This window comes from Bacillus sp. PK6-025, from assembly GCF_056530265.1.
The window spans coordinates 3,181,449-3,239,119 of the sequence record NZ_CP096509.1; the positions used below are offsets into that span (position 1 = coordinate 3,181,449).

At 46.7% G+C, this 57,671-nt stretch carries 56 protein-coding genes, 1 pseudogene and 1 other annotated feature (1 of these 58 only partly in view); of the genes and pseudogenes, 12 read left to right on the forward strand and 45 right to left on the reverse strand.

Annotated features, from left to right (window positions below; all coding sequences use genetic code 11):
* Positions 1-75: 75 nt before the first annotated feature.
* Positions 76-1,341, reverse strand: coding sequence for a tyrosine--tRNA ligase (gene tyrS, locus M1D67_RS16260; RefSeq protein WP_023855507.1), 1,266 nt, complete (start codon positions 1,339-1,341; stop codon positions 76-78).
* A 48-nt stretch (positions 1,342-1,389) separates the two neighbouring features.
* Positions 1,390-1,630, reverse strand: a binding site (T-box leader).
* Positions 1,631-1,683: 53 nt separating this feature from the next.
* On the reverse strand, positions 1,684-3,402 hold the full coding sequence (acsA, locus tag M1D67_RS16265) for an acetate--CoA ligase (RefSeq protein WP_458117523.1): 1,719 nt from the start codon (positions 3,400-3,402) through the stop codon (positions 1,684-1,686).
* A gap of 155 nt (positions 3,403-3,557) precedes the next feature.
* On the opposite strand from acsA, the gene M1D67_RS16270 reads away from it, so the two are divergent.
* The 3 genes and pseudogenes from M1D67_RS16270 (at position 3,558) to M1D67_RS16280 (ending at position 6,014) form a co-directional block, all read left to right on the forward strand.
* Entirely contained in the window at positions 3,558-4,190 is a 633-nt protein-coding gene (locus M1D67_RS16270) for a GNAT family N-acetyltransferase (protein ID WP_020452600.1), read from the forward strand.
* A gap of 21 nt (positions 4,191-4,211) precedes the next feature.
* Complete coding sequence (locus tag M1D67_RS16275; RefSeq protein WP_020452601.1) at positions 4,212-4,856, forward strand: acetoin utilization AcuB family protein; 645 nt, start codon at positions 4,212-4,214, stop codon at positions 4,854-4,856.
* Positions 4,853-6,014: pseudogene (locus M1D67_RS16280) on the forward strand (acetoin utilization protein AcuC). The gene M1D67_RS16275 and the pseudogene M1D67_RS16280 overlap by 4 nt, the downstream one beginning before the upstream one ends.
* 63 nt (positions 6,015-6,077) lie before the next feature.
* Here the strand turns inward: M1D67_RS16280 and motS are convergent.
* The 13 genes from motS to M1D67_RS16345 all read right to left on the reverse strand — a co-directional run bounded on the left by motS (position 6,078) and on the right by M1D67_RS16345 (position 18,664).
* Positions 6,078-6,770: a flagellar motor protein MotS gene (gene motS / locus M1D67_RS16285; protein WP_144499106.1), complete on the reverse strand. Its 693-nt coding sequence runs from the start codon at positions 6,768-6,770 to the stop codon at positions 6,078-6,080.
* Positions 6,760-7,578 carry a flagellar motor protein MotP gene (gene motP, locus M1D67_RS16290; RefSeq protein WP_020452604.1) on the reverse strand — a complete coding sequence of 273 codons (819 nt, stop codon included), beginning with the start codon at positions 7,576-7,578 and terminating at the stop codon, positions 6,760-6,762. Before motP ends, motS begins: the two co-directional genes overlap by 11 nt.
* Before the next feature lie 95 nt (positions 7,579-7,673).
* The gene (gene ccpA / locus M1D67_RS16295; protein WP_020452605.1) at positions 7,674-8,675 is read right to left on the reverse strand and encodes a catabolite control protein A; all 1,002 of its coding nucleotides are present in this window, start codon (positions 8,673-8,675) and stop codon (positions 7,674-7,676) included.
* A gap of 315 nt (positions 8,676-8,990) precedes the next feature.
* A complete protein-coding gene (locus M1D67_RS16300) occupies positions 8,991-10,067 on the reverse strand; it encodes a bifunctional 3-deoxy-7-phosphoheptulonate synthase/chorismate mutase (protein ID WP_003184447.1) in 1,077 nt (358 codons plus the stop codon).
* Between the two features lie 212 nt (positions 10,068-10,279).
* Positions 10,280-10,729: a hypothetical protein gene (locus M1D67_RS16305; RefSeq protein ID WP_458117524.1), complete on the reverse strand. Its 450-nt coding sequence runs from the start codon at positions 10,727-10,729 to the stop codon at positions 10,280-10,282.
* A 149-nt stretch (positions 10,730-10,878) separates the two neighbouring features.
* Positions 10,879-11,205 carry a bacillithiol system redox-active protein YtxJ gene (ytxJ, locus tag M1D67_RS16310; RefSeq protein WP_020452607.1) on the reverse strand — a complete coding sequence of 109 codons (327 nt, stop codon included), beginning with the start codon at positions 11,203-11,205 and terminating at the stop codon, positions 10,879-10,881.
* A 20-nt stretch (positions 11,206-11,225) separates the two neighbouring features.
* Positions 11,226-11,642, reverse strand: coding sequence for a YtxH domain-containing protein (locus M1D67_RS16315; RefSeq protein ID WP_020452608.1), 417 nt, complete (start codon positions 11,640-11,642; stop codon positions 11,226-11,228).
* Positions 11,643-11,645: 3 nt separating this feature from the next.
* Positions 11,646-12,068, reverse strand: coding sequence for a DUF948 domain-containing protein (locus tag M1D67_RS16320; RefSeq protein WP_020452609.1), 423 nt, complete (start codon positions 12,066-12,068; stop codon positions 11,646-11,648).
* 167 nt (positions 12,069-12,235) lie between these two features.
* Complete coding sequence (murC, locus tag M1D67_RS16325; protein WP_023855512.1) at positions 12,236-13,534, reverse strand: UDP-N-acetylmuramate--L-alanine ligase; 1,299 nt, start codon at positions 13,532-13,534, stop codon at positions 12,236-12,238.
* 265 nt (positions 13,535-13,799) lie between these two features.
* Positions 13,800-16,706, reverse strand: coding sequence for a DNA translocase FtsK (locus M1D67_RS16330; RefSeq protein WP_479831392.1), 2,907 nt, complete (start codon positions 16,704-16,706; stop codon positions 13,800-13,802).
* 184 nt (positions 16,707-16,890) lie between these two features.
* Entirely contained in the window at positions 16,891-17,496 is a 606-nt protein-coding gene (ytpR, locus tag M1D67_RS16335; protein WP_023855515.1) for a YtpR family tRNA-binding protein, read from the reverse strand.
* Between the two features lie 18 nt (positions 17,497-17,514).
* Positions 17,515-18,324, reverse strand: a complete 810-nt coding sequence (locus tag M1D67_RS16340; RefSeq protein ID WP_020452613.1) for a DUF1444 domain-containing protein — start codon at positions 18,322-18,324, stop codon at positions 17,515-17,517.
* Between the two features lie 19 nt (positions 18,325-18,343).
* Positions 18,344-18,664 carry a thioredoxin family protein gene (locus tag M1D67_RS16345; RefSeq protein WP_003184462.1) on the reverse strand — a complete coding sequence of 107 codons (321 nt, stop codon included), beginning with the start codon at positions 18,662-18,664 and terminating at the stop codon, positions 18,344-18,346.
* A 290-nt stretch (positions 18,665-18,954) separates the two neighbouring features.
* Here M1D67_RS16345 and M1D67_RS16350 point away from each other — a divergent pair, with 290 nt between their 5' ends.
* The gene (locus tag M1D67_RS16350; protein WP_020452614.1) at positions 18,955-19,401 is read left to right on the forward strand and encodes a YtoQ family protein; all 447 of its coding nucleotides are present in this window, start codon (positions 18,955-18,957) and stop codon (positions 19,399-19,401) included.
* Between the two features lie 52 nt (positions 19,402-19,453).
* On the opposite strand, the gene M1D67_RS16355 is transcribed toward M1D67_RS16350, so the two are convergent.
* The gene (locus M1D67_RS16355; protein WP_020452615.1) at positions 19,454-20,527 is read right to left on the reverse strand and encodes a M42 family metallopeptidase; all 1,074 of its coding nucleotides are present in this window, start codon (positions 20,525-20,527) and stop codon (positions 19,454-19,456) included.
* A 136-nt stretch (positions 20,528-20,663) separates the two neighbouring features.
* On the opposite strand from M1D67_RS16355, the gene M1D67_RS16360 reads away from it, so the two are divergent.
* Positions 20,664-20,978: a PepSY domain-containing protein gene (locus M1D67_RS16360; protein ID WP_020452616.1), complete on the forward strand. Its 315-nt coding sequence runs from the start codon at positions 20,664-20,666 to the stop codon at positions 20,976-20,978.
* 36 nt (positions 20,979-21,014) lie between these two features.
* Here the strand turns inward: M1D67_RS16360 and M1D67_RS16365 are convergent, their stop codons facing one another.
* The 3 genes from M1D67_RS16365 to trmB form a co-directional block, all read right to left on the reverse strand.
* The gene (locus M1D67_RS16365; RefSeq protein WP_479831393.1) at positions 21,015-22,712 is read right to left on the reverse strand and encodes an NAD-dependent malic enzyme; all 1,698 of its coding nucleotides are present in this window, start codon (positions 22,710-22,712) and stop codon (positions 21,015-21,017) included.
* Between the two features lie 73 nt (positions 22,713-22,785).
* On the reverse strand, positions 22,786-23,631 hold the full coding sequence (locus M1D67_RS16370; RefSeq protein ID WP_146873363.1) for a YtnP family quorum-quenching lactonase: 846 nt from the start codon (positions 23,629-23,631) through the stop codon (positions 22,786-22,788).
* 91 nt (positions 23,632-23,722) lie between these two features.
* Positions 23,723-24,364 carry a tRNA (guanosine(46)-N7)-methyltransferase TrmB gene (trmB, locus tag M1D67_RS16375; protein ID WP_023855521.1) on the reverse strand — a complete coding sequence of 214 codons (642 nt, stop codon included), beginning with the start codon at positions 24,362-24,364 and terminating at the stop codon, positions 23,723-23,725.
* A gap of 179 nt (positions 24,365-24,543) precedes the next feature.
* Here trmB and M1D67_RS16380 point away from each other — a divergent pair, with 179 nt between their 5' ends.
* The gene (locus M1D67_RS16380) at positions 24,544-24,822 is read left to right on the forward strand and encodes a YtzH-like family protein (RefSeq protein WP_020452620.1); all 279 of its coding nucleotides are present in this window, start codon (positions 24,544-24,546) and stop codon (positions 24,820-24,822) included.
* Here M1D67_RS16380 and M1D67_RS16385 read toward each other — a convergent pair.
* From M1D67_RS16385 to thpR, 5 genes are all read right to left on the reverse strand, one after another.
* Entirely contained in the window at positions 24,817-25,620 is an 804-nt protein-coding gene (locus M1D67_RS16385; RefSeq protein ID WP_025810990.1) for a phosphotransferase family protein, read from the reverse strand. The genes M1D67_RS16380 and M1D67_RS16385 overlap by 6 nt on opposite strands.
* A 188-nt stretch (positions 25,621-25,808) precedes the next feature.
* Positions 25,809-27,941, reverse strand: coding sequence for a type I pullulanase (gene pulA, locus M1D67_RS16390; protein WP_458117528.1), 2,133 nt, complete (start codon positions 27,939-27,941; stop codon positions 25,809-25,811).
* Between the two features lie 26 nt (positions 27,942-27,967).
* Positions 27,968-28,888: a YegS/Rv2252/BmrU family lipid kinase gene (locus tag M1D67_RS16395; protein ID WP_025810988.1), complete on the reverse strand. Its 921-nt coding sequence runs from the start codon at positions 28,886-28,888 to the stop codon at positions 27,968-27,970.
* Between the two features lie 52 nt (positions 28,889-28,940).
* Positions 28,941-29,882 (reverse strand): hypothetical protein, encoded by a 942-nt coding sequence (locus M1D67_RS16400; protein ID WP_025810987.1) that lies wholly within the window; start codon positions 29,880-29,882, stop codon positions 28,941-28,943.
* Positions 29,866-30,471, reverse strand: coding sequence for an RNA 2',3'-cyclic phosphodiesterase (gene thpR, locus M1D67_RS16405; protein ID WP_020452625.1), 606 nt, complete (start codon positions 30,469-30,471; stop codon positions 29,866-29,868). Before thpR ends, M1D67_RS16400 begins: the two co-directional genes overlap by 17 nt.
* Positions 30,472-30,609: 138 nt before the next feature.
* Here thpR and cysK point away from each other — a divergent pair, with 138 nt between their 5' ends.
* Positions 30,610-31,542, forward strand: a complete 933-nt coding sequence (gene cysK / locus M1D67_RS16410) for a cysteine synthase A (RefSeq protein ID WP_020452626.1) — start codon at positions 30,610-30,612, stop codon at positions 31,540-31,542.
* Between the two features lie 442 nt (positions 31,543-31,984).
* Here the strand turns inward: cysK and M1D67_RS16415 are convergent, their stop codons facing one another.
* Positions 31,985-32,458, reverse strand: a complete 474-nt coding sequence (locus M1D67_RS16415) for a DUF2691 family protein (RefSeq protein ID WP_025810984.1) — start codon at positions 32,456-32,458, stop codon at positions 31,985-31,987.
* A gap of 16 nt (positions 32,459-32,474) precedes the next feature.
* Positions 32,475-33,866: a dipeptidase PepV gene (pepV, locus tag M1D67_RS16420; RefSeq protein WP_039072924.1), complete on the reverse strand. Its 1,392-nt coding sequence runs from the start codon at positions 33,864-33,866 to the stop codon at positions 32,475-32,477.
* Positions 33,867-33,973: 107 nt separating this feature from the next.
* On the opposite strand from pepV, the gene M1D67_RS16425 reads away from it, so the two are divergent.
* On the forward strand, positions 33,974-35,281 hold the full coding sequence (locus M1D67_RS16425; RefSeq protein WP_020452630.1) for an NCS2 family permease: 1,308 nt from the start codon (positions 33,974-33,976) through the stop codon (positions 35,279-35,281).
* 20 nt (positions 35,282-35,301) lie between these two features.
* Here M1D67_RS16425 and M1D67_RS16430 read toward each other — a convergent pair whose 3' ends face one another.
* Positions 35,302-36,462, reverse strand: coding sequence for an ABC transporter permease (locus M1D67_RS16430; RefSeq protein ID WP_479831394.1), 1,161 nt, complete (start codon positions 36,460-36,462; stop codon positions 35,302-35,304).
* On the reverse strand, positions 36,459-37,166 hold the full coding sequence (locus M1D67_RS16435) for an ABC transporter ATP-binding protein (protein ID WP_020452632.1): 708 nt from the start codon (positions 37,164-37,166) through the stop codon (positions 36,459-36,461). The genes M1D67_RS16430 and M1D67_RS16435 overlap by 4 nt, the downstream gene beginning before the upstream one ends.
* A gap of 271 nt (positions 37,167-37,437) precedes the next feature.
* On the opposite strand from M1D67_RS16435, the gene M1D67_RS16440 reads away from it, so the two are divergent.
* Positions 37,438-37,659, forward strand: a complete 222-nt coding sequence (locus M1D67_RS16440; protein ID WP_003184500.1) for a DeoR family transcriptional regulator — start codon at positions 37,438-37,440, stop codon at positions 37,657-37,659.
* A 122-nt stretch (positions 37,660-37,781) separates the two neighbouring features.
* Here the strand turns inward: M1D67_RS16440 and M1D67_RS16445 are convergent, their stop codons facing one another.
* Positions 37,782-38,504 (reverse strand): pseudouridine synthase, encoded by a 723-nt coding sequence (locus M1D67_RS16445; RefSeq protein WP_020452633.1) that lies wholly within the window; start codon positions 38,502-38,504, stop codon positions 37,782-37,784.
* Positions 38,505-38,544: 40 nt separating this feature from the next.
* Entirely contained in the window at positions 38,545-40,173 is a 1,629-nt protein-coding gene (locus M1D67_RS16450) for a putative polysaccharide biosynthesis protein (RefSeq protein WP_020452634.1), read from the reverse strand.
* 234 nt (positions 40,174-40,407) lie between these two features.
* Between M1D67_RS16450 and M1D67_RS16455 the strand changes: the two genes are divergently transcribed.
* A complete protein-coding gene (locus M1D67_RS16455; RefSeq protein WP_479831395.1) occupies positions 40,408-41,682 on the forward strand; it encodes a BaiN/RdsA family NAD(P)/FAD-dependent oxidoreductase in 1,275 nt (424 codons plus the stop codon).
* A 230-nt stretch (positions 41,683-41,912) separates the two neighbouring features.
* Positions 41,913-43,448 carry a glycine betaine transporter OpuD gene (opuD, locus tag M1D67_RS16460; protein ID WP_105980601.1) on the forward strand — a complete coding sequence of 512 codons (1,536 nt, stop codon included), beginning with the start codon at positions 41,913-41,915 and terminating at the stop codon, positions 43,446-43,448.
* Between the two features lie 34 nt (positions 43,449-43,482).
* Here opuD and M1D67_RS16465 read toward each other — a convergent pair whose 3' ends face one another.
* From M1D67_RS16465 to M1D67_RS16510, 10 genes are all read right to left on the reverse strand, one after another.
* On the reverse strand, positions 43,483-43,665 hold the full coding sequence (locus M1D67_RS16465; protein WP_003184510.1) for a sporulation protein Cse60: 183 nt from the start codon (positions 43,663-43,665) through the stop codon (positions 43,483-43,485).
* Positions 43,666-43,830: 165 nt separating this feature from the next.
* Entirely contained in the window at positions 43,831-44,145 is a 315-nt protein-coding gene (locus tag M1D67_RS16470; protein ID WP_020452637.1) for a rhodanese-like domain-containing protein, read from the reverse strand.
* Positions 44,146-44,227: 82 nt separating this feature from the next.
* On the reverse strand, positions 44,228-44,362 hold the full coding sequence (locus M1D67_RS16475) for a hypothetical protein (protein WP_023855526.1): 135 nt from the start codon (positions 44,360-44,362) through the stop codon (positions 44,228-44,230).
* Positions 44,359-45,477 carry a response regulator aspartate phosphatase gene (locus M1D67_RS16480; RefSeq protein WP_180806814.1) on the reverse strand — a complete coding sequence of 373 codons (1,119 nt, stop codon included), beginning with the start codon at positions 45,475-45,477 and terminating at the stop codon, positions 44,359-44,361. Before M1D67_RS16480 ends, M1D67_RS16475 begins: the two co-directional genes overlap by 4 nt.
* Positions 45,478-45,581: 104 nt before the next feature.
* Positions 45,582-45,941 (reverse strand): DnaJ family domain-containing protein, encoded by a 360-nt coding sequence (locus tag M1D67_RS16485; protein WP_023855528.1) that lies wholly within the window; start codon positions 45,939-45,941, stop codon positions 45,582-45,584.
* Between the two features lie 37 nt (positions 45,942-45,978).
* A complete protein-coding gene (locus M1D67_RS16490) occupies positions 45,979-46,626 on the reverse strand; it encodes a YesL family protein (protein ID WP_458117532.1) in 648 nt (215 codons plus the stop codon).
* Positions 46,627-46,639: 13 nt separating this feature from the next.
* Positions 46,640-47,917: a Gfo/Idh/MocA family oxidoreductase gene (locus M1D67_RS16495; RefSeq protein ID WP_195536455.1), complete on the reverse strand. Its 1,278-nt coding sequence runs from the start codon at positions 47,915-47,917 to the stop codon at positions 46,640-46,642.
* A 21-nt stretch (positions 47,918-47,938) separates the two neighbouring features.
* Complete coding sequence (locus M1D67_RS16500; RefSeq protein WP_075212781.1) at positions 47,939-48,427, reverse strand: lipoprotein YteS; 489 nt, start codon at positions 48,425-48,427, stop codon at positions 47,939-47,941.
* Positions 48,424-49,545: a glycoside hydrolase family 88/105 protein gene (locus M1D67_RS16505; RefSeq protein ID WP_075212782.1), complete on the reverse strand. Its 1,122-nt coding sequence runs from the start codon at positions 49,543-49,545 to the stop codon at positions 48,424-48,426. The genes M1D67_RS16500 and M1D67_RS16505 overlap by 4 nt, the downstream gene beginning before the upstream one ends.
* A gap of 28 nt (positions 49,546-49,573) precedes the next feature.
* Entirely contained in the window at positions 49,574-50,539 is a 966-nt protein-coding gene (locus M1D67_RS16510; protein ID WP_020452644.1) for an ABC transporter permease, read from the reverse strand.
* Positions 50,540-50,754: 215 nt separating this feature from the next.
* Here M1D67_RS16510 and M1D67_RS16515 point away from each other — a divergent pair, with 215 nt between their 5' ends.
* Positions 50,755-53,064, forward strand: coding sequence for a helix-turn-helix domain-containing protein (locus M1D67_RS16515; protein ID WP_026579047.1), 2,310 nt, complete (start codon positions 50,755-50,757; stop codon positions 53,062-53,064).
* A gap of 31 nt (positions 53,065-53,095) precedes the next feature.
* On the opposite strand, the gene M1D67_RS16520 is transcribed toward M1D67_RS16515, so the two are convergent.
* The 5 genes from M1D67_RS16520 to M1D67_RS16540 form a co-directional block, all read right to left on the reverse strand.
* Positions 53,096-54,601: an extracellular solute-binding protein gene (locus M1D67_RS16520; RefSeq protein WP_458117534.1), complete on the reverse strand. Its 1,506-nt coding sequence runs from the start codon at positions 54,599-54,601 to the stop codon at positions 53,096-53,098.
* Between the two features lie 16 nt (positions 54,602-54,617).
* Positions 54,618-55,496, reverse strand: a complete 879-nt coding sequence (locus M1D67_RS16525; RefSeq protein ID WP_023855846.1) for a carbohydrate ABC transporter permease — start codon at positions 55,494-55,496, stop codon at positions 54,618-54,620.
* A gap of 141 nt (positions 55,497-55,637) precedes the next feature.
* Positions 55,638-56,402, reverse strand: a complete 765-nt coding sequence (locus tag M1D67_RS16530; protein ID WP_026579044.1) for an NAD-dependent epimerase/dehydratase family protein — start codon at positions 56,400-56,402, stop codon at positions 55,638-55,640.
* Between the two features lie 18 nt (positions 56,403-56,420).
* Complete coding sequence (locus M1D67_RS16535) at positions 56,421-57,308, reverse strand: dienelactone hydrolase family protein (RefSeq protein ID WP_458117535.1); 888 nt, start codon at positions 57,306-57,308, stop codon at positions 56,421-56,423.
* Between the two features lie 32 nt (positions 57,309-57,340).
* On the reverse strand, positions 57,341-57,671 hold the 3' end of the coding sequence (locus M1D67_RS16540; RefSeq protein ID WP_101561199.1) for an APC family permease. It continues 920 nt past the right edge of the window; 331 of the gene's 1,251 nt are visible here — the last part of the coding sequence; its start codon lies off the right edge, out of view; its stop codon occupies positions 57,341-57,343.

Genomic DNA, 57,671 nt, shown 5'->3' on the forward strand with positions numbered 1-57,671 from the left:
TGACATTTCCTGAATGAACATACATGAAACATACGGACACAAAAAAACCCTTGCCGTTTGGCAAGAGCTTTTTGATTATTTATAAGTCAGCAGGAAGTATTTCTTTTTACCGCGGCGAATGACGGTAAACTGTCCTTCGATGCGGTCGTCGCCGGTGAGGACGTCCGCAACATCGGTGCGGCGCTCGCCGTTAACGTATACCGCGCCGTTTGTGATATCTTCGCGCGCCTGGCGTTTAGACGGAGACAGCTTGGATTGGACGAGCACCTCAACAAGAGGCAGTTCATCCGCTTTCTCAAGTTCCATGGAAGGAACCCCTTTAAAGCCGACCTTCACTTCTTCAGCAGTCAGCTGTTTAATATCTCCGCTGAAGAGTGCTTTTGAGATGTTGACAGCCTGCTCAAACGCTTCACGGCCGTGTACAAGAACGGTCACTTCTTCGGCGAGGCGCTTTTGCGCTTCGCGTTTTTCAGGCGCCGTCTCTGCTTTTTCAGCGAGATCTTCAATTTCTTCTTTGGACAAGAAAGTGAAGTATTTCAAGTATTTCACGACATCCCTGTCGTCGGTATTGATCCAGAACTGATAAAACTCATATGCCGACGTCTTCTCTTTATCAAGCCAGATCGCGCCGCCTTCCGTTTTTCCGAACTTCGTGCCGTCTGCTTTTGTCACAAGCGGAATCGTCAATCCGAAAGCTTTTGCATTCTCTTCAGATTTGCGGATAAGCTCGAGGCCTGACGTGATATTGCCCCACTGGTCGCTTCCGCCGATCTGCAGCTTGCATTCCTGGTTTCTGTACAAATTCAAGAAATCGAGAGACTGTAGGATCATGTAGCTGAATTCAGTATAAGATATGCCCGTCTCGATTCTGGAACTTACCGTATCTTTGGCAAGCATGTAATTGATTCCGAAGTTTTTGCCGACATCGCGCAGGAAATCAATGACGTTCATTTTGCCGATCCAGTCATAGTTGTTCGCCATAATCGCCGGATTTTTTTCAGCTTCAAAATCCAGGAAACGCGAAAGCTGGTTTTTGATTTTCTGCGACCATTCGCGGACGATTTCTTCATTGTTCAGCGTGCGCTCCGCTTTCTTTCCGCTCGGATCGCCGATCAGGCCCGTCGCTCCGCCTACGAGCGCAATCGGACGATGTCCGGCCAGCTGAAAGCGGCGAAGCATTAATATCGGCAACAGGTGTCCGATATGCAGACTGTCAGCTGTCGGATCAAATCCGGAGTATAAGCTGATTTTTTCTTTATCCAGCAGTTCTCTCAAGCCTGCTTCATCGGTTTGCTGCTGAATCAGTCCCCTGAAGGACAAATCATCAAGTAAGTGTGTCATCATCATTTAGCTCCTTTTTTCCAAAAATAAAACGCCCCTTCGCAAAAACGAAGGGACGATAAAAATCGCGGTACCACCCTGCTTAAAAGAACGCATGGCCGCGCTCTTTTCACTCTCAATGATAACGGAAAAGCTTCCGTTCTTCTGCTACACAAAGCCCGGGAGGCTTTTTTCGCAAAAGCGGTTCGTGAGTGTAATTCAAACCATCCATATGTGCTGATTTTCACCGGCCATCAGCTCTCTAAGACAGGGAAGGATGCGTTTTACTGATCTCAGTCTTCACCTTTTGAATATTCGACTAAATCTTTTTTAACATAATATTTTTGCATTGTCAATGAGACATCAGTCTTCCATCGATGAGAGATCGCCTGCCGGAAGGTTCAGCTCCCAAGCTTTCAGGACGCGTCTCATGATCTTTCCGCTTCTTGTTTTCGGCAGTTTATCTTTGAATTCGATTTCCCTTGGCGCGGCGTGTGCGGCCAAACCTTGTTTCACGAACTGCCTGATTTCTTCTTTTAACGAATCTGACGGTTCATAACCGTCCCTCAAGGCGATGAACGCTTTAATAATTTCACCGCGGACGGGATCCGGTTTGCCGATGACGCCTGCTTCAGCGACAGCTTGATGCTCAACAAGCTTGCTTTCGACTTCAAACGGGCCGACGCGCTCGCCCGATGTCATGATGACATCGTCGATCCTTCCCTGGAACCAGAAGTATCCGTCTTCATCCATGTAGGCGGAATCTCCTGACACATACCAATCCCCCGGCATAAAATAGGAGCTGTATTTTTCAGGATTGTTCCAGATCGAATGCATCATCGACGGCCAGCCTTTTTTAATGGCGAGATTCCCCATTCTGTAAGGAGGCAGTTCATTTCCCTGGTGATCGACGATTGCAGCCTCTACGCCTGGAATCGGCTTGCCCATCGATCCCGGTTTAATTTCCATGCACGGGTAATTGCAGATGAGCTGCGCTCCTGTTTCGGTCATCCACCATGTATCATGAATCCGGTTGCTGAAGACTTTATGCCCCCATCTGATGACTTCAGGATTTAACGGCTCCCCTACGCTTAAAATATGCCGTAATGAGCTCAGATTATATTTGTTCACGAGATCGTCGCCAGCACCCATCAGCATCCGAAAAGCCGTTGGCGCGCTGTACCATACCGTCACTTCCATTTTTTCAATCGTTTCGTACCATGCTTCGGGACTGAATCTGCCGCCTACGACAACATTCGTTGCTCCATTCAGCCACGGACCGAAGATCCCGTAGACCGTTCCGGTAACCCAGCCTGGATCAGCCGTGCACCAATAAATGTCATCGTCGTGCAGATCAAGAACCCATTTGGCTGTTTGATAATGCTGAATCATTGCTTTGTGGACGTGGAGAACCCCTTTTGGCGCGCCGGTCGAACCCGATGTATAGTGAAGCAGCATCCCGTCTTCCTGATCCATCCATTCAATCTCAAGATCAGTATCTGCTTCAGCCGCTTTCGCGTAATAATCGATGACAGACCCTTCTTCCTTTACGCCTTCTCCAACGACAATGATTGATTCAAGATCCGGAAGTTCGCCGGCCGGCACCCGTTCAAGCAATTCCGGCGTCGTCACGATAACCTTCGCTCCGCTGTTTAAAAGCCTGTCTTTGACAGCGCCTTCCATAAATGCTTCAAACAACGGCCCGACGATCGCTCCCAATTTGACAGCGCCGAGAAGAATAAAATAAAGCTCGGGTGATCTCGGCATAAAAACAAACACACGGTCTCCCTTTCCCACATTGGCATGCTGCTTTAAGACATTCCCGGCTTTATTCGTTTCATTTTTCATCTCTCTGAAGGTGTACTTTTCTTCGCGGACCGGATCTTTGTAGTAAAATGCCACTTTATTTTTCAAATTTGACTCAGCGTGGCGGTCGATCGCTTCATAAGCTGCATTGATTTTTCCCGTTTTGTGCCATGAAAAATGTTTTTCGGCATCCTTCCAGTCAAATGTCCGGTATGCTTCATTATAGTCTTTCAAGTTGTAGTTTCCCTTTTCTGCTGGCAACGCTTTCAATTCCATGCCCATCCCCCTTTGTTCGCTCATCAAAATATATTATAGTATAGATTTTTTATTTTCTCAATTTTTAAAAAATACTCTTCCATCCTATGAAAACGCTTAATATTTTGGTATGTTATGTATAAAAGACTTCAACTAAGATGTAAGGCGGTGGATACGTGGACCATCACAAAACTTATCATGCCAAAGAATTGCAGACCGAGAAAGGCTCCGTGCTGATAGAGGGCCCTATCAGTCCCGAAAAACTCGCACAATATGAATTTCACAACGAGCTTACAGCCTTTCGCCCATCTCAAAAACAACATGAAGCATTAATCGAAATCGCAGGGCTTCCCGAAGGACGGATCATCATCGCCCGTTTCCGGCAAACCATTGTCGGCTATGTGACATATGTTTATCCAGACCCGCTTGAAAGATGGTCTGAAGGAAACATGGAAAATTTAATTGAGCTTGGAGCCATCGAAGTCATTCCGGCGTTCAGGGGTCACTCTGTCGGGAAGACGCTGCTTGCGGTCAGCATGATGGATCCACAGATGGAAAAATATATCATCATCACGACTGAATATTACTGGCATTGGGATCTAAAGGGGACTAATAAAGATGTTTGGGAATACAGAAAGATGATGGAGAAAATGATGAATGCCGGAGGGCTTGTCTGGTTTGCGACAGACGATCCGGAAATCAGCTCCCATCCCGCCAACTGTTTAATGGCCCGCATCGGAAAAGAGGTCAGTCAGGAGTCGATCGAGCGTTTTGACAGACTCAGATTCCACAATCGTTTTATGTATTAAGGGAGCAAAGGGGACCTGAATATGATTGTTGAAAAAATCATGAAACGGGATGTTGTGACACTTTCCAGAACGGATACGATTGAAGAAGCGATCAAACGCATGCGAACATTTCATATTAAACACCTTCCCGTCATCAATGAACGGGGAACGGTCATAGGCATCGTCACGGACAGGGACGTCAAAACAGCAAGTCCGAGTATTTTTGCCCAAAACAGATCTGACGAAGATTTAAAAAAGCCGGTGGAACTGATTATGTCAAAAGAAGTGATCACCGGTCACCCGCTTGATTTTGCCGAAGAAATATCAGCTATTTTTTTCGAACACGAAATCGGCTGCCTCCCGATCGTAAAAAACGGGAAGCTTGTCGGCATTGTGACAAAATCCGATTTGCTGCATACGTTCGTCCAGCTGACAGGAGCCCATTTTCCAGGCTCCCAAATCGAAATCAAAACCGATCATATCGCCCGTAGCCTCGCTGATATCAGCGCCATTTTCAGCAGGCGCCAAATCGCCATATTGAGCGTGCTCGTATATCCCGGTGATGAAGATGATTCGAAAATACTCGTGTTTCGCGTTCAAACAATGAATCCCGCCTCTATCATCAAAGACGTGAAGTCCAAAGGGTATCAGGTTCTTTGGCCGGCTGTTCAAAGGGATTTGCCATGAAGGACAGCGTATTTATTTTTTCTCCCTCTTACCAAACCTATCAATTTCATCAAGATCACCCGTTTAATCAGCTGCGAGTCTATGTAACATACGATCTTTTGAATACAGTCGGCGCATTTGAACCGGGAGAAACGATTGCTCCGCGCATAGCGACAGAAGCCGAGCTCGCCCTTGTTCACACAGGCGATTATATCAAGGCCGTCCAGCTTGCAGGGGCGGGAAAACTCCCGGCAGCCGAAAGCGAAAACTACGGGCTTGGAACAGAAGATACCCCTGTCTTTGCCGGGATGCACGAAGCCGCCTCCCTTTTGGTGGGCGGAACACTGACAGCTGCAGACTATGTCATGACGGGCAAAGCAAGACACGCCCTCAATCTCGGAGGCGGGCTTCACCACGGATTCAGAGGAAGAGCTTCAGGATTTTGCGTCTATAACGACAGTTCAGTTGTGATACGATATTTGCAGAAAAAATATCATGCGAAGGTTTTATATATTGATACGGACGCCCATCACGGCGACGGGGTGCAGTTTACGTTCTATGATGATCCTTCCGTGTGTACCGTCTCGATTCATGAAACCGGCCGCTACCTTTTCCCGGGAACGGGGCAAGTACAGGAAAGAGGTCATGGCGAAGGCTACGGCTACGCTTTTAATATCCCGCTCGATGCCTTCACAGAAGATGAGTCTTTTCTTGAATCCTACCGGACGGCTGTTTCTGAAATAGCCGAGTTTTTCAAACCGGACGTTATTTTGTCGCAAAACGGAGCTGACGCGCATTACTACGATCCGCTGACACACTTGTGCACGACGATGAAGATTTACGAAGAGATTCCAAAGCTCGCTCACGAACTTGCACACACCTATTGCAACGGAAGATGGATCGCTGTCGGCGGAGGCGGGTACGACATTTGGCGCGTCGTACCGAGGGCATGGGCAAGAATCTGGCTTGAAATGAAAGGAATGAAACCTGAGGATAAGATGCCTGAAAAATGGCTGAAAAAGTGGGGGAAGCAGGCATCTGTCCGACTTCCTGCCAACTGGTCCGACCCGGCAGATTTGTATCCTTCGATTCCAAGAAAATCCGAAATAACGGAAAAAAAACGCCCAAACCGTTGCCAAAGCTCTTTATCCGATTCGCTCTGCCAAGCGCGCCACTTAATGCGAAAAATCCCGGCGTACAGAAAAGGCCTTGCTTTTATGCAAGACCTTGCTTTCTTCTCATTTATTTTTTTGCGATGACAATTTCAACGCGCCTGTTTTCCTTCATATGGCTCTCTGTGCGGTTGTCCTTGACCGGTTTTGTATCGGCATAACCGATGGCAAGAAAACGTGAAGAGTCGAGCTTTTCTTTCGACGTAAAGTAGCCGATCACAGTGCTCGCCCTTGCCGCAGAAAGCTCCCAATTGGATGGAAAACGGTAAGTCGAAATCGGGCGGCTGTCCGTATGCCCCTCCACACGGATCGGGTTGGACACTGATTTGAGAAGGACGGCGATTTTATGCAAAAGCGGGTGAGCCTGGTCTTTCAGATCCGCTTTTCCCGAATCAAACAAAACCGCTTCCTGAAGGACGAGGATGATGCCCCGTTCATCACGCTTGGCCGCTATCAAACTTGACAGTTCATTTTTTTCAATATAGTCGTTGATTTTCTTTAATAAATCTTCTTGGCTTTTAGCCGTTTTTTCAGCCTTCTGATCGTCCGCGTTTTCTTTTTTCAGCTCTGCGGCGGATTTGTCGTCGGCCCTGTCTTGAAATGAACCGACTGCTGCTTTAAATTTGTTTAAATCGATTTGCGACATCGAAAACAGTAAAATAAAGAACACGAGGATGAGCGTAATCAAATCCGAAAACGTGATGATCCAGTTTGACGATTTGCGACCCTGCTCGCGCTTTCTTCGTTCATGTCTAAGCTTCATGAGCCCTGTCCTTTTGTTTTATATGATCCGCCCGCTTTTTTGCCCATTCTTCTTTTGAACTGAAAACGACAAGCTGGCTTTCCAGATTTCGCGGATTTCTTCCCGACTGGATGCCGATGATGCCTTCGATCATGACCTGCTTCTTAAAGATTTCATTCTCAGTCTTTTCTTCAAGCTTTGCGGCGATCGGTATAAACAGCATGTTGGCTAAAAGGGATCCGTAAAGCGTCGTCAAAAGGGCGATCGCCATATTCGGACCGAGCGTTTCCGGCTTGTTCAGGTTTTTGAGCATCATGACGAGTCCGACAAGGGTTCCGATCATTCCCCATGCAGGGGCAAATTCCCCCGCTTTTTCAAAGATTCTTCTTCCCTTTCTGTGCCTTTCTTCCATCGCGGCGATTTCCGAGTTCATCACATTACGGATCGTCTCCTCGTCCCATCCGTCGATGGCAAGAAGCAGACCTTTTTTCAAAAACGGGTCTTTCATTTCATTGATATTGGCGTCCAATGATAAAATTCCTTGTTTGCGCGCCTGTTCAGACAGGCTGACAAAGGTTTTGACCAAGTCGCGTACATCGTCTTCTTCCGAAATAAAGACCTGCTTCAGCACAGCCGGCGCTCTTTTTAAATCTTTCGGGGAAAAGCTGATGAAAACAGCTGCACACAATCCGCCCGTCACGATAAAGAAAGACGTCAAATCGATAAACGAATAAAAACCGGAAAGCCCCGCTCCAGAGACAACGCCGATTACTAAAATGAAAATACCCAAAATCAAACCGACCGGTGTCAGATAATCAAATCGTTTCATTTTTTCATAATCTCTCCAGCTCAAGGAAAAGAAAGCAAGCAATTCACGAAAAAAGCTGTGAACACTTGCTTTCTTTCTCGTTTATTTAATCATGATCATTTTGTTGATTGTCTGAGTTCAATGCGATGCGGCAGCTGGACAATATGCTCTTCGACTTCCTCTTTGTTCATCAGCTTTGTCAGAAGTCTCATCGCTACGGCACCGATATCATACGTCGGCTGGACGACAGTCGACAGCTGCGGTCGAACCATTAATGAAAGCCTTGTATTGTCAAAGCCGATCACTTCAAGGTCATCCGGAATAGCCAGTCCTTTATCCTGTGCTGCGTGAATAACGCCGAGTGCCATTTCGTCTGTCGCTGACAGGACGGCCGTCGGTTTTTCATCCAGCTTCATTAGCGCCTCCAGCGCTTCCATTCCTGAATCGTACGTATAATCGCCTTCTGCGACATACTCTTCTTTAAATGTCAGCCCCTTATCCTCAAGCGCTCTTTTAAAGCCTTGAAGTTTTTTCGCTTGATTGACCGGCTCAGTCATAGGTCCTGATACAAACGCAAGGCGCTTATGGCCTTTTTCAATCAGCATGGTAGCCGCATCATAAATCGCCTGTTCATAATCGATCGCAACCGACGGCGTTTCCCCTTTTTCTTCAACAGATGCCGCAAGCACGATCGGAACTGGTGACCGCTTAAACTCCTCCACATGCTCTTCAGTGACATTTCCGCTCATAAAGACGATACCGTCAACTTGTTTTCCTAGCATCGTATTCAAAAGATGAAGTTCTTTGTCCATATTCTGGTCGGAGTTGCTCAAAATAATATTGTACTTGTACATCGTTGCGATATCTTCGATTCCCCTCGCCAGCTCTGAATAAAAGATGCTGGAAATATCGGGAATGATCACGCCGACAGTCGTCGTCTTTTTGCTTGCAAGGCCCCTTGCCACGGCATTTGGACGATAGCCAAGACGCTCGATGGCTTCAAGCACCTTCTTTCTCGTCGTCGGCTTGACGTTCGGATTTCCGTTCACAACCCTGGAAACGGTTGCCATACTTACATTTGCTTCGCGTGCTACATCATATATTGTCACATTACTCATTTTTACCACTCCTTCAACTGGGTACACTTTTCTTTTCCTATAGCATAAACATTTTCATGTAGAGAAATGTCAAAATGTAAAACTTTATGTAAAATAAACAGAACTCAAGTTTACATTATTTTTCATAACCTGCCAAAACAAAAGGGGCTCTCTGAAATTATACACGGTTTTACCTAATATGAAAACGTTCCCTTTATTTTTATAATTAATTTAAATAAGAATAAACAGCTTTTTAATTAAAAATAAGACATTTTTTCGACAATTTTTGATGACAACTAAAAAAAGGACCGCTCGAAAGCGGTCCATAAACGAATCTTATGCTTTTACTTGAACGAGCGGCTTCAGTTCATTTAACCATTTTTCAAATGTCGGGATATCCATTTGCTGAGCAGAGTCGGAAAGCGCGACAGAAGGATCAGGGTGGACTTCGGCCATGACGCCGTCAGCTCCGATCGCAAGCGCTGCTTTTGCTGTCGGAAGCAGCAAGTCGCGGCGTCCGGTAGAATGAGTGACATCCACGAATACAGGAAGGTGAGTTTCCTGCTTCAGGATCGGCACAGCTGAGATATCAAGCGTATTTCTAGTCGCTGTCTCATACGTTCTGATTCCGCGTTCGCAAAGGATGATTTGATCATTGCCCTGTGACATGATGTACTCCGCTGCATTGATGAATTCCTTCAGCGTTGCGGCAAGTCCGCGCTTTAGCAGAACCGGCTTCTTCACTGAACCGGCGGCTTTTAAGAGCTCGAAGTTTTGCATGTTGCGGGCGCCGATTTGGATAACATCAATGTAATCAATGGCTTCTTCAATATGCTGCGGATTCACGATCTCACTGATGACGGCAAGATCATACTCATCAGCAACACGCTTTAAGATTTGCAGGCCTTCAACACCGAGGCCTTGGAAGTCGTACGGGCTTGTACGGGGTTTGAAGGCTCCGCCGCGAAGCAGTTTCAAGCCTTGCTTTTTAGCTGCGGCTGCAACTTCGGCTACTTGCTCATAGCTTTCAACTGCACACGGACCGACGATAAATCTTTGTTCTCCGTCGCCGATCTTTTCGCCTTTCAAATCAACGATCGTATTTTCAGGCTTTTTCTTGCGGGAAACGAGCAGTGCTTTGCTGTGATCGTCTTCCTGAAGCTCAAGTCCAGCTTTGAAAATCTCTTTGAAAATATGCTGGATCGTCGAGTTTTCAAACGGTCCGTCATTATTTTCAATAATTTCGTTCAGCATCGCTCTTTCTCTGACTGGATCGTAGCGGTTGATGCCTTGCGCTTCCTTCGCTTTTCCAATCTCCTGAACGATTCTTCCTCGCTCATTAATCAGCTTTAATATTTGCAAGTTTAATTCATTCGCCTGCTGCCTCAGCAAATCAAGTTCAGTGTTGCTCATGTTATCCATCCTTTCTTTTTAACTTCACCCTCTATGAGAATAAGAATGATTCAATTGATTAGGGTTTATTATAAACAATGTTTCTTAAAATGTCACGAAAAAATTCTTTATTACCAAAACGCTTTTAAGCGATAAAGCATTATATGCAGTTTATCCCTTGCTGTGCGGGTGTTTGTCGGAAGAATAAAAAAAAAAGAATCCTGTTTGATTCTTTAACTTGATAACCTGTATATTCTCTGTATTGCGGTTTCGACGCTAAAAACCCTGTCATTCAAGGCAGCCGCCTTATCATCGGCATGTTCGACAATGTTCTCCGTAAATTGTCCGATGTTCTCGATGATCGTTTTCGGGAGCCTCTCCTGTCCTCTTTTCAGTTCATCTATATCTGTTTCAAGCCGATTCAGCCGCTTGTCCATTGCGTTTAAGCGGTTTTCTACTTTGTTTAAGCGCCCGTCTATTTCTTTGAAGCGCTTGTCGATTGCGTTAAAGCGCTTATCTACTTCAACGAAACGTGCGTCCACTTCATCGAAGCGCTTGTCGATCTCAGCGAAGCGTGCGTCGATTTTGTCTAAGCGCTTGTCGATTCCATCAAGACGCTGATTGATCGGACTCAATTCTTCTTTTAGAACGGATTGAAGCATGTCCTTTAATTCAGTGTTCAACTCATCACCTCCTGTTTTATTAATTATAACGTACAACCATAGATCAAACGATACATTTTCCTAAAAAGGCATTTCCATGAGGCAAAAGCATCATAACAACATAGAAAACGGCCAAAACGCTATACGTCTTGGCCGTTTTTACCTGCGGATTATCTGCTGTTTTCCGCAAGTGCTTGAGCTGTAATTTGCGAATGGGAGGCGTGCCATTTCACGTTCCCGTTTGTAAAAATGAAGGCTTGAGGACTTTCGTGTTTAATTCCGTACTGCTCAGCGATATAGTTTGACAGCGGTCGGCTTTCCTGCACTTTTAGATAATAAGCCGGTATGTCTTCATGCTGATTGGCGAATGATTCAAATTCTTCAAACGCGCGCCTGCTGATCGGGCATGTCACACTATGTTTCAAAAAGATAAATGTATCGTTGTTTTCTGCAAGCTTTTTAAATTCATCCTCTGTTTGAATGAGCTGTTTCGACACGGTGATCTCCCTTTCCTCCATTATTTCTGGACGGTATCCGCTGTTTCCCTTGCTTCATCTTCTATTTCATTTTTGGCTTCTTCAGCCTGTTCTTCGATTTTAGTCGATGCTTCTTCCTTTAGTTCATCAGCTTTTTCAGCACCTTTGTTTCGCAAGTCTTTGACTTTATCCATGATCTGTGAAGACTGGTCGGCAACAAGCTGTGAAATCGAAGATGTCTTCTCTTTGGCGATGCTGACGTACTCAGAACCTCTCTCCCTCGCTTCGCTTGTGAGCTTTCCGGTCTTATCTTTTAAAACGACAGCCTGATTTCCGAGGTCATCGCGAAGCTCTTTCCCTGACTTCGGTGCTAAAAATAAAGCTGCTGCTGCCCCGATGATTCCGCCTACAAACGTGCCGATTAAAAAATCCTTAGTATTCATTCCATCTTTACTCATAAATTATTCCTCCTTCATCTTCTTTTGTTTCCATCTATTCCAAATTTCCAAAGCTGCATTGCTCCAGCTGACAACTTGAGAAATTTTTTCACGGTTTTGCTCTGCGGCTGATGTAACGGACTCTGAAACCTGCTGAATGGAGCTGTTAAACTGCCTGACCGATGTGCCGACTTCCTGAACGGCATCCACGACCGTATTCAGCTTCAAAGATTTTTCCTGAATATCATCAGCGAGCCGATTCGTCTTATTCAGGAGCTCCGTTGTTTCAGCTGTGATGCCTTTCATTTGTCCTTCAACACCTTCCAACGTTGCGGCAACATGATTGAGTGTGACTTGAAGCGATTTTAATGTTTTTGATAAATAGATAACCAGAATAAGAAAGCTGACAGCGATGAGTGCGGCGCTTAAATATAGAATAATAATCATCTTATCCTCCTCGAGCTAAGGTCTTACAATTGATGTATACCCAATTGTTTAAATCGTAAACCTTTATATTTACTTTTTCTACACGCACGAGAGAATTCCTTTAACAGAAACTCCCGGCTCCATATGTACAAAAAAGCAGCGGATTGACTCACACTGCCTTTTTCTCATTATGCTAATACATTTTCATATGCTTTTAAATACTTTTGAATGTCACCTGCGCCCATGAAAATTAACACTGCATTTTCATGCTCCTTTAAAATCGATGTGTCATTTTCATCGATCAGCTTCGCCTGCGGGATTTTCTCCTGCAAATCGCCGATCGTCAGCTTTCCTGCATTTTCCCGGGCAGATCCGAATATATCGCAAAGATATACATAATCGGCTTTCTTGAGGCTTTCGGCAAACTCATTCAGGAACGACTGCGTACGCGTAAATGTATGCGGTTGAAATACTGCGACAATGTCCCGTTCCGGATACTTCTGTCTGGCTGCTTCAATCGTCACCGTGATTTCAGTCGGATGATGGGCATAATCGTCAATCAACACTTGGCTGCCGGCATGTTTTTCGTTAAATCTGCGTTTAACGCCGCCAAAGGTTTGCAATCCTTCTTTAATGATATCGACATCGACCTGTTCATAATGGCAGAGTGCGATAACGGCCAAAGCGTTCAGAACGTTATGGCTGCCGTATGCCGGTATATAGAAGGTATCGTAGAATGTGTTCCTGACGAAAACATCGAACGTTGTGCCCTCGGTATTTTTGATGACATTTCTCGCCTGAAAATCGTTTTCCTCGGCAAAGCCGTAGTATACGACTGGAACGTTCGCATGGATTTTCATCAAATATTCGTCGTCGCCGCATGCGATAATTCCCTTGTTCACCTGTAATGCCATCGTTTGAAATGCGTCAAATACATCATCGATATTCGCGAAATAATCGGGATGATCAAAATCAATATTTGTCATAATCGCATAATCAGGCTGATAGCTCAGAAAATGCCTTCTGTATTCACAGGCTTCAAGCACAAAGTACTCGCTGTTTTCGCAGCCTTTTCCAGTCCCGTCTCCAATCAGATAAGATGTCGGTTTTGCTTTCTGGATGACATGGGATAAAAGACCCGTCGTTGACGTTTTGCCATGTGCCCCTGTCACGGCAATACTCGTAAATTTCTTCAGATAGTCACCGAGGAATTTATGATACCGCACGACTTGCAGGCCTTCGGCTCGCGCTTTTTCAATTTCAGGATGGGTGTCGGGAAAAGCATTTCCGGCAATAACAATCATTCCCGGCTTGATATTTTCCGGATCAAACGGATATATCGGGATATTTCTCTCCTCTAAAGCGGTTTGTGTAAAAATGTACTTTTCGATATCCGATCCTTGGACATTATATCCATTATCATGGAGAATTTGGGCAAGCGGACTCATACCTGTCCCTTTTATTCCGACAAAATGATAAACAGTCATAATTGTACCTCCAACAAACGTCTATCTGCTTCCCAGTATATGACGCTTATTTCAATTTGCAACCTAAGCTCGGCCGCATCGTTTTCTTCAAAGTCATCATTATATTCAGTATCAGACATTTTCAAGAGTGAATAAACCTCCTGCGTAAAGGATTTTTTTGAACCCTTTCACGGAAGTGCTCTTAAAAACGGATTAAAACGCCGCTGCCGGCGCTTTAATATGCGGCGCTCTAAAAAAAACACGCCCATCTGCTATCATACCATGTTTAGCCGAAAAGTGAACTACTTTCTATTAACTGTTCCAGCTCGGCCTTTGTAATCAGGACTTCTCTCGGCTTACTTCCTTTCGCCTCAGAAATCATGCCTTCCCTTTCCATCATATCGATTAATCTGGCAGCTCTGTTATAGCCGATGCGAAAGCGCCGCTGCAGGCTTGAAGTGCTGGCGCTGTTTTGTTCCACGGCAAATTCGCACGCTTCCAGAAACAGTTCATCCTGATCAAATCCGGCCGGATTTTGTCTGACCAATTGTTCTTGTTCAAATAAATAGTTCGGCTCCTGCTGCCGTCTGACATGTGAAACGACACGGTCAATCTCCCGGTCGGAAACAAAGTTGCCCTGCAGGCGGACCGGTTTGCCTGAACCGTTCTCCAGGAACAGCATATCCCCTTTTCCAAGCAGCTTTTCAGCTCCCGCCATATCGATAATCGTTCTTGAATCGACGGCGCTTGATACAGAAAACGCTATTCTTGTTGGTATATTGGCTTTAATCAAGCCGGTAATGACATCAACTGAAGGCCGCTGCGTCGCGATCAGAAGATGGATGCCGCACGCTCTTGCTTTTTGTGCGATTCGGCAGATGCTTTCTTCCACTTCATTCGGAGCGACCATCATTAAGTCGGCAAGTTCATCAATCACGACAACAAGATAAGGAAGTTTTTCACCCATGTTCTGTTCCCGGACCTTTTCATTAAATCGTTCAATTTCCCGAACACCGGAATGGGCAAATAATTCATAGCGCCGCTCCATTTCTTCGACAACCCATTTTAATGCAGCAGTTGCCGCTTTGGCATCTGTGATGACAGGACTGACGAGATGAGGAATTTTATTATACGGAGCAAGCTCCACCATCTTAGGATCGATAAGCAGAAGCTTGACATCCCTCGGCGCCGATTTGAATAGCAGACTGACTAAGATCGTGTTGATGCATACGCTTTTCCCTGATCCCGTAGCCCCGGCAATCAACCCGTGGGGCATTTTTTTCAGATCTGCCACGACGGGCTTTCCGGAAATGTCGAGTCCGAGGGCTGCGGTCAGAGGGGACGGATTCGTTCTGAATTCCGAACTTCTGATCATTTCGCGCAAATAAACCATTTTACTATGCAGATTCGGCACTTCAATTCCGATCGTATTTTTTCCCGGAATCGGCGCTTCGATCCGAATATCTTTCGCTGACAGGCTGAGTTTAATATCATCTGACAGATTTGTAATTTTGTTGACTTTCACTCCGGGTTCAGGATGCACCTCAAATCTTGTCACAGAAGGCCCCTGGGTGACATGAACGACATTTGCTTTGACATTGAAGTTCTCAAGCGTGACGTCCAACAGCTCGCGCTGCTCGTGTATCCAGGCCTGATCATCCTGCTTTTGCGCCGGAGGCACATCAAGCAAAGACATATTCGGGAACTGATATCCTTGAGGCGCTTTTTCTTTTTGTTTATCTGATGAAAGCATCATGACATTAAACGGAACAGAGCCTTTCTTCGATCCCGGAGCAGCTCCTGTTTCCCGTTTCCGCGGAGCCTCAGGCCGCCCCTCAACTGTCCCTGTACTCTCCCGGTCCTGTTCGCTGTTTTCGGGTTCACCCGCGCTTGACGCTGTCTCTTCCGGTTCCGGTGAAAATGATGCATGCTCATGTCTCCAGCCAGCCTGGCTGCTTCCGCTTGTTTCTTCACGAGCGTCAGCCGGCGTGTTGGAATCTGTCCGGTTTTTGTTATCGGAAGGACCATCGCTCTGGTCGGATACTTCAGAACTGCGGCCAGTGTACTGCTTTTCTGGAATTGAAGCTTCCGGGTCAGGCAGCATTTCGTCCGAGCCGTTAGTCTCCCCATGTTCTTCTACGATGGTTTCTGCATCCTCTGCAGTTTCCTTCTCTTCTCCGGTTTCCTCGATCTGATCCAAAAGCTTTTCGATTTGTTCCGGCGTTTGCTCGGCGGGAATTGCTTCTTCTTCCGTTATGTTCCATGATGCGGTGGCTGTCTCTTCTTCAGCTTCATACCGCAGCGCTTTCTCTTCGGCAAGCCCGCCGCCTTCTGTCATTCGCTCTTGGCGGATTTCCGTTTCTTCCGGAGTATGTGTTGAGACAGGGGTTTCCGTTCGTTCGGATTCATGCCGCAGCGCTTTCTCTTCGGCGAGCCCAGAGTCTTCTGTCATTCGCTCTTGGCGGATTTCCGTTTCTTCCGGAGTACGTGTTGAGACAGGGGTTTCCGTTCGTTCGGATTCATGCCGCAGCGCTTTTTCTTCAGCGGCTTCGCCACCTTCTGTGATTTGCTCTCGGCGGAAATCCGTTTCCTCCGACATATGCGGGACATCTTCAAATTCGGCTCGCCATGTCGGATTGCGACTCTCGCTTTTAGTCAGCGGACGGCCGTTCTTTTCAGTTTGCAAGGAAGATTCTTCTCGTACCGGCTGCTTATTTCCGGCAACCTTCTGCTCTTTTTCAATTTCTTCGTTAAACAGCGTGACACGCGCTTCCATTTGTTTGTTTGCACGATATGTATAATTTTCCGGTTTGGCTCTTTTCTGTTCATGAAAGCCGTAAACCGGTGACGGGATGACGGACGGCCTAAAGGGTTTTTTCGCCGCTTTCTCTTCATGATGATAGGAATTTCCGGGTTTCGGCTGAGAAGCTGTGTGCCGGCTTGCCGGGCGGCGGGTCCTTTGTTCGCGGCTGTCATCCTTTTCCCGCGGCCGCGAGTTTTGATCAGGTATAACCGGGAAGCGGAATTTCCCTTTTGGATATTCATATACGACTTTTGCGTCGGAAATTTGCGGCATTTCTTCGTCTTTCTCTATAAATGAATCCGCCTCAAACTCATCTATGTGCTTTTTTTGTTTTTCATTATCTTCATCATCGCCTAAAAACAGGCTGAACATTTTATTAAACCAGCTCATGAATCATCACTCTCTAACTCCCTTAAATTTTTCGGGGACGGTTTTAAGTATACCACTGCTTCCCCACCCAGAAAAGGACAAGTCCTTCTCATGTGTCCGCCCTCCGAATAAAAAAGCCGCCAAGTTTATCTACCCAGCGGCTTCTTTTTTACATCTATTCGAAAGTTTTGTTCATTTTATGCCGTTAAAATGTAAAAGCTTCTCCTGCTTTACGGCTGTCATCAAGGACAAGAATGCCTTTTTCCTTCGGCGCGTCTGGGAGGTTCAGTTCCTTGGCAGAACAAATCATACCGCTTGACGCCACTCCGCGAAGTTCCGCATCTTTAATAATCATACCGCTCGGCATCACGGCTCCAACTTTGGCTACGACGACTTTTTGGCCGGCTTCAATATTAGGAGCTCCGCAGACGATTTGCAGCGTATCGCTCCCTACATTCACTTTGCAGACACTCAGTTTATCGGCATTCGGATGCTTTTCTTTTTCTTCGACATATCCGACCACAAACTTCGGAGAAAGATCGACGGTCAGCTCATCTTTCAAACCGTTGCGGACCAGGATTTCATTCACATCCTGGACAAAGGATTCGGAAAGCGCAACAGCTCCGCTTTCCTCAATGCTTAAATATGAGGAGACATTAAAAATGTTATAGCCTCCTGTTTCCTTTGTGTCTTTATGAAAAATTTTCACGACGTCTCCGCAGCGCTCAAAAGCGATCTCTTCGCGCGGAATATCGTTCAATGAGATGAGCAGCGTATCGCCTACGCCTTCTGGATTATAAAATGCGTTCATGAGAAAAATTCCTTTCTATCATTTCTTTTTAGGGCGGTTTTTAGCCAGAATAAAGATCGGTTCAAGCTTTCCATCCTCATAAAGGAAAGAAAGCGCAGTGATCGGCACTGTTCCGTTTGCAAAAAAGCTCATCGACATTTGCCCGAGAATATCGTATCCGGCATTGTTGCGGATGTCGGCAATAATCAGCACATCCTGGTGCGGGATTGACACCGCCAGTGTCCCTTCCGCGCTTTTCTCATACTCTGCGAGAATCGATTCGTTCAACACCCTGCTGGCGTCATAGCCGTCATTTGCTCTGAAAAAGTAGAAGTGATTGCCGGCGACTGCGTCTTCTTTGACAACGGTTTGGAGCGAGCGAAGGTTAAAGGAAGCCGTTTCCCGAATCCTTTCCTTTGTCCAGCCCTCTTTTTCCAGCATTTTTTCGTCGATCAGCCGGTATGTGTTGCCAAGGTCGAGCGCGTAGTATATTCGTGTTTCAGCCGTGTGGCCGTCAAAAATCAAGGGAACGCCTGCGCTGGATTTTTCGGGAAAGGAAGTCGAGCGGATGACGGGATAGATGAGACTTTCCCGCCCTTCCATTTCCTGCGACTGGCCTTTCATGGCATTGAGTGCTTCCTCAGTATAATAGACGACTTCGTCAATCGCATCATCTTTTTTCTGCTCCCATTTGGCGATGATCCCCGGGAGTTCGAGTGTAATGCCTTTTCCTGTATTTTTATCCTCGATTCTCAAGGTGTCTTTTTCCCTGTCGAAATGAAAGGACCAGTTGTCATTTTGCAAACGTTTTTTTAATATATCGGAAAGTTTCCTTGACGTCATTTTCATAGAGGAACTCTCCTTTCGGCTACTTATTCAGGGAATCTGTCAAAAATTGCTCGATTTCCTCTTTCGTTTTTCGGTCTTTGCTGACAAAGCGGCTGATTTCGTTTCCTTCTTTAAATACGAGGAAGCTCGGGATTCCGAAAATGTCCCACTCCGCGCACGTATCAATAAATTTGTCACGGTCAACATAATAGAATGTAAATTCCGGATAGTTCGCCTCAAGCTCGGGCAAAAACGGTTCTACAAAACGGCAGTCCGGGCACCAGTCAGCCGAAAACATCAACAAGGATAAATCGTCTTTCACAACTTTTTGCAGTTCTTCATTCGTCTCGATCGTTTTCATCACTCAACGCCTCCAATATATGTTCTTATCATCCATTCGGATCATACCAGACAACCGGCTCCATATCCAGCCTTTTGCTGTCCACCTGCTTTTTTAAAAGATGGACGATTCTTTATGTATCTTACCCGTTTTAAAAAGGGAAAATCTTAACGATCCGATCCTCTTTCATATCATAAGCATAATTTTTTTGCTTTATCAAGCCATTCTCGTTTAACATGGTAAGTAATAGGGTAAAAATATCCGTTAAGGCGCCTTGCGCCGTGATCCCATGACAGTCAGGAGGAGCATGTATGGAATTTATCGTTTATCTTGCCGGAGAAATACATAGCAATTGGCGTGAAGAAGTGAAGGAAAAAGCAAAATCGCTCAAGCTGCCGATCACGTTTGTCGGACCGATGGAAAATCACGACCGCTCCGACAACATCGGTGAAGAAATTATGGGCAAGCAGGCTGATTCGATCGCGAAAGATGATGCAGCCTCGGATTTGAATAATTTTCGAACTTCCGTTTTAATGAACAAAGCGGATGTGGTCATCGCTCTTTTCGGGGAAAAATACAAGCAATGGAACACGGCGATGGATGCTTCATACGCGATTGCCAAAGGCAAGCCGCTGATCATCATCCGTCCTGAGTCACTCCATCATCCGTTAAAAGAACTGTCAAACAAAGCGAACATTACCGTAGAAACTGTCAATCAGGCGATTAAATCGTTGTCGTACGTATTTGAAAGCCGGTAGCTGTATCATCAAAAAGAGACCCTGTGCGTAAAGCGGCACAGGGTCTCTTTGTTCAATCATTTCGCAAAATCGATTGTACGGCAGAACTGTCGCAAGCTTTGACAAGCTTGAGCAGCAATTCTTTTGCAGCAAGGTAGTCATCAACGTGGATAATGGAAGCAGATGTATGGATATATCTTGAACAAATGCCGATCACGGCCGAAGGAACGCCTTCATTTGAGATGTGAACACGACCGGCATCGGTTCCTCCAGGGGAAACAAAATATTGATACGGGATGTCATGAGTCTCTGCCGTATCCAGCACAAAATTTCTCATTTCGCTGTGCGTCACCATCGTCCGGTCGAAAATCCTTAACAACACCCCTTTGCCGAGCTGGCCAAATTGATTTTTGTCGCCGCTCGCATCGTTTGCCGGACTTGCATCAAGCGCGAAAAACAAGTCAGGCTGTATCATATTGGCCGCAGTTTGCGCACCTCTTGTGCCGAGCTCTTCCTGAACGGTCGCGCCTGAGTAAAGCGTGTTCGGAAGTTCTGCTCCTTGCAGTTCTTTCAGCAACTCAATGCTGAGTCCGCAGCCGTAGCGGTTATCCCATGCTTTCGCCATGATCTTCTTTTCATTTGCCATCGGGGTAAACGGACAGATCGGCACGATTTGCTGGCCTGGTTTGACACCGATGCGTTCGGCATCTTCCCTGTCATCCGCACCAATATCAATCATCATGTTTTTGATATCCATTGGACGTCTCCTCTGCTCATCTGTTAAAAGATGAGGAGGCGTGCTCGCGATGACGCCGGGGATCGGCCCGTTGTCCGTATGGATTTCCACCCGCTGAGCCAATAAAACCTGGCTCCACCAGCCGCCCAGTGTTTGAAACCGAAGCAGTCCGTTGTCTGTGATTGATGTCACCATAAATCCCACTTCATCCATATGGCCGGCCACCATAATTTTCGGACTGTCTTCAGGTCCATGTTTAACGCCGAACACGCTTCCCAGTCTGTCCTGGAGGATCTCATCAGCATATTTTTCAAGCTCTTTTTTCATGAAACGGCGGACTAGATGTTCATTTCCCGGGGCGCCGGGGAGCTCCGTCAGCGTTTGAAAAAGCGTTCTCGTTTCCTGATTCATCTGTTTCCCTCTTTTCTTATGTATCTCTCTACATTTTACATAAGTGTGCGATGTGTTTCCAGAAGAGAGCCCATCCTTAACACGGACGGACATGTTCTGTATAATGAAAAAAACAAGCTTTGGAGGTGCTGAAAAGATGAAACTGCGCCATTTTCTTCTTGGGGCCGGCATCGGCATTGCCGCGGCCGTTGTTGTCAAACAATATGTCATGCAGCCTTACATTTCTTCTGAAAAAGCGCTGCGCATCGTCAAGTCCGCTTTTAAACAGAGAGGCCCGATCGACGGTTCATGGATATATACCGTTCCGGAAGCCTATACCGTAAACGGCGAAACCGTCATGGTGTACAAAACAGGCATTACACGTTCTGCTTTCGGAGAGCTTGAACAGTACGAAGTCATGGTTGATGCGAAGACAGGCATGATCGTAGATGTGATTGATACCGCAGCATAGCATCAAAAAAATGCGGCCTGAAATGGCCGCATTTTTTTATATGGCGCGAATCGGCCGGTAGACCGGATGCCACATCGCATCCTGTATAGCTTGAATCACATCGCCCGGCTCATTTTCTGCAACTCCGTCTTTTATGGCTGCTTTAATGACAGCCGTTGCCACTGTTGCGGAAACCGTGCGCAAATCCTCAACCTCCGGAAGGAGCGCTGCGCCGGGCCGTCCGGTGTCAACCATACCCGCGATCGCAGCTGCGCTAGCGTAAAACATGTTGTCCGTAATCAGCCTTGCTTTTGATACGAGCGTTCCGAGACCGAGACCGGGGAATACAAAGGCATTGTTCGCCTGGCCGATCGCATAACGGGTGCCGTTGTAATCGACAGGCGCAAACGGGCTTCCTGTGGCGACGAGCGCCCGCCCTTCCGTCCATTTGATCAAATCTTCTGGTCTTGCTTCAGATAACGGCGTCGGATTGGACATCGGAAATATAGCCGGCCGTTTCACATGCTTTGCCATTTCTTTTACGATTTCTTCTGTAAATGCGCCCGATACAGTAGAGGTTCCAATCAAAATGGTAGGCTGCACTTGTTTTACCACCTCAAGCAGATCGATTGTATCCCCCGGGCCGTTCCGGCTAAAGTCTTTGACCTCGTCGGCAGGCCGTGCATACGGCTTTTGAATGTCCTGCAAGTCGTTCATATCATCTGTCAGCAAACCGTTCCGGTCAACACACCAAAAACGGCGGTATGATTCCTCTTCCGACACCCCCTCTTGAACAAGAGCGGCGCGAATTTGCTCTGCGTTGCCGATCCCGGCCGTCCCCGCTCCGAATATGACCACTTTATGATCTTTTAGGGGCATTTTCGATATTTTGACGGCCGCAAGCACCGCTGCAAGGGTGACTGCTCCTGTGCCTTGAATGTCGTCGTTAAAGGTGCAAATTTTGTCTTTGTATTTTTTTAAAATCTGACGTGCATTTTGCGTTCCGAAATCTTCCCAATGCAGCAAAACGCCCGGAAACGTCTCGGTTGCGATTTGAACGTATTGATCAATAAACGATTCATAACGCTCGCCTCTGATTCTTGAATGCTGATTCCCGACATAAAGCGGATCATTGAGAAGCCTTTCCTGGTTCGTCCCCGCATCAATGACAACGGGAAGGACCCTATTAGGATCGATGCCCGCAGCCGCAGTATAAACGGCAAGCTTTCCGATCGAAATGGCGATGCCTCCGACTCCCCAATCCCCGATTCCGAGAATCCCTTCAGCATCAGTGGCCACAATCAAATCGATCCGGCTTTTTTTAGCGGCCAGATTTTCAAATGCCGTTTTCATGCCTTCAGGGTCATTAACCGACAAAAACAGCCCCCGCGGCTTTCTGTATTCATGGCTGTATTGCTGGATTGCCGTTCCGACAGTCGGGGTATAAACAATCGGCAGCATTTCTGTCATATGGTCGTTCAGAAGCCTGTAGAACAGCACTTCATTTCGGTCATGAAGCGCCGTTAAATAGACGTTTTTGCTCAAGTCATCAGGTTGTGATTGGAACTGTTTATACGCCCGTTTTGCCTGTTCTTCAAGCGTCAGCACCTTGGGAGGAAGCAATCCTGTCAAGCCGAGAGCTTCCCTTTCCTCCGGAGGGAAGGCAACCCCTTTGTTCAGCAGGGGCGTTGCAAGGACTTCAAATCCTCTTAATTGCGTCTCGATCACTTGTTCATTCAGATTATTGTGGCTCACCCGTCGTCTTCCTTTCAAAAGTTAGTTATCCTTAGGATGGATAACTACAAAGCAAACCATTCACCAAAATAGCTTAGCGCCTTTCTCTCTTTACTGACTCTGCAATCTCGCCGTTTTCATCCCATTTTAATGCCCTATAAATGGCGTCATGGTAAAAAATGTACCAGGCGTTTTTCTCGGCGGCTTTCGCCTGCCATGCTTGCTTCGCCGCAATCGATGTCATCGGATAATCGTCGTACGCCAGCACCCAGAGAGGATTCTGATGGGCATGCGTCGGCATAATATCAGCCATATGAAGGGCCGTTTCGCCGGCATCCTCAAGAACGATCACGGAATGACCGTCGCTGTGGCCGCCTGTATGATGCATCGTAATTCCCGGCAAAACTTCGAGCTTCTCATCGAAGGTCCTCACTTGATGCTGAACTGCTTCCCAGTTTTCTTTCCAATATGTATTTTTGGAGCGGATATTCGGATTTCTCATCTCTTCCCATTCGATCGCAGACGTGTAAATCGCTGCATTCGGAAACACGGAAACAAGGCTTTCTCCCTCATAGCGCGTCAATCCGCATGCATGGTCAAAATGGAGATGTGTCATCAGAACGGCGTTGATATCTTCCGTTGAGAGCCCGAGTGCTTTTAACGAGTTAGCAATTGACGATTCTTCGGTGACCCCGTAATTTCGTTTCTGCTTATCCGTCAGTTTGCCGCGTCCGATACCGGAATCGATCAGCAAATTTGTGCCGTCTTTCTGAACAAGTATAGGGTCTGTTCTCAGTTCGATCTGATTTTTCTCATTGACGTCATACTTTTTAGACCAAAGCGGCTTGGGCACAACGCCGAACATGGCGCCTCCGTCCATGTGTGTGACGCCTCCGTTCAGCCATGTCAGCTTGATTCGTCCGATTGTTAAAGTTTCCATGATCATCCCTCCTTCTCCTATCGTAGCAAAAAACGCAACCCGAAGCTTCATTTGAAAGCAAAAAAACAGACCGCCGGAAGCAGTCTGTTTTTTATGTTCGCCATTCAGCTTCTACTCTGTAGATTGGCTGGCCTTTAGCGGCGAACTTTTCTTCGTATTCGGTCATCACGTTTCCTTGAAAATCGCTTTGATGCAGATCAAGGCTGACGAACGTCAAAACGAGTCCGTATTCGGAAAAACTGGTAAGGGAGTACTCAAATAACCCGCGGTTATCGGTTTTGAAATGAATCGCTCCCTTGCCTCCGAGCACCTGCTCATACTTTTTCAAGAACGCTTGATTGGTCAGACGGCGCTTTGCATGGCGTTTTTTCGGCCACGGGTCGGAAAAATTCAAATAGACCCGGTCGACCTCCCCATCTGCAAAAACGTCTGAAAGCATATTGGCATTAATGTTCAAAAGCTTTACATTCGGCGCCTCTGTCTGCTTTACTTTATCAACAGCGGTTACGATGACGCTTTTAAATAATTCGATTCCGATATAGTTTACATCCGGATTTTGCAGGGCCATTCCTGAAATAAATTGCCCTTTTCCGGTTCCTACTTCGATGTGGATCGGGTTGTCATTTCCAAAAATGGAATGCCATTTCCCTTTACATTGAGACGGCTCGCTGATCACAATATGAGAGTTTTCAGCCAGATAGTCATCCGCCCAAGGCTTGTGACGCATTCGCATGTACTACACCTCTATTTGTTATATCGTCTTACAACATACCATGAAATCCCGGAATCCCGCAAGGCCTCTTCCAAAGCAAAAAAGACCGAAGATCGGCCTCCGGGTCTTTCGCGTATAAATTACAGCTTTCTGAACATTTTAATCCATATACTCCGAGAATGAAGGGAAGTGCCAATATTATGGGCTTAAATCAGCAAAATCAGATTCATCTATTAAAAGATATTCTCTCAGACCATCAGGCAGACTGCACCGGAACCGTCGCTGAGTGCGAACAGATGGAGCGGATTATCAAGTCTTTAATGGCAAATACGAATCTTGACGCCGGCCTGAAAGGCGTTCTCGAAGACATTTATTTGTACAGCCAGAGGGGAAAATCGTCCGCTTCAATCAACAGCCACATTCAGGAACACCAGGATCATCTCACACAATGGGTGGAAGATATCGGCTCATTTTCATGAAGCTCCGGCGAGACGCTTCATTAATGCGTGAAGCTGTTCCAGCCCTTGGTGAAAGCCTTCCTGATTGCCTTTCGCTTCTTGCCAGAGTGTTGTCATTGCTTTTTCCGCCAATACGTACCAGGCCATTCTCAGCCTGAGATTGTCCGTTAACGAAGAGCCGTAGCGTTCGAGCCAGCTTCCCCATTCCCGCTCTTCAACGTAATGATAAAGAAGCGGCCCCAGATCGATCGCGGGGTCTGCAATCATCGCTCCATCCCAATCGATTAAATAAAGCTGGTTCTGATCTGTAAGAAGCCAATTGTTATGATTCACATCGCAGTGACAGACGACCTTTTCTCCGGACTGTACATCATCGAGATGGTGCTCCAGATACAAAAGGGCTTGGTCAAGCTGCGGTATCGGATATTGCCGGGCCTGGATAAACTGCTTCAATTGAGTGATTACAGAGTTTGGCTGAAAAGGCTGCTTGCCGAGTCTCTTCAGCATGTCTAAAAGCTCTTTGGAGCTGTGAATTTTCCGAAGCATCTCAGCCACCGCCTGGCTGTTCATATCCTTCGGCTTCAGTTCTCTTCCCTTGAGCCAGTGCTGTGCTGTAATCACATCCCCGTTTTCCATTCGTTTTGTCCAAACGAGCTTAGGAACAATTCCTTCCGCGGACAGGACAGCCAAAAAAGGAGAGCTGTTGCGCTTTAAAAAAAGCTGCTGTCCATTATGTTCTGCATAATATGCGTCTCCTGTAGCTCCTCCTGCGGGGGAAATCTCCCATTCGCTACCTAGTAATTGTCCCAACCAGTTCATATCGATTTTCAACCCATCATTTCATTAAAAGATTTTAAAAAGCATCTGCTCCCTAGAGCGGGCAGCAAACCGCTTGTATTGTCGTCTCTTTATATTCAAATAAAAAGACGGCTATTGAGAGTCATTTGTGCTAAACAATAGCCGTCTTTTAAATTTTAGCGCTAGACGCCAAACTTCGTCAAGCAAAACTAAAAAATCCCTTTTGGTTCGTATAGAACATAGGTTCCGATGCCGTTCAGCCGAAGCCTTTTTTCCGCTTGAACCTTCCCATTGAAGAACGTAAAAGGATCGCAGTGCAGCAAGTACTGTTTCTGGGCGGGCAGCTCAAGCGTTTCCTTTTTTGCAGACGGACAATGCACCACTATGATTTCGTTCCAGGGATCAAATGCTGCAATGTTCTTCAGCTTGTAGGCCGTCACTTCTCCTGTACCGCTCATAAAAGAAAGATGTTCCTTGACTTCCTCCTCTTTTTGCAGACGAAAAGCGGGATGGCTTCTCCGCAGCCTGATCAGCTGGCGCACATATTCGACTTCCTCGCAAAGCTCCGCCCGCTTTTCCCAATCGAGCCTGTTGATGCCATCTCCCGACCTGTAGCTGTTGCTGTCCCCATTCTTTGTTCGGCAAAATTCCTGCCCGGCATGAAGAAATGGAACGCCTTGCGAAAGCAGGACGATCGACAGCGCGAGCCTTTGCCTGAGCCGTTTTGTGCAGGCATCTTCTTCCGAACAGAAGGCCATCTTATCCCAAAACGTATGATTGTCATGGCACTCCGCATAATTGATTGACTGTGGCGGCAGCAAGAATCCCGGTGAGCCGGCAATTCCATGTTGAAGCTCAGCTTTTTTTCCAGTGTCCCCTAAAGCATATCCGCGGTCACCGAGCTCAAATGTACTCCCTTTGACTGCGTTTCTGAACCGATCATTAAAAAAGCCGACCGCCGGAACTTTCCCGGCATTTTGCAATGTTGCTTTTTGCCCGCTTTCAAGCGGGGTATTTAAATCCCAGCCTTCTCCGAACAGGAGCGCGCCCGGCTTCACATTCTCGGCAAGCTTACTGATTTGGCGGACGGTTTCAATATCAAGAATGCCCATTAAATCAAAACGAATTCCGTCGACATCATATTCTTCAAGCCAATAGCGGACAGAATCGAGAATATATTTTCGCACCATCAGCCGCTCAGATGCAATGTCATTTCCGACGCCTGTTCCGTCGGCTGGAAAACCGTATTCATTATGTCTGAAAAAATACCCGGGAACCGTTTTTTCAAAAGGGGATGTTTCCCTCTTGTACACATGATTATATACGGCATCCATGATCACGGAGAAGCCGTGTTTGTGCAGCGTCTGAATCATCGTTTTCAGCTCGGCGATTCTGCTTTTGGGGTTCTGCGGATCGAGCGAATAGCTTCCTTCAGGCGCATTAAAATGAAGAGGGTTATAGCCCCAATTATAGGATTGGTCCGGAGACAGCTCGTCAACTCCGGCAAAATCGTGAAAGGGCAGAACCTCGATATGGGTGACGCCGAGCTCTTTCAAATAGGCAATTCCCGTTGAGAAGCCGCCGGACGTTTCAGTTCCGTCCTCTGTAAAAGCAAGATATTTGCCTTTATGGCGCATACCGCTGTCTTCATGAATCGAAAAATCGCGGATGTGAACCTCATATATAATCGCATCACACGGACTGTGAAGGCTTGGCGCACGGTATTTTTTCACTTTGACTTCCTCAGGATCTATTACAACGCCCTTTTCCCCGTTTACCGTAACAGCTTTCGCATAAGGATCGACTGTCAATAACGGCGTCCCGTTTACATAAAGCTTATATAAATAGGACCAGCCGTTCAGATCGCCTTCGACCGTTACCTCAAAAACACCCTTTTCTCTGCGCATCATTTGAAAAGTATTTGTTTGAAGCAAATCAGGGCTCTCCAGCTTGATCGCTGCCGTACTCGCGGTCGGCGCCCATACCTTAAATAAAGTCCGCTCTTTTGAATAAAAAGCACCGAGACGGCCGTCATAAAAAAAAGCCTTGTCAAACGCCGCACTTCGCGTAACAGAACCAATTTGCAGGTCTGTCCAGACGCTTTCTTCACAGCATACTTTATGAACTCTTCCGAATGGAACGGGGCGGCTGCTTTCGAGAACATACTTGAATTTCTCCTCAAGCTCCTCCGTCGCTTTTACCGAAAGCTCTATCTTCCCTCCTTGATCATCTTCAAGTAGAAAAGGGGGGCTGCAGCTTGAGGCGCGGCTCTTCGGAACTAAAACAGTGATCGTTCTCATTTCATCGAGATAAGCTTCAAAGGGGCGGCTGATACCCGGCATCTCAGTCTCTCCTTCATTCGAAAGATTTATGCTCTTAACCGAAGAGATTCGGTCCCTGTTTTGATGAAAACGGGCGCCCAGCCGATCACCTCTCCATCCGCTTGAAAGAGCACCCGCTCATTCGTATGAAAATAAATTTCTTTCGTCTTAAACGCCGTAACACCGTTTTTACCGATGTGTTTGCCGAATATCATTGCAAACAAGAGGCCGGCTTTTTTCAATACGGAGCGGTCTTCAATAATGATCACGTCTAAAAACTCATCCCGCGGATTCGCGTTCGGTGCAATCTTCATGTCTCCGCCATAGTAGGGGTGATTTGAAACCGACGCAAACCAGATTTTTTTAAACGTACGCTTGTCATCCCCGTTCTCATACGAAAGAACAAACGGTTTAAACGTAAACGCCGTAACAAAGAAAATCAGCGGCTGAATCAAATGATTCAGCCTGAGAGCAGCCGTCCATTTCGGCAAAGCAGTCATCTTTTTGACGGCGCAGGCATCAAATCCTAGGCTGAGATGATTGGCAAAATAGAGTTCGTTTTCACTGTCTTTCGTATGAAAGCTTCCGAGGGCATAGGTCCGGGTCAGCGATTGCCCTTTTCGCTTCATTTCTTTAATGACATTCGATTTTTTCACGGCAAAGCCGCGTTTAAAATCATTATTTAAGCCCGACGGGATGACGCTCAGCTGAATATCCCGCAAGCTGACTAAGCCGTTGAGCACTTCATGGACGGTTCCGTCCCCGCCGATCACCAGCAGACGCTTCAGCCTGTCATCCTGCATCGTTGATATTTGCCTTGCCAACACTTCAGCATGCCCGGGATGCTGGGTCATAAATGAGCGGTACGATATATTTGCCTTTTGAAGGTCTTTCTGCAATGATTTCCATACTCTGAAGGCCGTCGCATTTCCCGCCTTTGGATTTATGATGATATACCAATCGCTCATGATTCCATTCTCCATTTTATAGTATGAAAAAGCCGGGATAACGTTCTGGCGGTCAGCTCAGCCATTCCTGTCTCCGCATCGAGTCGGAGACGCCGTGCGACAACAGAATTTTCGCCGTTTTCAGCTGCTGGCTTTTAATCGGGGCGAAGTTCTTTTGCTGCTTCTCCAGCCACTCTTTCCAGTGTCTTTTGTCGCAAATGCCGATTCCGTAAGGAGGTTCCGGATAATCGATATACGATGTCCGGCTGACAACAACTTTGCGCACAGGCAGTTCAATTCCCGATCCCTTTAACAAGCCGGAAAGAACCGTGCCTGTCCTGAGAAGCTCAACAGCCGGATTTAACAGTGACCGTTCCCTTCCCCTTACCGTTTTTTCTTTCCAAAAACGATCTTTGGAACCGATAAATGCGCTGTCCTTCTCGCCTTCGAGAAATGATATACAGTAGATCTCAAGAGGTGTGAGAATCAAGACGCTGAGCTCTACCGCAGCCTGATTTACCTGCAGCACCGGCCGATACATGATGAAATATGAATCCGGCAGCTGCTGTGCCAAAATGTGCAGGATTTTATCGCTTTTTATTTCCCGGGAAAGCCTGGATATGTCAGAGATTGTCGAGCTTGCCCATTTCAGCTGAAACTCGTACACGTATTCTTTGAAAAACGACACGAGTTCCTCCCGTGCCGCAGGAATTCTTGCAATCAAGCTTTCATCCGTTTCTCCGTCCAGTCCGTTAAACCATTCATCGGCTTCTTTTCCTTTATTAATATCGGATGCTTCTTTCTTTCTCTTTAATGTAAATGTCTTCTTTCTTTTTCCGACCGTTTCATCATCGGCGGCTTCTTTATCGTAATGAAGGCTGTCTTTCTTTTTCTCAGCCATCTCTTTAATTGACTGCCAGCGCTGCTTTTTCAAGCGGATAAACTGGTTGATATAATGATAAGGATCCTGTTCATACCTTGAAATGCAGTCCTGTATTTTAATAATCTGTGCCATCTGCGTTCATCTCCGAATCCTGCTTTTCTGCAGCCGGCCGTTCACCGAAATGGAAAACGGCTTGATGCTCATATTTGGGAAGCCTGTCTAAATGAGTTTGAAAGATGGTGAAATGCCCGGCCGTAAAAGACACCGCGTCTTCAAGAGGCTCCAGGCGGCCGTTAAAAGAAGCCGATCCATTCCACTTTCTAGCAACCGTCATATGTGGATGAAAAGGCCGTTTTTCAATTTCAAATCCCGCCGCATCTGCAGCATGCTTCACCCGTTCCCTCACGTGAAAGAGAGCGTCTGAGTATTCCGGTTCCGCATGAAGAATTCTCGGCTCGGACGGCTTGCCGAAGGTTCCGAAACGTTTCAAGGCAATCTGAAACGGAGCCGTCTCAGCGGAGATCAGCTTGAGGCTGTCAGCAAGCATAGCCAGCTGCTCTTCTTCAGCGGAGCCGAGGAACACGAGGGTGATGTGATAGTCCAAAGGATGCACCCATCTATGAAAAGAAAATTCCGGACGGCTGCTGACTGTTCGATAAAGCGGCTCACTAAGCTCCGCCGGAATTGGAATTCCAATAAAGTAATGCGGTTTGACTGACATATGTATGGCTTCCTCCTCATTCGTCTTCTCTATATTTTAACAAAAAATATAAGGACTTATAACCTCTCTATTTTCCACTTTCCGAGGCCTTATGATAGGATAATGACAGAATCATGTTTTTAGAAAGGGTGCACAGCCGTGAAAGCCGTTCACAATATTGCAGAATTAATCGGGGAAACGCCCCTTGTCAAGTTGAACCGCGTTCAGCCCGAAAACGCAGCCCAAGTTTATATCAAGCTTGAATCTTTTAATCCGAGCGGAAGCGTGAAAGACCGCGCGGCCTACCAAATGATTGTGGATGCCGAAGAAAAAGGCCTGCTGAAACCGGGTTCAACCATCATCGAACCGACGAGCGGAAACACCGGCATCGGCCTTGCGATGAACGCAGCGGCAAGGGGCTACAAAGCCATTCTTGTTATGCCTGATACGATGACAAAAGAGCGGATCAACCTTCTGAAAGCGTACGGTGCTGAGGTCGTCCTGACGCCGGGGGATGAAAGGATGCCGGGCAGCATCAAAAAAGCGCAGGAGCTTGCTCGGGAAATCCCGGGCAGCTTTATTCCGATGCAGTTTGATAATGAAGCCAATCCGGAGGCTCACCGGAGATCAACCGCTCTGGAAATTGCCCGGGCAATAGAAGAAATCGGCAAACCACTTGCCGCATTTGTTGCAACAGCAGGAACAGGGGGAACGATTACCGGAACAGGCGAAAAGCTGAAAGCGTTATTTCCGGGGATAACCGTTCATGTGGCAGAACCTGCAGGGTCGCCTGTTTTATCCGGGGGCAAACCGGGAAAGCACAAGCTTGTCGGGACAAGTCCGGGATTTATTCCAAACATTTTAAACGAAAACGTCTATGACGAAATCTTAAAGATCAAGGACGAAGAAGCCTATGAGATGACGCGCAGATTGGCGCGGGAAGAAGGAATCCTTGTCGGCCCTTCTTCTGGGGCCGCTTGCTTCGCCGCTGTTGAAACAGCTAAGAAGCTCCCTCCCGACAAAGTGGTCGTCTGTATGACAGCCGATACAGGAGAACGCTATTTATCAAGCGATTTATTTCAATTTGATTAAGAGAGAAAAGCCTGGTTTCTGTTGTGAAATCAGGCTCAGATTGTTGAAAAAATCCCAAAGCCAAGAGACGTTTTGGGATTTTTTCATCTTTTTAGCGTGAACCGCAACCCTTGCAGTCTAGGAAGGCCGAGCATTGGAGCTGGTTTTCACAGGATTGTGATGACGGCAGTGTTCAGGTAGGACGACGCCTGCTCCGTTAGCCGCCGTTTCTCTTTTGTTCGTGAGCACCGACTTAGCAGGCCTGACAACGAATGCGAGGGTCTGCCGACACGGAAAGAAGCGGATAAAACGCCCGTAACCGAAAAAGAACAAAAAATAAAATGAATAAAACCGTTTCCTCACATGCAGCAATTCCTTTTCCTGCTTCAAAAAGCCCCTCTCCTGAAAACAGCAATGTTTAACAGCAAAAAAGCCGCTCTAGAGAGCGGCCGTCTTCGTTATGCTACACATACATTCCTGTCCTGGCATCGTTGTGATCCGTTATATATTCAATCCGCTTGAAACCGCAGTCCTTTGCATTTTGATATAGAAGCTCCAGTTTTTTTTGATCTTTGCAGTATATCGTGACAAAACTCGAATCGGCTGTAAGCACAATCAGCTCGCAGCTGCTTTTCATATATGATTCATATGTGCTGACATCTTCAGGATGGCCATCCTTCGGAAAAGCCTTCAGATCGGCGAAGATGAGATAGTACCTTGCGTCTTCCAGCCTTTTTTTAAATGCTTCTCCTGTCATCACCTGCGGATCTTGAGGAAAAAGATTTTCATCTGACAATTCACCGTTTTCCACGAGATAGCATTCGCCATCGGCAAGCAGCCAATTGAAATCGGCCGGTTCAACCGGCTTCAGCATATCGAGAAGAAAGCGCCCGTACCCGTTCGGGATTTCAAATAAAACGCCTCGCTTATGACTCATGTCATCACTCTCTTTGCTACTTCGCCAATTCATAAATGGCCTGTGCATATATCGATACAGCCTTCAGCAGATCATCAATTTCCATATACTCGTCTTTCTGATGGGCAACGTCGGGACGGCCTGGAAACAGCGGTCCAAATGCCACGCCGGCTTCCAGTGACCGTGCATATGTCGCCCCTCCGATCGAAATTAATTGTGCCGTTTCCCCTGTCTGCTCCTCATAGACCCGCTGCAGCGTTTGGATCAGCTTATGGTCTTTTGCTACATGATGGGGCTTGCTGTCTTTAAAGCTCACCAGCCGGGCGCCCTTTATTTGCGAAAGCCCGGATTTCACCCGATCGCTCTCTTCAGTCACAGGATAGCGGATGTTAATATGGGCTTCTCCGCCTTTTTCCTGTTCATACTGCAGCCGGCCGACATTCAACGTCAGCTCTCCGCTGATGTCATCGCGGCAGCCGATGCCGATTTTTTCCCCTCTCGTATCTCCGGCAAAAGCCCCGCTAACCGTTTGAACAAACTGGAGCCCGGCTCTGTCAAGGGATTGGGTGTGTAAAAACTCGGACAAAATGAGGCCGGCATTGACACCGTTATTAGGCTCCATGGCGTGAGCTGATTTGCCGTACACGGTTAATGTCAGTCTGCCGTCTTCTTGAAGAATACGCCCTTCTGCGCGCTTTTCTTTTACAAACCGGACAAATGACTCTTCAAATCCTGATGGGGCAGACCCCTCCAGGACGGCTTCGGCGTCATCAGGCACCATGTTCAGACGCCGGCCGGACCGGAAAGTCTCCAATGTTAAGTCCGCACCTGTTTCCGCTTGATCAGTTTCAATTTTTAAAGCCGCGTCAATCAGGCCTTTTTCCGCATAGATAATCGGAAAATCAGCATCAGGCGCAAAACCAGCCGAAGGCATCTCTTCGTGTTTAAAATAATGCTCCACACAGCGCCAGTCGCTTTCTTCATCAGTGCCGATAATCATTCTGATTCGCTTTGATAATGGGAGGCCGGAGTCTTTGACAATTTTTAATGCATGATACGCGGCCATTGTCGGCCCTTTATCATCAAGCGCTCCCCTTGCATAGATGCGGCCGTCTCTAATTTCTGCAGCAAACGGATCGCTCGTCCAGCCATCTCCGGGCGGAACGACATCAATATGGCAAAGCACGCCGATGATCTCCTCGCCTTTCCCCCATTCGATATGGCCTGCATACCCGTCAAGATTTTTGACCGTAAATCCGCTTTCTTCCCCTTTATTCAAAAGCGCTGTCAGGCATTCTTGAATTCCTTTTCCAAACGGCCGACCCGGACCCGCCGTCTCTTCATCAAGGACGCTGTTGATTTTTAAAAAACCTTGAATATCCTCTACGATCTCATTCCGTCTTTTTGACACTTCCTGTTCCCAGTTCATAATTTCGCCCCTTCTTTTTTCAGTTTAGCCAAAAACCCTTGCAAAAACACCCGATAACGAATAATATAGATATTGTTTTGCTATAATGTTCGTTATTGGAGGAAATGATGTTTAACATAAAAGAAAACCAAACCACAGTCAAAAAAGAAATCCTCGCCGGTATTACAACCTTCTTTACAATGGTTTATATCGTCGTGGTCAACCCTAGTATCCTATCCGGTACAGGCGTCCCGTTTGATCAAGTGTTCACTGCCACAATCATTGCTGCCGTCGTCGGAACGCTTTGGATGGCGCTTTCCGCCAACTTTCCGATCGCGATTGCACCCGGGATGGGGCTGAATGCGTATTTTGCAGTGTCAGTCGTCGGCTCGTCCAACGGCGAAATTTCTTACCAGACAGCGTTCAGCGCTGTTTTCGCGGCCGGCATCCTCTTTATTATCTTATCGCTAACACCTCTTAGAAAACAACTGATCGAAGCCATTCCGGCTAATCTAAAATACGGGATTACCGCCGGAATCGGCTTGTTTATCGCTTTTGTCGGTCTGAGAGGAGCCGGAATCATTACCGCCAATGAATCCAATTTGGTCGGACTCGGCAATCTGCACTCGCCCGGAGTGATCCTGGCACTAATCGGCTTGGCTTTCTCCGTCGTTTTGATGGTCATGAATGTGAACGGCGCTCTATTTTTCGGTATGATCTTAACCGGCCTGATCGCCTTTTTTACCGGCCAGCTTGAGTTTACCAAAGGGATTCTGTCAATGCCTCATCTGCCGGAAAAACTGATCGTCACAAACCCTTTCGCCGCTTTTGGAGATGTCGTCCACTACGGCCTTTATTCGGTTGTCTTCTCGTTCCTGCTCGTCACGATTTTTGATACGACAGGAACGATGATCGGTGTCGCCGAACAAGCCGGACTCATGAAAAACAACAAACTGCCGAATGCAAGAAAAGCCCTTCTTGCCGATTCGACAGCGACGACGATCGGCGCAATGTTCGGGACAAGCCCGACGACCGCTTATATCGAATCATCCGCAGGGGTGGCCGCAGGCGGAAGAACAGGGCTTACGTCTTTAACAGTCGCTGTGCTTTTCGGAGCGGCGCTGTTTTTCAGCCCGCTTGTGAGCGCGGTCTCCGGGATCTCGGCGATTACGTCGCCGGCATTGATCATTGTAGGAAGCATGATGATCGGCGCTGTCACCAACATTCGCTGGAAAGAGCTTGACGAAGCATTCCCGGCCTTTCTCGTCATTTTGACAATGCCGCTGACATCATCTATTGCGACAGGCATTTCCCTCGGGTTTATTTCTTATCCGATTGTCAAAGCCGCGAAAGGCAAATGGCGCGAAATTCATCCGCTTGTCTTCGTGTTTGCCGTTCTCTTTTTCATACACCTCTTCTTTTTGGAAGGGCATTAAACGACTGAACCCCGTCTTTTTTAAAAAGACGGGGTTTTCAGCATCAGGCTGAGCGCGATGACGAGGCAGCACCAGATTAACCCCGGATAGAAAAACCAGTCAATGGAATTCCGCCTGGCTTCATAAAAAGCGTCGCTTTCTTTGTCTGCCCCCAGCAAAAAAACGCGTTCCATCACCTTGTCAAAATGGACGGACAACAGACTTCGATAAGCGAAGGCAAAAACCAGGAGAGCGCCCGCTTTCATCCAGATCGGTCCAACCATGATCAGCGCCGTAAAAATGCCGATCATTTGCATAAGCTGTCTTTTATAGTCCGGATGGCGCAGCATCACTTTAAAAAAGATTTCCTTAAGGCCATTTTGCACTGTACGGGCTTTAAAGATGTTCCGAGATTTTTTAAAGAACAGCCGCGGCCTTTTTGCCCCTCGTTTCCCCTGCTTCGGCACGCTTCCATCCAGGTTCAGCGACAGGAAAAATTTTGCGAGTCTCAGCTTTCTTCTGTTATCAAATTCAACCTCTTCATAAAATAGATACATGTTGCCGAGAGTGCCGCAGGCGATCTTCAGCGCGGCCGCAGACAGCACCATGCCGCTCAAGATTACAACCGGCCAGGAAAACAACAAAACAACTGCACAAGCCGACAGCCACACGAAAAAGATCAGTCCGGCGTTCAGCACCCGGTGTTTCAGCTTGTACTGCCATCCGATGTTCCGCCTCTTCAAGACGGTGATCAAGGAATTGAGACAGAAATAAAAAAAGAATACGGCGAGACAAGCGGGCAGTTCAATCCCAAATTGTCTGACGAACAGAGGAGTAAACACGGCCGCCGCCAACAGCCATTTGCAAAACTGGATAAACAGACAATATAAATAGCCGCACCTTTTCATGTCCAGCACGAGTGTCTTTTTTTGCAACAAATAAAGCTGATCAGCTTCCATTAAAAATGTCCTCACAGACCCAAACAGCGTAAAAACGGCCGGAGCAAGCACAATCAATCCGGCCTGCCATCCGTTATCAAACGACCCTCCATTCAGCCATTTGATATATTGATAAACGCCGATTCCAGCCGCAGGCAGTACAATATACAGCGCAACCGTCCAATCGATGACCAGTTTGATGATCCGGAGCTGATAAAGACAGTCCGCTTTCAGCCTGCTGATAAACAGAGCCCGGCCGCTCATGCGGGCGCACCTTTTACAGCAAAGTAAAAGCAGTCAAGCAGCGAGCCACCCGAAAGGCCGGTTTTCTCCTGCAGCTCTTCGAGCGTACCTTCCAGCATCAGACGGCCATTTGAAATCAGCAAAAAACGGTCACAGATCTTCTCGGCGGTATCCAGCACATGCGTACAAAGCAAAATACCCGCTCCCCGCTTCTGCTCTTCTTTCAGCATATCCAAAAAGAGGCGGCTTGCGATCGGATCGAGCCCGATAAACGGTTCATCGATAATATATAGATCAGGCTGCATGAGAAAAGCATGGATCAGCATCAGCTTTTGCTGCATCCCTTTCGAAAAGCTCCCCGGATAATCATGAAGCGCATGCTCCAGCGAGAATCGCTCGATGAGCCGATTCGCCCTCGGCAAAAACGAGGACTCGTCCTCCTGCAAAAACGTCCCTAAAGCCGTGATATGCTCCCATAAAGTCAATTCGTCGTAAAAACTGGGCTGTTCAGGTATGTATGCATAGTTTGACGTTTCAGCCCATTCAACCTGCCCGGCCATATGCCTTGTTAAACCGAGTATCGTTTTAATTGTCGTGCTTTTCCCCGCTCCATTCGGTCCGATTAATCCGACAAGCTCGCCTTCCCCCACAGTAAACGATATATTTTCGATCGCCGATTCCTTTTCTTCATAACCGGATTTTTCAATATGCACTTTTAATTTCATTATCTTTACCACCTCTCTTTTACTACGTATGAAGCTAGAAAAAGTTTAAAATTTTTTTGGCAAAAAAACGTGATCGTACTGCATGTTCTGCTCACGATTTTCATTTTTTCATTAATTTGGCTCCGGCTTTTTTCTGGATATTTGGCAAAGAGATCGTGTATAATATTTATTGATCATTTTCAAGAAATGGTCGCTAACCGTCCATGCTGCATTTTGGAGTCGTAAGTTGTGGTAGTCAAGTCCATTCGATCATACGATAGGGAGTGGTTGTTTGAAACCTTCAACAAACCGAATGCTAACCAGGATCAAATCAGTATACATGTTCATTCAAGAAAAAGGACTCGTTACAACCCAGGAACTGGTTGATGAATTTGGCACTACACCGAGAACAATCCAGCGTGATCTGAATGTGTTGGCATACAACGATCTAGTACACAGCCCCAGCAGAGGCAAATGGGAGACTACAAGAAAAAAAGTGAAAATCTCCTCATAGTAATATTCTGAAAAATTGAACTTTAGCGCTGAATATCATATAGGACAGCCATCAAACATAAAAAGCATCAAACCCGATGAAGTTTGATGCCCCATAAACCAGCTCTACAGGCACTCGACGAATCAGAGTGTCTTTTTGTTTTGCAATGCGGCAAGCTCGTGCTCAGAGAGCTCTCTGTATTCCCCCGGCAAAAGCTCTCCATCAAGATCGACATCCCCCATTTTCAGCCGCTTTAAATAGATGACGTCACGGCCGACCGCCTTCAGCATTCTTTTAACCTGATGAAATTTTCCTTCCGTTATTGTCAAAAGCAGACGTTCCACGCCGTTTTTGCTTGCCAAAAGCGACGCTTCAGCCGGTTTTGTGACATATCCTTCACCGATATCGACCCCTTTTTCAAGCTGATCGAGAGCCGCCTGATCAATCGGCTTATCGACATGTACTTCATACGTTTTAGGCACGTGTTTTTTCGGCGATAAAAGCTGGTGTGCCAACTGGCCGTCATTCGTTAAAAGCAGCAGCCCCTCGGTATCCTTGTCAAGCCTTCCGACCGGAAACGGCTCAAACCTCAACAGCTCCGGATCGAGCAAATCAACAACCGTTTCCTGGCGGCTGTCTTCTGTCGCTGACAGCACGCCTTGCGGCTTGTTCATCATCAAGTAAATAAATTCCTGATAAACGACGGGTTCGCCGTAAACCGTGATGTCGTCTGATTCCGGGTCTACATGCTCTTTTGCGTCTTTGATCAGTTGATCATTCACGCGTACCGCCCCGTTTTTCAGCATTTTTTTGACTTCTTTTCTCGAACCGTAGCCGCTGTTTGACAACAGTTTATCCAATCTCATGAAGACACTCCCTTTTTTTACATAAAAAGAAAAGCCCTTTTTAGGAGGCCTTTCTTTTGAAAAAGCGATTCAACCGCTGACCGAACATTTTTTCGAGCAGTTTCACACGGTAAGCCAAGTACAGATAAACCGATCCGCCGACCGCGGTTGTGATGAAAATGACGACAGCAGATTTGATCTGCCCGCCTTCATATGAAATAAACAGACTGAGTAGCGCCTGAACAAGCAGCAACATGATGCCCATGACCGCCGTCAGGATCAGCATCAGCAAAAACCGTTTAAACAGTTTGCGATACGAATAGCCGGCATGGCGTTTAATCATAATAAATCCGTACAGGAGTGACGCTGAATAGCCGAGCGCCGTTGCCAAAATCGATCCGCTTCCTTGAAACAGCTTGATGAGCGGAACGTTAAGCCCGATTTTAATTACAATCCCGATCATCAGGCTGACAACCGCAAATTTCTGCTTGTTCACCCCCTGCAAAATCGCAGCGTTGACGGTAAAGAGCGAGAATAACAGCGCCACGGGCGCGTACCAGAACAAAATATCTCGTCCCATTTCAGGGAGCAGGCTTTCCGAGCCGTAAAAGAACGTGTAAACCGGACCCGATAAAAGAGCCATACCGACTGATGCAGGAAGAACGATAAAAAGAATGATCTGCATCGCCTGATCAATCTGTTTATTTAAAGCAGGGAAATCTTTGTTGGTAAAGTTTTCAGTCACCGCCGGGATCAATGTCAGGCCGAATGCCGTCGCGAGAGATACCGGTATCATCACAAGCTTTGGCACGTACAGCGTCACGATCGCCATCAAATCCTGGCTGATGTTTTGATAGCCGGCTGCAATCATCGCTTTATTAAACGTATTCGTATCAATGTACTGGTAAAGCGGTATCGCCAATCCGACAAAGATGTATGGGGCGGCATAGCTGAACAGCTCCTTAAACATTTGCCGGTACGTAATATTGGCGGAAGGAACCAGGTTCGGCTTCAGCGCCAAAAGCGCCCCTTTTCTTTTCTGCCAGGAAAAATAAAGCGTGAACAGCCCGGCGAATGCGCCGATCAAAGCCGCAAAAGTCGCATAGCCGACAGCTACGACAAGCCCGCCGTCTAATACTTTGATCACCAAATAAGTAGCCGTTAATAGAAAGACGATTCTGGCAATTTGTTCAACGACCTGTGAAACGGCTGTCGGCCCCATCATCTGGTGACCTTGGAAAAAGCCTCTGATCAGCGCCAGGATCGGCACAACAAGTAAAGCGAGACTGACCATGCGAATGACATACACGACATGTTCAATCGTCAGCCCGTTGTTTTCTGTTCCGCCGAGAGCCATCTCCGCAAAAAACGGGGCAGACAAATATAGAATGGAGAAAGCAATGATGCCTGTGACGAGCATCATCGACATTCCGGCGCGCAGCATCCTTCTCGTTGTTTCATAATCGCCCATCGAGTTATATTTTGAAACAAATTTGGACACGGCCGCTGGAAATCCCATGGTCGCAATGCTTAAAAAAATCGTATATTGATTATAACCGTACTGGAACAGGGCACCGCCGGTGGCACCGACCATGGCTCCGAACGGAATCAAGTAAATCATTCCGAGGATCCTTGAAATATAGGTACCAAGCGTTAATACAAAGGTGCCTCTTAACAGTTTGCTTGACATGTTCCCAATCACCATTTTTCTTCAATAGATTCAACTTTTCTATTTTAACATACAGGCGCATTACTCAGGTAATAATAACATGGCTAAATTTTAACATCCCCATGTTTTAACGTTTTTTCATCCTGCCGATCTTTCGTTATAATAAGAAGATGGAGCGCGGATATTATCTGATGAAATCCCTCCCGCCTGCACAGAATGCAGGCTCTACAAGACAGGAAAGTTGAGGATATTGGTATGAAGTATTTTGATGTCATCGTCATCGGCGGAGGCCCCTCCGGGCTGATGGCCGCCATCGCGGCCGGTGAACAGGGGGCGGACGTTCTTTTGATTGACAAAGGAAACAAACTCGGCCGCAAGCTGGCCATTTCGGGAGGCGGACGGTGCAATGTGACGAACCGCTTGCCGGTTGATGAGATCATCCGGCATATTCCCGGAAACGGACGCTTTTTGTACAGCGCTTTTTCTGAATTTAACAACGAGGACATCATCAAATTTTTTGAGCGCCTTGGCGTCAAGCTGAAAGAGGAAGATCACGGAAGAATGTTTCCTGTCTCCGACAAGGCGCAGAGCGTAGTTGATGCACTTTTAACAAGGCTTGAACAGCTTCATGTAAGCGTGCAGACAAACGAAAAAGTGAAAACAGTCCTATACAATGAAGAAAAAGCGTGCGGGATCGTGACAGGCAGCGGCGAAGAAATTGGAGCGGGCTCTGTCGTTATCGCTGTCGGCGGGAAAAGCGTCCCGCATACAGGATCGACCGGAGACGGCTATGAATGGGCGGAAAAAGCCGGCCATACGATTACGGAACTGTTCCCGACAGAAGTTCCGGTTACGTCTGACGAGCCTTTTATCAAGCAGAAAACATTGCAAGGCCTATCATTGAGAAACGTCGCTCTCAGCGTATTGAACAAAAAAGGAAAACCGGTCATCACCCACCAAATGGATATGATTTTTACCCATTTTGGACTTTCTGGGCCCGCTGTCCTCAGGTGCAGCCAATTTGTCGTTAAAGAGTTGAAAAAGCAGGAAAAAGTCAGGCTGAAAATCGACTTGTTCCCTGACATTCATGAAGAACAGCTTTTTCAAAACATGCATAAAGAATTAAAGGACGCTCCGAAAAAATCACTCAAAAACATGCTGAAGCCTTGGATGCAGGAAAGGTATCTGTTGTTTCTTCTCGAGCGCAACAAGATTGATCCTTCTGAAACGTTTTCATCCCTTTCCAAAGACCGTTTCAGAGCTTTCGTCAAAGACTGTAAAGAGTTTACCGTCAACGTGAACGGCACTCTTTCGCTTGACAAAGCCTTTGTGACCGGCGGAGGGGTTTCCGTAAAAGAAATCGATCCTAAAAAAATGGCGTCCAAAAAAAAGGAGGGGCTTTATTTCTGCGGGGAAATCCTCGATATTCACGGCTATACGGGCGGGTACAATATCACATCCGCGCTTGTCACAGGCAGACTTGCAGGCATGAATGCAGGCGAATTTTCACTTTGCCGAAGAAAAAAATAAAATTGCTCCAAACCCTTGACAAATGTGGAATGGCAGAGTTTCAGCGCAGTGCTGAGACTTGTGCCTTTTTTGAAAAGTATGTTACGGTTAAAGAGTTTTGTTTCACCTGATTGTGGGGTAATAGGGGAAGCTAGGTCAAACTTCCTGAGAGAGAATGAATTTTATATGTGCAACTCATACTAAACATAATGATGGGAGTAAGGACGAAAAATGATTAGAGGGTGAGGATGATTTTGAAAAATATTTCAAGCGTTTTTTGGATTGTGATTGTTATCACAGCAGCAGCTGTATTATGGGGAATCGTTGCTCCTGATAACCTTCAGGCGTTAACGACTTCGATTCAAGGTTATGTTACGAACACACTAGGATGGTATTATTTATTGGTGGTTTCTCTGTTTGTCGCATTCAGCATCTTTTTGATCTTCAGTCCGATCGGAAAGATCAAATTAGGGAAACCTGAAGAAAAACCTGAATTCTCTCGATTATCTTGGTTTGCCATGCTTTTTAGCGCAGGTATGGGCATTGGTCTCGTATTTTATGGCGCGGCTGAACCGATCAGCCATTTTGCCATTAGCTCTCCATCAGGTGAAACAGAAACAGCCCAGGCCTTCAGAGATTCTCTGAGGTATACATTTTTCCACTGGGGATTGCATGCATGGGCGATCTATGCGATCGTTGCTCTTTGCATCGCGTACTTTAAATTCAGAAAAGACGCGCCTGGCTTGATCAGCGCGACGCTGTTTCCGGTCTTCGGCGACAAAGTCAACGGACCGCTTGGAAAAGGGATTGACTGCATCGCTGTCTTCGCAACCGTCGTCGGTGTAGCGACTAGTCTCGGAATCGGCGCCACGCAGATCAACGGCGGACTCCATTATCTATTCGGAGTACCGAACAGCTTTCAAGTGCAGCTGGCAATTATTGCAGTCGTTACCGTGCTGTTCTTAGTTTCCGCATGGAGCGGTATCGGAAAAGGCATCAAGTACTTGAGCAATACGAACATGGTGCTGGCCGGCATCCTGATGATCTTTATGCTGTTCGTGGGACCGACAGTGTTGATTATGAACTCGTTTACGGACACGATCGGAACGTATATCTCCAACGTGGTGCAAATGAGCTTCCGCCTTGCGCCTAATGATCCGGACAGCCGTGAATGGATCAATTCATGGACGATTTTCTACTGGGCTTGGTGGATCTCCTGGTCGCCGTTTGTCGGTATTTTCATCGCCCGCGTATCAAGGGGGCGCACAATCAGGGAATTTTTGATTGCCGTATTGTTTGCCCCTACTGTGCTGGCGTTTCTATGGTTCTCAATTTTCGGGGTTTCAGCGATGGATCTTCAGCAAAAAGGGACTTTTAACATTGCAAAACTGTCTTCAGACACGATGCTGTTTGGCATGTTTGACCACTATCCGCTGGCGATGATTACATCTATCGTTGCCTTGGTGCTCATTGCCGTATTCTTTATCACTTCCGCAGACTCGGCAACATTTGTTCTCGGCATGCAAACGACTTACGGTTCACTGAACCCTGCGAATTCGGTCAAGATATCATGGGGTATCATTCAGTCAGCAATGGCTGCAGCGCTTCTGTATTCAGGCGGACTATCGGCGCTGCAAAACACCGCCATCCTGGCCGCACTGCCGTTCTCAGTCGTCGTGATTTTCATGCTTGTATCGTTGTATAAATCTCTGTCACAAGAGCGGAAAGAAATTAAACAGGCTGAGAAATTCCAGAAGCCAAGAAGCCCGAGAGTGAAAAAAGCATAAACGAAAACAGCTCTTCCTTTGAAGAGCTGTTTTTTTATGTCCTGTATAAAATTAACGCAGAAAAACAGTAAAGCTGTTCGCCTTGAGGATCGCATGCGGCTGATACGTCATATTTTATATCGACCAGCTGGTCTTCCGACAGCTTTTTTAAGAATTCATTGATCTCATGCTGCAAATCTTTTTCGTGTTCTTCATCAAATACGGCTACCTTCAGCATACGCTCTCTCCTTTCTATAATGAAAGGTATTCGCACACAGCCGAAGTTATGCTTAAAATCCTGATCGAAAGAACCTTGAAGGTCGCCGGCAGGAGGCTCCGAGCGTTTCCTGACATGTGATAAATAAAAAACTTCTTATCTGTACAGATAAGAAGCCGGACCCGCTTATTTGGTTTTCGGCTTTGTGTTTCCGGTCCATTCGAGCATGCCGCCGACCATATTGGTGACATCAAAGCCTTTATCCTGCAAATAGAGGCAGACATTTTCGCTGCGCTTGCCTGATCGGCAGACAAAAATATAAGGCTGCTCCTTTTGGAAGACATCGAGTTTTTCAGGAATATCCCCCATTTTAATGTGAACGGCTTCAGGGATCATTCCTTCAGCCACTTCTTCATCTTCTCTGACGTCAATAATGTTCAGCGTTTCTCCTTTTGCAAGCCTGTCTTTCAGTTCATCAGCCGAAATCTCTTTTATCGTCATCGTTACTGCTCCCTTCAATTGCCTTTAGGTGAGACTATTATAGCAAAAGTCGGGAGGCAATTTCTATTTCAGCAGGTTTTCTCTATCGTCCACTGTCAGGAAACACTGATTTCCCCAATGTCTGGAACGATCCGTCCTGTGCTGCAGAATCGGCTGTGAAGCTTCCCCCTATCAGACAAACAAGCATGACGGTGAAAAAACAAATGGATTTTTTCATATGAGCCCCTCCTTCATTTTATATATTTGATTCTTGGCATGCTGCGATTTTTCCAGGTAAAGCGCGCTTTTTTCATGGTCGCCGGACTTCATGTAGTAATCGGCTATATCTTTTGTCAGTTCGGCAACATGCGGCCATAGCCGTTTATCGCTCATGTATTCAAGCGAAAGTTCAATATCGAGCGGATGGCCCGCGTCATACAGGGCGAAAATCAGCCTGAATTTCGCCGCGTATTCATCCTCTCCTTGTTCCGCCGCTCTGGTAAATCCCTCTTTGCAGAGACGTCTCGCTTCTTCGGGAGAACCGTTTTTGTACATGAGGTGGGACAGCTCAAAAAGGGTGTTAATGCCAAAGACCGATTGCTCATGGACACCGATTGAAAGAGCTTTTCTAAAGTGCTCCTCCGCCAAAAGCGGCATGCTGCATTTGGCGTAGTTCAGACCCATATTATGATAGATCAGCCCGATGATTCGCCGGTTTTGGAGGGAAACGGCCTGATCAAGCGCCCGGCCGTAGTGTTCCTCGGCTTGTTTGATGCGGAACAGTTCAAACTGAACCGACCCGAGAATCATTTCGCACCCGATCGTTTTGTCTATGTATTCTTTATGCTTGCTGAAAAGTGAGAGCGCTTTTTCGGAGTAGTTCAACGATCTGAAATGATCATCTATTTGGTAGTAGGCAGTTGCGATCTTATAGTAAAATTCCGCTTTTTCAATTTCATCGGTCAGTTTATGCAGCTTCATTTCCGCTTTTTTGTAACAGCTGATCGCCTCAAGATAGTTTTTCTCATAAAACTCATACATGCCTGAAAAAAAGAAAAAATAGTACTGAATGATGTCATCCGCGTTCTTAACCGTTTCCTTCTGCCTTTTAATCTTCCGGAAGAGCTCGGCTGATTCTGCAAACTGCTCCATCATCAATTTGCAGCGGTAGTCCAAAAGCTGAAAATAGAGCTCCAAATCTCTGTTTTTCTCCATTTTAGAGAGCAGGTTTCGGATCTCGTATCTCAAAGATACAGCCTGGAGCGCTTCATGGCGCTTGATCATGGTGTACCACTGATTCAAGAGCCCGGCCGCTTTTTCGTATGCCGCTTTCGCTTCCACTTCTTCATTCATCCTTTCTTCTTTTTAAAAACACAAAAATTACATTTATTAACTTTATTTTACAGAAAATAATTGTTATTGGCAATTATTTTTATGAATAAGTGCAAGGAGTGGCATCAGCTCCAATATTTGAGCTGGCTTTCGAGGTTTTTGGCTGAAACAAGGCCTTTTTGGAATTGGTTCGGACAGGTGAGGTTGTATTTTTTAATTTTTAGGTTGATGGCATCGATCAGCGCTTCGCGCTGATTCGATTTGATCGCTTTTTCAATCTCTTGTTTAATTTCCTTTTGCAGCTTCAGCCACTCCGGCAGATAACGGGCGTTTTTAAGAGTTGACGAAAGCGCATCCCCTTCGAGCGCCTCTTTACTGAGCGGTCTTCCAAAACCGGGGAGGGACTTGAAGTCGTCTTTCTTTTCGCTTTCCTTTACAGCTTGATCAATCCAGTGAAGATATCGTTTTTCAAATTCTTCACTCATGTGGGCCATCTCCTCTCATCACACCTGAAGCAAAGGTTCAGGTGTGTCTTGTCGTTACGACAGTTCCCCTCTGTTCTACGGCCTCCGCTTTTTTCAATACTTGATATGCCAGCCACATGACCGCATAGCTGAGCAGGCTGACGCTGAAAAAAGGAACAATTCCGGGCAGAAAGGCAAAAGCGATATAAAGCACGGCAGCAACCGCCATCATTGTTAATGTATACTGTAAATACGATATGCCCAGAATCAGCGAAAACTTAAAATACATCCGCTTCTTCCAATCGAAATGGGCGAGCAGCGGGAACATATAAAACATCATAATTAAAAACAAAAACCCAAAAATCATAATGACGAACCGGAGAACGTGCAATAGGAAATGCTCCGGATAAATAAAAGCAAGGTCAACATAAATGATGATGCCAACTGCCGCTAGAATAAGACCGATGACGTTGGAACGAAAAAACTCGCCGCGGTACGCCTGCCAAAACGTTTTACATATCGGAATATCGGTTTTGCCCATAATCCATTTTCTCATCACGGAAAACAATGCAGTCGTCGCCGGCATAAACCCGAAGACGCCAAGGCCGAGCAGCGTAAAAACAAACCACAGCAGATTGGCGTAAAAAAACTTCAGCACCCATTCACAAAAACTCAGCACCCTTCCCATGGAGACGCTTTGTTCCACGAATTCCCCCCCTTTATGTATATTGCCGGGTATACAGAAGTTCACTGATTCCTATCGGCTTTTTTTCTTTGATGGAGCGCCATATTGCCTCGCCGGCTGCAATTGAATAGGCGCCTGCTTCGGCACCGGCCAGAATGTCGTAATTCCTCAACGGGTCTCCTCCGCCAAACAGCTCTTCCAAAAGCAGCGGATCTCCTCCGCCATGCCCACCGGGCTGCCTGACGACGCGAATCGTTTCTTTCGATTCAAACAGCGGATAATAATCGATGGTCTGTTCGGGAACTTCAAATGGAACCCTTGCCGGCGCATGATATTCCTGCGTTTCAAGCCTTCCCTTTGTCCCGTTGATTGCAAGCCGGTAGCCTTCATACGGGGCTGAAAAATGGACGGAGTAATTCAGCAGCGCCCCTTTGTCGTATTTCAAAACGGCTGCATACGTGTCCTCGATATCGATTTCTTCATCGAAAATACACGCGTCAGGCCTGTAATCGGTATAGAGCAGCTGCTGGCTTTCGTTGGTCTTGACATGATCGTCCTGCGGGTCGCCTGCCTGCCACCTCATATAATAGCGGCAATTCTTCTTGACATGGCATGTTCCGCAATAGCGTTTTTCCCCTTTTTCAGGATTCATTTCGCCGCCGGGTCCGTAGTAGTACAGGCCTCCATAGGCAAAAACCTCGCGAGGCGTTTGAGCAAGCCACCAATTGACAAGGTCGAAATGATGGGTTGACTTATGGACGGAAAGCCCGCCGGAGTATGCTCTCATCCTGTTCCAGCGTTTAAAATAGCTTGCGCCGTGATACGTATCGATGTACCAGTTCAAGTCAACCGACGTAATCGTGCCGAGCTTTCCTTCAAGTATCAGCTCTTTGATCTTGCGGTGGTACGGATTGCAGCGGTAATTAAACGTAACGGTCACTTTTCCTTTGCTCGCGGCTTCGGCTTTTAATACGGCTGCCGCATCCCGTGCCGTTGTCACCATCGGCTTTTCAGTGACCACATCGATATTCGCCTGTAAAGCGCCCAATATATAGCGGACATGCGTATCATCACGGCCTGCTACAATAATGGCGTCCGGCTTGATTTTATCAAGCATTTCGGTAAACGCTTTCTCCTTGAAAAACGGGACAGGACGAAGCGCCGGAAACCTGTCTTTGCAGACTTCTTCCCTTAGCGGATCGCTGTCCAGGAGCGCGGCGATGCGGTGTTCTTCCCCGTATTTTCCCACTAGAGGCTCGATAAACATGTTAAAAGCGCGGCCGCTCAGACCGCATATCGCATATGTTTTCATCGGTTCCTCCCCCTTTCATTTTCAGCGAAGCGCTTCGATGAGTTCCATCGCTTCAGGGGTTTTCTTCGCATAGACCGGTATGAAAGCTGCCATGTCTGTATTCAGCTGAAACGTATAGCCGTTCAAACGTTTTTCTCCTTTTTCAATGACAGCCGCATACAGCTGTACGTACCCGTTTTTGCCCGGAGCGCTGTATGGCTCTTTTTCTTTCGAAGCAACTTTCAATGGCTGAAGTCCTTCAGGATCGTAAAAAGGTTTAAACATGTCTTCTGGAACGATAAACAGATCTCCTTCTTTCGCCGCAATTTCAACTAGAAGTTTTTCCGGTGCAGCCGGGAAAACGGTGATGTTGAGCTGTTCTTTCCCGGCTGCGCGCTGGACGTTTTCCTTTATTTCAGCCGGTGCATCCGAAAAGATCAATACGTCTGTTCCCCGGCCCCCATCCTGTCCGCATGAGGAAAAAAGAAGCACTGCTGCAAATAGAAGGACGGAGAAAGCGAAGTTCTTCACTTCGCTGCCTCGCGGGAAAAGCGGCCGGTCTTTTCAAGTTCTACAAGAGCCATGATCAATGCGCCGACACCGTGAAGATCGTTGGTGCTTTTTTCCCGCCCGACATAATAATCGTATGTCCCTGCAGAAGTTCCGACGCAAATATCTTTTAAAAGCAAGCCTTCTTTTGCGCTCAGCTCGATTTTCTCTTCGACGAGTCCTTTGAAAGCCTTTGCGGCTCTATCAATATATGATGAATCGATATAGCCCATGCGAGCTCCTTTCGTCATCGCGTACATATATAAACACGAGCAGGAGCTTTCAAGCCAATTGTCCGGAAGTCCGCCTTTATCGACAACCTGGTGCCATAACCCTGTGCGTTCATCTTGAAAATTGGCAATGCTTTTGACCATCTCTTGAAGCACCCGGGTCCACTCCTGTCTCGTGTCATGCCCCTGCGGGAGCAGTTCGATCATATCGCTCAGTGCAAGCGCGTACCAGCCGATTGACCTTCCCCAAAATTCGGGAGAACAGCCTGAAACGGGGTCGGCCCAGGGCATTTCCCTCTTTTCATCCCACGCATGATAATACAATCCCGTCCGGCAGTCTTTCGTATGTTTTCTCATCAGTTTTTCTTCGAGGATGACCATATCGTACAGTTCAGGCTCATTGAACGCTCTTGCATACTTAAGTGCGAAAGGCCCTCCCATGTACAACCCGTCAAGCCACATTTGGTAAGGATATTTATCTTTATGCCAAAACCCGCCTTCTTCTGTTTGATTCAGCGTATCAAAAAGGCCCTTCAGCTTTTTGGCGGCTTTACGGTAGCGTTCATCGCCCGTTTCATCATACAAAGGATAAAGGATAAGTCCGGCTTGTATGGCGTCCAGTTCATCCCTCCTGAAATAAAAATTCCCGCAGCCGTCAATGAGCTCATTGGCGTATTCTTTTACATAGTTGAAATATGCTTCTTTCCCCGTTTCTTCCCAGAGGCGAATCAAGCCGCACAGAAATACACCCTGATGGTAGTGCCAGCGTCCGGCCGGCGGCAGCTCCTTTGGTGTATACGCTTTCATTATTGTTTTGGCCGCTTCTTCGGCAATGTAAAGAGGCGTTTTTGTGATGAGAGATTGATTCATGTCATTCAATTCCTTTCATCAAAAAATATTAATATATTCCTTCTTCTCCAAACTTCTTCGCCATCCTGTTTGCAAATATGACAAGAATGAGACCGACAGCTGCTTTAAATAAACCGACGGCTGTACTGTAGCTGAACTGCCCCTGCTTTAATCCGGCCGTGTATACATACGTATCAAAGATCTCGGCCACTTCGCGGTTCGTTGCATTTAAAAGCAGATACACATGCTCAAAGCCGAGTTCGAGCGTATCGCCGATTTTCAAAATAAGTAAAACAACGATGACGCTTCTGATCGCAGGTAGTGTGACATGCCACATCCTCCTCAGGCGATTGGCCCCGTCCATTTTCGCCGCTTCGTAAAGCTGCGGATCGACAGCGGTAATCGCCGCCAAATAAATGATCGTCGACCAGCCGGCTTCCCTCCAGATGACCTGGAGAATGTACATCGGCCTGAACCAGCTTTCATTCAGCAAAAAGTTGATCTTTTCTCCGCCGAAGTAGGCGATGATCTCATTGATCAATCCTCCGTCAACCGTCAACAGAACGAATGAAAGCGATACCACAATGACCCATGACATAAAATGCGGAATATAGATCAGCGTCTGGACAAACTTTTTGAACAATGCGACTCTGACTTCATTCAATAAAAGCGCCAAAATAATCGGTATCGGAAAGAATACAACAAGGTTGAGGAAAAACAAAATCAATGTATTCTTCAGAAGCATAAAAAACGTCGGTTCGGTGAACAGCCTTTCAAAATGCTTAAAACCCACCCATTCGCTCCCCGTTATGCCGAGAAACGGCTGGTAATCCTGAAACGCTATGACAATCCCCCACATCGGCACATACTTAAAAAGCAAAAAATAAATCAGTCCCGGCAGAATCATCAAATATAAATATTTTTGCTGGAGAAGCTTTTCCCAAAAACGCGTCTTTCGTTTTTTTTCAACAATATGGGCCGGATTTTTTCCGGTCTGGACATCGGCTGCTTTCATAAACGGCCTCCCTTCGTGATGTTTGCTTTCACTTTATCCCACCATGAAAAAATAAATCTACAATCATATCATCACATCGGCCGCACCTCGCCCGGCAGCCGGCAAAACCTAATAAAATGAAACGATGGTTAGAAAATGATTATTGACAAATTCACACAAAAGTCGGATTAATTATATATGAACAACTCAAACGAAGATTTGTTGGGGGGGAATTTATGAAGAGAAAACAATATAAGTTTTACTATAAGCTGGTGACCTTCTTTCTCGTTCTGAGCACCATTCCGGTCATCATCGTCGGCTTTTTTTCCTATCAGAGATCAGCGGAAACCATTGAACAAAACGTTACAAACGAAAAGCTCCAAACCGTTGGCCAGACACAGCTAAATATCGAGCATATTTTAAAAACGGTTGACCATTCCTTCACCAATTACGTCCGTTCCTATCCTTTAATTCAGACACTCAGCCGCACCATTACACCAGAACGCTTTCAGCTGTATAACCAAATCAACAAGGAATTAAACGAACTGCAGACATTCGATACCGATCTGTCGGATATCACGCTGATCAGCCAAGAAAAAAAGTGGTATATCAACAATTCCGGTTTATATCCTTTAGATCAGGGAAAACAAGCCATCACGATCTCGCTTTACAACGCCTTAAAAAGCCGCTCCAGCTGGGTGCTTGAAAAAAACAACGACCTTGTCGCCACAAAAGAAGGGGCTTCGGGCAACTGCCTGTACAACGTCAATCTGGTCAAACAGCTTCCGCTGAACAGCATGGAAAACAGAGGCCTTGCGATCGCAAGTATTCCTTCTTGTTCGCTTGTCAAGCGCATGCCGCATCATTCAAAAACAAACAGCATGATGGTGCTTGATGACAACGGACGGATCATCCTTCACTCAGACCCGTCAATGATTGGGCAATCGATCAAACAAGACGATTATTTCAAAACGATCCGCCGGCATCAGGAAAAAAACGGCCAGTTTGATACAACAGTCAACGACACCGCCTATAACATTACATACCAGAAATCAGATTACAATAATTGGATATACATTTCGTTAACGACCATTCCGGAACTCTATCAGCAGACGGCATCAATCGGCTGGTTTACGTTTACGATCTGCGTCATTTTGTTAGCGCTTTCATACCTATTTTCCTGGTTTGGTTCTCGTCATTTTTACAGGCCAATCAAGGTTTTGTACGAATCCGTCTCAGGCTTTTCTGCGGGGGCCGCTTCCGGCCAGGAGAAACCGAAAAACGAATTTGAACTGATTGAACGGAATATTAAAGAGATGAAAAATAAAAACCATGATCTGAAGGTGCGCGTCGAACAGCAGGTCACCCAGCTGAAGCAGTATTTTTTAACAAGGCTTTTGCTCGGCAAGCTGAGCGAAGAAGAAATCAAAGACCGCTTTACAGGGCTCGGCTTCCCTGAAGATTGGAGCCACCTGTCCGTTTTTGCCTTGCAAATTGATACATTGAAAGACACATCATATGATAAAAAGGATCTTGATGTCCTGCTGTTTGCGATCAACAGCCTTGTCGAACGATCTGTGCCCAAGAATAAGCGCCTCCCGCCGGTTGTCATTGATAAAACGCAGACCATCATCATGCTGAACCGCGGACAGCCGCTGGACAGGTTTCAGGAGGACTTGGAGCATACAGCATCATCCATCAGGGATAAAATTCATGAGGAGCTTGGATTGTTCGTCAGCATCGGCATCAGCCAGCCGTTTACAAGCCTTGCAATGTCGAAGCGCGCTTATTTGGAAGGGCTTGAAGCGCTGACATACCGTCTGAAATCAGGAAAACACGCGGTGATTTTCTATGAGCATCTTGACCGTAACAAAGCGTTTTTAACCCAGTTTCCAAAGCAGATCCAAAATGAACTGTTTGAAGCTATTAAAACGTGCAACCGTAAACAAGCGGCCGAACAGCTTCACCTTCTCCTTGAATCGATTTGTTCTGAAAACATGAATCCGCATCACTGCCAGGTAGCGATTGCAAGGCTCTTGAACAACTTGATTGAATTTATGCATTTGCTTGGAATCGAAATTTTTGAACCGAACGAAAATACGATGCTGTACGACGACGTCTTTGAGCTGACGACCATCGAGGAGATCGAAAGTTGGCTGAACGCGCAGATCATCGTCAAAATGATCGATACCCTCAGCATCAGAGAAGAATCACAATACAAAAACATCTCAGAAAAAATCGTCCATATTATCCAGCAGGAATTCGACACGGACTTGACGCTCGAATCGATCGCAGGAAGGCTTCATTACAACCCCAACTATTTAAGCAGCATCTTCAGGAAAGAAATGAAAATATCGTTCAGCGAATACTTGTCATCCTACAGGCATCATGTCGCGAAAAACTGGCTGACAGAAACGACGCTGTCCGTAAAAGAAATTTCTGAAAAACTGAAATACAAAAATCCGCAGAATTTCATCCGCTCATTTAAAAAGCTGGAAGGAATCACGCCCGGCAAATACCGCGAGCTGAAAACTCATTCGGCATAAAAAGACAATCCCGGCTTCCCGGGATTGCCTTCTATTTTTCTGCTTTTTTAAATGACTCTTCATATTCTTCTATTACTTGATCTCCGCCGTTCGTCCGCCATTTTTCAACCGCTTTCTCGAACTGGCTTTCATCCGTTTTGCCGAGGATGAATTGATATGTGGCATCGTCAATGATCTTTTGCAGTTCATCGCCTCTTTCAGATGCGGCCGGTGAGTACAAACTTTCGGCCGGATTTGAGACGATGATCTCATTATTGTCCTCTGTCAGCTCTTCATATTTTGTGCGGAGCGGATCTCCCGTATTTTTCAAATATTGTTTATCAATGCCGACGAGAGAGACGAGCGGCTGAATTTCCGCCTGCCAGTCTTTCAGTTTTTCATCAATTCGTTTGAATTGTTTTTCCCCTTCTTTTTTATAGTGAACCCCTTCGATCCCGTAAGTCATCAGGCTGTAAACATCCTCTTCGGCGATCCGGTCGAAAAAGGCCAGAATCCTCTTCAGCTCTTTTTCTGTTTTGACGCTTGTTTTCGGGAAGGCAAAGATTCCGTTATGCCCGCCTGATGCCCAGACGCGTTCCTTTCCGTCCGGTCCTTTGATCCGATTGATGATCTCAAGCTCCATTATATCATCGACAGACTGGTCTCTTAAATTGACGGCATCGACCATATTTCCGACATAAATGCCGGCTTTCCCTTGTGAAAACATCTCCTGCTGCTGCGTTTTGCTCGTAACCGGGAAGTCTTTGTTGATCAGCCCTTCATCATACAGTTTTTTCATATATTTCATCGTATCCATGTACTCTTTTGTCATGAAGTCAGGCGTGAACTTGCCGTCTTTTATCTCCCAGTCAGTCGGCATGCCCATATAGGACCCCAATGTTTTAAAGGCGCCGTAGATCAAATCGTTTCTGTCGGTAAAGCCGATCGTATCGTTCTTTCCGTTTTGGTCAGGATCTTTTTCTGTAAATGCCTTCGCTGTTTCGTAAAGTTCATCAACCGTCTTTGGTATATCGAGCCCAAGGTTGTCAAGCCAGTCTTTACGGATGACAACCCCCTGTCTTGATAACGGGCGCTCCCTGTAGATGCCGTAAAGCTTTCCGTCGATTGAAGCGTTTTTATTGATCAGCTTGTTCATCTTGCTTAAATTCGGATAATCCTTTAAATAAGGACCAACCTCCCAAAACATCCCCGATCTGAACGCATTCATGACAGATGAATTTTTAATGTCCTGAATGGTGACGACTTTCGGCAGGTTTCCGGCGGCGAGCGCTGAGTTTAAGCGGTCTTCTTTTACTGCATCAGGCACCCACATTAAATCGAGCTTTGTATTGGTGAGCTCCTCGATTTTTTTAATCGCTGTATCCTTCGGCGGCTGCTGATGATAAAGGATTACCATCCAGCTCAAGTCCAAAGGCGAGTTCAGATCGACTTTCTCATCCTTTGTAGAAGCCTGATCTGCTCCGCTTTTCGAACAGCCAAACAGTCCGCCGGCCAAAAGCGCGAACGCAAAAATCGCTATCAGCCATTTTTTCCCCATATTGTCCCCTCCGTTTTTATCCTTTAATTGACCCTAAAAGAGCGCCTTTTGCAAAGTGCTTTTGAATAAACGGATACACGAGCAGCACCGGTATGGTTGCAACGACAATGACCGCCATTTTGATCGTTTGTTCCGGCGGCGCCGCGGCTGCCCCCATCTCCGTCATATCCCCTTGCATACCGCTTGATACGATGACAATCTGGCGAAGCAAAACTTGTATCGGCCATTTTGTCGCATCGCTCAAGTACAGAATCGCTTGCATGTACGTATTCCAATAGGTGACGGCGTAAAACAGCGAAATTGTCGCAATCGCCGGCAAAGACAACGGAAGAATGATGCGGAAGAAGATTCCGATGTCATTGCAGCCGTCGATTTTGGCGGATTCCTCGAGGCTTGACGGTATATTTTGAAAAAAGTTCTTTAAAATGATCAAGTTAAACGCATTGATGGCGGTCGGAAGAATCAGAGACCAATAGGTATCGAGCAATCCGAGCGATTTTACGACGAGAAAGGTCGGGATCATCCCTCCGCTGAACAGCATCGTGAACACGACCAAGAACATGAGGAGGCGCCTTCCCATCAGCTCCTTTCTCGACAACCCGTATGCCATTAAAGAGGAAAGAAACATGCTGACCGCCGTCCCTACGGCTGTGACAAGAATAGAAATGATTAAGCTTCTGTACACAATGTCAGTTGAAAAAATATACCTGTACGCATCCAGCGAAAAAGTTGTTGGTATTAAAATAAACTTTTTCGAAATAACCTCCTCCACTGTCGCAAAAGAGGCTGCAATAACGTGGATGAACGGCAGCACACAAACCAATCCGAACCCTGTTAAAAATGAATAATTCAATATGTCAAACACGCGGCTTCCAGCAGAATGCCTGATCGTCATTTCCCCCTCCTTGTAAGCGCTGTCAAAATATTACGATATCGTGTCTAAAATGTAGCAAACAGAAAGGAGAGCGTCTATAATCATTTTTTAAGCAGGATCAGAAAAGCGGAGAAAAAGATCATCACCTTAGAAGATGATACGTCAGTCTTCATCAAGGATGTCTGAGGTGCTGACTTTCGGCTTGAACCCCAGTTCCCGAATGGCGGAATCGATCGACCACGGCCGCCCCTTATTGTCGCTGACAGCATAATATGTACCGTATGTTTTGACGGATTCGATTGCGGCTTTAAAGATTTGAACGAGGTCGGGGTGGGATAACAGCGTTTTTTTGCTCCTCGGTTTTGCGCGCAGCGTTTCTTGCTCATTTTCAGCGGCTGTCCCGATCCGCAGATTGATCACGGAAACCTTGGCGTCTGATTGGTGCGAGAAAAGATAGCCGAGATTTTCGGACGCCAATTTTAGCAAGCCGTACAAGCTTTTGGACTGCGGGTAGTCATCCGTGTTGATCTTCCTCCCCAGCAGAGAATCGCCGTTCTTTTCATACACATCTGTCACATGGTTGCTGCTTGCAAATACCACCTTCGGCACGCCGAGCTCCGCCGCCGCCCGCAAAATCGTATATGTCGCTTTAAAAAAGATATCCGTCATTTTCTCAAACTCCCGCCGGTCAAGCAAATCGCCTGTCGGCTTGACAGCCAAAAGGTTGATCACCGCATCCGTATTCAGAGGAATGCTTTTCACGACTTCATTGTAATCTGCCGCATCCACCCGGACAAACCGGACAGCCGGCTTTTCATCCGGTTCTTTTAAATCCAGCACTGTCACCTCGTATCCTTCGCCTGCCAATCCGCCCGCTAACACGCGGCCGACCGTACCGTTCCCTCCGATGATCGTCACCTTTTTCACAGTGATTCACCTCCTGTTTTACAGCCATGTTTTTAAGAAACCGATCGCTTTATGCCTCATTCCGGCTGTCTCGAAGTGCCCTGAATGAGAGCGAAACACTTCATAGCGTTCACCGGCGCCTTTTTCTTTATACACATCGGACAGCTTTTCTTCAATGAGGTCAATTCCTTGAACTGGCGTTAGTTTATCTGCGGTTCCGACCAGGCTTAAATGGGGCCTTGGAGCGATCAGGCTTTCGATTTGAGCGGTTGAAAAGTGCTTGACCAGCCCTGGAACATACGAATAGAGATTGTGACGGTCCAAATTCTGCGTCTTGATTAATGTTTCGCTGTCCACCTGCGCGCATATATCAACGCATACGCTGACCCGTTCATCCAATGCAGCAGTCCACCAGGCCATCAGACCACCCATCGACATGCCGAGTGAAGCGATGCGGCTTTCGTCTGTGGCCTCACGCATGCTCAGGTAATCGATGGCTCTGATGCTGTCGAAGACCATCATTCCCCACATCACCCGTCCTGTCCAAAGCATTTCTTTAAATATCTCACTCTCCGTTTTGCCCCGCCTGTCTCCGAAAGCCCAATGGTCAATCGCAAGCACGGAAAATCCCAAGGCCGTCAATTCCTCGGCGAACGGCGGCGTTTGCAAGTAATCCGCTCCTTCAACCAGCTCCTCCTTCCCCCTTTCGTAACGTCCTCCGTGTGAATGACAGTAAAGCACGGCCGGCCGCTTGCCGTTCATCTGTTTCGGTTTTGCAAAATAGGCCGGTACCGCTTCAATTCCATTTAAATCAAGCAAAAGCGTTTCAAGAATAAAAGATGACTTTTCTTCAATTTTAAGAGTACTCACATCAATGCTTTTTTTCTCCGGCAAATCGCCGAGCAGTTTGAAAAGTTGACTGCGCATCGTGTTCCCCTTTCTTTTTTCCGTTTGATTCATTAATACGATTTGAAAGGGCGTTTTACCTTTTTCCAGATGATAAGTTGACGGAAGTTGACCACAAACAAGGCGCTGGTCAGCATGATAAACAGTAATATCCAGTGTGATGAAAACAAAAGAAGCAGCGAGAAGCACCCCATGAGAAAGAGGCAGCCTATTTTGTAAACGCGACCGGACAGCAGCTTGTAAGCAGCGGCAAGACCGCACAGCGAGTTGCAGATGAAAAAGGCGTTTGCGATCAGGACCAGTGTCTCAACATTAAGAAAGTGAAACATCAGGCAGACAAAAACGACGGTATGAATGAAAAACATAAGCCCCAGTGCTGCCATC

Bases quoted from the DNA above. Each gene is read 5' to 3' on its own strand.
- tyrS (WP_023855507.1), bottom strand. From the start codon at position 1,341: ATGACACACTTACTTGATGATTTGTCCTTCAGGGGACTGATTCAGCAG.
- acsA (WP_458117523.1), bottom strand. From the start codon at position 3,402: ATGGAATTGAAAGCGTTGCCAGCAGAAAAGGGAAACTACAACTTGAAA.
- M1D67_RS16275 (WP_020452601.1), top strand. From the start codon at position 4,212: ATGATTGTTGAAAAAATCATGAAACGGGATGTTGTGACACTTTCCAGA.
- motS (WP_144499106.1), bottom strand. From the start codon at position 6,770: ATGAAGCTTAGACATGAACGAAGAAAGCGCGAGCAGGGTCGCAAATCG.
- motP (WP_020452604.1), bottom strand. From the start codon at position 7,578: ATGAAACGATTTGATTATCTGACACCGGTCGGTTTGATTTTGGGTATT.
- ccpA (WP_020452605.1), bottom strand. From the start codon at position 8,675: ATGAGTAATGTGACAATATATGATGTAGCACGCGAAGCAAATGTAAGT.
- M1D67_RS16300 (WP_003184447.1), bottom strand. From the start codon at position 10,067: ATGAGCAACACTGAACTTGATTTGCTGAGGCAGCAGGCGAATGAATTA.
- M1D67_RS16315 (WP_020452608.1), bottom strand. From the start codon at position 11,642: ATGAGTAAAGATGGAATGAATACTAAGGATTTTTTAATCGGCACGTTT.
- M1D67_RS16320 (WP_020452609.1), bottom strand. From the start codon at position 12,068: ATGATTATTATTCTATATTTAAGCGCCGCACTCATCGCTGTCAGCTTT.
- murC (WP_023855512.1), bottom strand. From the start codon at position 13,534: ATGACTGTTTATCATTTTGTCGGAATAAAAGGGACAGGTATGAGTCCG.
- M1D67_RS16330 (WP_479831392.1), bottom strand. From the start codon at position 16,706: ATGAGCTGGTTTAATAAAATGTTCAGCCTGTTTTTAGGCGATGATGAA.
- ytpR (WP_023855515.1), bottom strand. From the start codon at position 17,496: ATGAACGCATTTTATAATCCAGAAGGCGTAGGCGATACGCTGCTCATC.
- M1D67_RS16340 (WP_020452613.1), bottom strand. From the start codon at position 18,324: ATGAAAATGACGTCAAGGAAACTTTCCGATATATTAAAAAAACGTTTG.
- M1D67_RS16345 (WP_003184462.1), bottom strand. From the start codon at position 18,664: ATGAAAACGATCGAGACGAATGAAGAACTGCAAAAAGTTGTGAAAGAC.
- M1D67_RS16350 (WP_020452614.1), top strand. From the start codon at position 18,955: ATGGAATTTATCGTTTATCTTGCCGGAGAAATACATAGCAATTGGCGT.
- M1D67_RS16355 (WP_020452615.1), bottom strand. From the start codon at position 20,527: ATGAATCAGGAAACGAGAACGCTTTTTCAAACGCTGACGGAGCTCCCC.
- M1D67_RS16360 (WP_020452616.1), top strand. From the start codon at position 20,664: ATGAAACTGCGCCATTTTCTTCTTGGGGCCGGCATCGGCATTGCCGCG.
- M1D67_RS16370 (WP_146873363.1), bottom strand. From the start codon at position 23,631: ATGGAAACTTTAACAATCGGACGAATCAAGCTGACATGGCTGAACGGA.
- trmB (WP_023855521.1), bottom strand. From the start codon at position 24,364: ATGCGAATGCGTCACAAGCCTTGGGCGGATGACTATCTGGCTGAAAAC.
- M1D67_RS16380 (WP_020452620.1), top strand. From the start codon at position 24,544: ATGGGCTTAAATCAGCAAAATCAGATTCATCTATTAAAAGATATTCTC.
- M1D67_RS16385 (WP_025810990.1), bottom strand. From the start codon at position 25,620: ATGAACTGGTTGGGACAATTACTAGGTAGCGAATGGGAGATTTCCCCC.
- pulA (WP_458117528.1), bottom strand. From the start codon at position 27,941: ATGCCGGGTATCAGCCGCCCCTTTGAAGCTTATCTCGATGAAATGAGA.
- M1D67_RS16395 (WP_025810988.1), bottom strand. From the start codon at position 28,888: ATGAGCGATTGGTATATCATCATAAATCCAAAGGCGGGAAATGCGACG.
- M1D67_RS16400 (WP_025810987.1), bottom strand. From the start codon at position 29,882: ATGGCACAGATTATTAAAATACAGGACTGCATTTCAAGGTATGAACAG.
- thpR (WP_020452625.1), bottom strand. From the start codon at position 30,471: ATGTCAGTCAAACCGCATTACTTTATTGGAATTCCAATTCCGGCGGAG.
- M1D67_RS16415 (WP_025810984.1), bottom strand. From the start codon at position 32,458: ATGAGTCATAAGCGAGGCGTTTTATTTGAAATCCCGAACGGGTACGGG.
- pepV (WP_039072924.1), bottom strand. From the start codon at position 33,866: ATGAACTGGGAACAGGAAGTGTCAAAAAGACGGAATGAGATCGTAGAG.
- M1D67_RS16425 (WP_020452630.1), top strand. From the start codon at position 33,974: ATGTTTAACATAAAAGAAAACCAAACCACAGTCAAAAAAGAAATCCTC.
- M1D67_RS16430 (WP_479831394.1), bottom strand. From the start codon at position 36,462: ATGAGCGGCCGGGCTCTGTTTATCAGCAGGCTGAAAGCGGACTGTCTT.
- M1D67_RS16435 (WP_020452632.1), bottom strand. From the start codon at position 37,166: ATGAAATTAAAAGTGCATATTGAAAAATCCGGTTATGAAGAAAAGGAA.
- M1D67_RS16445 (WP_020452633.1), bottom strand. From the start codon at position 38,504: ATGAGATTGGATAAACTGTTGTCAAACAGCGGCTACGGTTCGAGAAAA.
- M1D67_RS16450 (WP_020452634.1), bottom strand. From the start codon at position 40,173: ATGTCAAGCAAACTGTTAAGAGGCACCTTTGTATTAACGCTTGGTACC.
- M1D67_RS16455 (WP_479831395.1), top strand. From the start codon at position 40,408: ATGAAGTATTTTGATGTCATCGTCATCGGCGGAGGCCCCTCCGGGCTG.
- M1D67_RS16465 (WP_003184510.1), bottom strand. From the start codon at position 43,665: ATGCTGAAGGTAGCCGTATTTGATGAAGAACACGAAAAAGATTTGCAG.
- M1D67_RS16470 (WP_020452637.1), bottom strand. From the start codon at position 44,145: ATGACGATAAAAGAGATTTCGGCTGATGAACTGAAAGACAGGCTTGCA.
- M1D67_RS16475 (WP_023855526.1), bottom strand. From the start codon at position 44,362: ATGAAAAAATCCATTTGTTTTTTCACCGTCATGCTTGTTTGTCTGATA.
- M1D67_RS16480 (WP_180806814.1), bottom strand. From the start codon at position 45,477: ATGAATGAAGAAGTGGAAGCGAAAGCGGCATACGAAAAAGCGGCCGGG.
- M1D67_RS16485 (WP_023855528.1), bottom strand. From the start codon at position 45,941: ATGAGTGAAGAATTTGAAAAACGATATCTTCACTGGATTGATCAAGCT.
- M1D67_RS16495 (WP_195536455.1), bottom strand. From the start codon at position 47,917: ATGAAAACATATGCGATATGCGGTCTGAGCGGCCGCGCTTTTAACATG.
- M1D67_RS16505 (WP_075212782.1), bottom strand. From the start codon at position 49,545: ATGAATCAATCTCTCATCACAAAAACGCCTCTTTACATTGCCGAAGAA.
- M1D67_RS16510 (WP_020452644.1), bottom strand. From the start codon at position 50,539: ATGAAAGCAGCCGATGTCCAGACCGGAAAAAATCCGGCCCATATTGTT.
- M1D67_RS16515 (WP_026579047.1), top strand. From the start codon at position 50,755: ATGAAGAGAAAACAATATAAGTTTTACTATAAGCTGGTGACCTTCTTT.
- M1D67_RS16520 (WP_458117534.1), bottom strand. From the start codon at position 54,601: ATGGGGAAAAAATGGCTGATAGCGATTTTTGCGTTCGCGCTTTTGGCC.
- M1D67_RS16525 (WP_023855846.1), bottom strand. From the start codon at position 55,496: ATGACGATCAGGCATTCTGCTGGAAGCCGCGTGTTTGACATATTGAAT.
- M1D67_RS16535 (WP_458117535.1), bottom strand. From the start codon at position 57,308: ATGCGCAGTCAACTTTTCAAACTGCTCGGCGATTTGCCGGAGAAAAAA.